The 57,671-nt window shown below is 33.0% G+C and carries 59 protein-coding genes (2 of these 59 running past the window's edge); 43 read left to right on the forward strand and 16 right to left on the reverse strand.

The features are described from left to right. A protein-coding gene (gene nusB / locus RM519_RS11590) for a transcription antitermination factor NusB (protein ID WP_311593978.1) crosses the window boundary here: on the reverse strand, positions 1-875 show its 5' portion. The gene continues 64 nt to the left of window position 1, outside the view; 875 of the gene's 939 nt are visible here — the first part of the coding sequence; it begins with the start codon at positions 873-875; its stop codon lies off the left edge, out of view. A gap of 197 nt (positions 876-1,072) precedes the next feature. On the opposite strand from nusB, the gene RM519_RS11595 reads away from it, so the two are divergent. From RM519_RS11595 to RM519_RS11610, 4 genes are all read left to right on the forward strand, one after another. Then, positions 1,073-2,827, forward strand: coding sequence for an ABC transporter ATP-binding protein (locus tag RM519_RS11595; protein WP_311593979.1), 1,755 nt, complete (start codon positions 1,073-1,075; stop codon positions 2,825-2,827). Positions 2,828-2,930: 103 nt separating this feature from the next. Then, positions 2,931-3,299 carry a PUR family DNA/RNA-binding protein gene (locus RM519_RS11600; RefSeq protein ID WP_311593980.1) on the forward strand — a complete coding sequence of 123 codons (369 nt, stop codon included), beginning with the start codon at positions 2,931-2,933 and terminating at the stop codon, positions 3,297-3,299. 126 nt (positions 3,300-3,425) lie between these two features. Then, a complete protein-coding gene (locus RM519_RS11605; RefSeq protein WP_311593981.1) occupies positions 3,426-4,016 on the forward strand; it encodes a tRNA (guanine-N1)-methyltransferase in 591 nt (196 codons plus the stop codon). A gap of 11 nt (positions 4,017-4,027) precedes the next feature. Further along, on the forward strand, positions 4,028-4,471 hold the full coding sequence (locus RM519_RS11610; RefSeq protein ID WP_311593982.1) for a DinB family protein: 444 nt from the start codon (positions 4,028-4,030) through the stop codon (positions 4,469-4,471). A gap of 102 nt (positions 4,472-4,573) precedes the next feature. On the opposite strand, the gene RM519_RS11615 is transcribed toward RM519_RS11610, so the two are convergent. After that, positions 4,574-5,908 (reverse strand): aspartyl protease family protein, encoded by a 1,335-nt coding sequence (locus RM519_RS11615; protein ID WP_311593983.1) that lies wholly within the window; start codon positions 5,906-5,908, stop codon positions 4,574-4,576. A 146-nt stretch (positions 5,909-6,054) separates the two neighbouring features. Between RM519_RS11615 and RM519_RS11620 the strand changes: the two genes are divergently transcribed. Together RM519_RS11620 and murB are read left to right on the forward strand one after the other, a co-directional pair. Next, on the forward strand, positions 6,055-7,251 hold the full coding sequence (locus tag RM519_RS11620) for a pyridoxal phosphate-dependent aminotransferase (RefSeq protein ID WP_311593984.1): 1,197 nt from the start codon (positions 6,055-6,057) through the stop codon (positions 7,249-7,251). Then, positions 7,252-8,259 carry a UDP-N-acetylmuramate dehydrogenase gene (murB, locus tag RM519_RS11625; protein WP_311593985.1) on the forward strand — a complete coding sequence of 336 codons (1,008 nt, stop codon included), beginning with the start codon at positions 7,252-7,254 and terminating at the stop codon, positions 8,257-8,259. 7 nt (positions 8,260-8,266) lie between these two features. Here murB and RM519_RS11630 read toward each other — a convergent pair whose 3' ends face one another. The 7 genes from RM519_RS11630 to RM519_RS11660 form a co-directional block, all read right to left on the reverse strand. Continuing rightward, positions 8,267-8,731 carry a hypothetical protein gene (locus RM519_RS11630; RefSeq protein ID WP_311593986.1) on the reverse strand — a complete coding sequence of 155 codons (465 nt, stop codon included), beginning with the start codon at positions 8,729-8,731 and terminating at the stop codon, positions 8,267-8,269. A 20-nt stretch (positions 8,732-8,751) separates the two neighbouring features. Further along, positions 8,752-9,414: a hypothetical protein gene (locus RM519_RS11635; RefSeq protein WP_311593987.1), complete on the reverse strand. Its 663-nt coding sequence runs from the start codon at positions 9,412-9,414 to the stop codon at positions 8,752-8,754. Beyond that, positions 9,398-9,889, reverse strand: a complete 492-nt coding sequence (locus RM519_RS11640; RefSeq protein WP_311593988.1) for an RNA polymerase sigma factor — start codon at positions 9,887-9,889, stop codon at positions 9,398-9,400. The genes RM519_RS11635 and RM519_RS11640 overlap by 17 nt, the downstream gene beginning before the upstream one ends. A gap of 86 nt (positions 9,890-9,975) precedes the next feature. Next, on the reverse strand, positions 9,976-12,039 hold the full coding sequence (locus tag RM519_RS11645; protein WP_311593989.1) for a glycoside hydrolase family 20 zincin-like fold domain-containing protein: 2,064 nt from the start codon (positions 12,037-12,039) through the stop codon (positions 9,976-9,978). Between the two features lie 98 nt (positions 12,040-12,137). Further along, positions 12,138-12,353 carry a hypothetical protein gene (locus tag RM519_RS11650; protein WP_311593990.1) on the reverse strand — a complete coding sequence of 72 codons (216 nt, stop codon included), beginning with the start codon at positions 12,351-12,353 and terminating at the stop codon, positions 12,138-12,140. An 8-nt stretch (positions 12,354-12,361) separates the two neighbouring features. Then, positions 12,362-12,775 (reverse strand): hypothetical protein, encoded by a 414-nt coding sequence (locus tag RM519_RS11655; RefSeq protein WP_311593991.1) that lies wholly within the window; start codon positions 12,773-12,775, stop codon positions 12,362-12,364. A gap of 8 nt (positions 12,776-12,783) precedes the next feature. After that, positions 12,784-13,314 carry an RNA polymerase sigma factor gene (locus RM519_RS11660; protein WP_311593992.1) on the reverse strand — a complete coding sequence of 177 codons (531 nt, stop codon included), beginning with the start codon at positions 13,312-13,314 and terminating at the stop codon, positions 12,784-12,786. Positions 13,315-13,484: 170 nt separating this feature from the next. Between RM519_RS11660 and RM519_RS11665 the strand changes: the two genes are divergently transcribed. The 8 genes from RM519_RS11665 to RM519_RS11700 all read left to right on the forward strand — a co-directional run bounded on the left by RM519_RS11665 (position 13,485) and on the right by RM519_RS11700 (position 18,662). Next, the gene (locus tag RM519_RS11665; protein WP_311593993.1) at positions 13,485-13,670 is read left to right on the forward strand and encodes a membrane or secreted protein; all 186 of its coding nucleotides are present in this window, start codon (positions 13,485-13,487) and stop codon (positions 13,668-13,670) included. A 3-nt stretch (positions 13,671-13,673) separates the two neighbouring features. Then, positions 13,674-14,783: a glycosyltransferase gene (locus RM519_RS11670; RefSeq protein WP_311593994.1), complete on the forward strand. Its 1,110-nt coding sequence runs from the start codon at positions 13,674-13,676 to the stop codon at positions 14,781-14,783. Between the two features lie 6 nt (positions 14,784-14,789). Then, entirely contained in the window at positions 14,790-15,347 is a 558-nt protein-coding gene (locus tag RM519_RS11675) for an RNA polymerase sigma factor (protein ID WP_311593995.1), read from the forward strand. Beyond that, positions 15,344-16,558, forward strand: coding sequence for an Nramp family divalent metal transporter (locus RM519_RS11680; protein ID WP_311593996.1), 1,215 nt, complete (start codon positions 15,344-15,346; stop codon positions 16,556-16,558). The genes RM519_RS11675 and RM519_RS11680 overlap by 4 nt, the downstream gene beginning before the upstream one ends. Positions 16,559-16,581: 23 nt before the next feature. Next, positions 16,582-17,448 carry a lipoyl synthase gene (gene lipA / locus RM519_RS11685; RefSeq protein ID WP_311593997.1) on the forward strand — a complete coding sequence of 289 codons (867 nt, stop codon included), beginning with the start codon at positions 16,582-16,584 and terminating at the stop codon, positions 17,446-17,448. A 159-nt stretch (positions 17,449-17,607) separates the two neighbouring features. Continuing rightward, on the forward strand, positions 17,608-17,943 hold the full coding sequence (locus tag RM519_RS11690) for a YtxH domain-containing protein (RefSeq protein WP_311593998.1): 336 nt from the start codon (positions 17,608-17,610) through the stop codon (positions 17,941-17,943). An 8-nt stretch (positions 17,944-17,951) separates the two neighbouring features. Then, a complete protein-coding gene (locus RM519_RS11695) occupies positions 17,952-18,302 on the forward strand; it encodes a phage holin family protein (RefSeq protein ID WP_311593999.1) in 351 nt (116 codons plus the stop codon). Between the two features lie 3 nt (positions 18,303-18,305). Further along, positions 18,306-18,662 (forward strand): hypothetical protein, encoded by a 357-nt coding sequence (locus RM519_RS11700; protein WP_311594000.1) that lies wholly within the window; start codon positions 18,306-18,308, stop codon positions 18,660-18,662. Here RM519_RS11700 and RM519_RS11705 read toward each other — a convergent pair. Next, positions 18,649-19,884 carry an ABC transporter permease gene (locus tag RM519_RS11705; RefSeq protein ID WP_311594001.1) on the reverse strand — a complete coding sequence of 412 codons (1,236 nt, stop codon included), beginning with the start codon at positions 19,882-19,884 and terminating at the stop codon, positions 18,649-18,651. The genes RM519_RS11700 and RM519_RS11705 overlap by 14 nt on opposite strands. Before the next feature lie 8 nt (positions 19,885-19,892). Between RM519_RS11705 and RM519_RS11710 the strand changes: the two genes are divergently transcribed. The 4 genes from RM519_RS11710 (at position 19,893) to RM519_RS11725 (ending at position 23,834) form a co-directional block, all read left to right on the forward strand. After that, a complete protein-coding gene (locus RM519_RS11710) occupies positions 19,893-21,086 on the forward strand; it encodes an exo-beta-N-acetylmuramidase NamZ family protein (protein ID WP_432280185.1) in 1,194 nt (397 codons plus the stop codon). A 135-nt stretch (positions 21,087-21,221) separates the two neighbouring features. Continuing rightward, positions 21,222-21,932 (forward strand): DUF2490 domain-containing protein, encoded by a 711-nt coding sequence (locus tag RM519_RS11715; protein ID WP_311594002.1) that lies wholly within the window; start codon positions 21,222-21,224, stop codon positions 21,930-21,932. A gap of 14 nt (positions 21,933-21,946) precedes the next feature. Beyond that, positions 21,947-22,756, forward strand: a complete 810-nt coding sequence (locus tag RM519_RS11720; protein ID WP_311594003.1) for a hypothetical protein — start codon at positions 21,947-21,949, stop codon at positions 22,754-22,756. A gap of 4 nt (positions 22,757-22,760) precedes the next feature. After that, complete coding sequence (locus RM519_RS11725) at positions 22,761-23,834, forward strand: serine hydrolase domain-containing protein (RefSeq protein ID WP_311594004.1); 1,074 nt, start codon at positions 22,761-22,763, stop codon at positions 23,832-23,834. 6 nt (positions 23,835-23,840) lie between these two features. On the opposite strand, the gene RM519_RS11730 is transcribed toward RM519_RS11725, so the two are convergent. After that, positions 23,841-24,341, reverse strand: coding sequence for a YkgJ family cysteine cluster protein (locus RM519_RS11730; protein WP_432280186.1), 501 nt, complete (start codon positions 24,339-24,341; stop codon positions 23,841-23,843). A gap of 54 nt (positions 24,342-24,395) precedes the next feature. On the opposite strand from RM519_RS11730, the gene RM519_RS11735 reads away from it, so the two are divergent. The 3 genes from RM519_RS11735 to lpdA all read left to right on the forward strand — a co-directional run bounded on the left by RM519_RS11735 (position 24,396) and on the right by lpdA (position 28,977). Beyond that, entirely contained in the window at positions 24,396-25,565 is a 1,170-nt protein-coding gene (locus RM519_RS11735) for a PHP domain-containing protein (protein ID WP_311594005.1), read from the forward strand. Between the two features lie 70 nt (positions 25,566-25,635). Further along, the gene (gene argS, locus RM519_RS11740; protein WP_311594006.1) at positions 25,636-27,411 is read left to right on the forward strand and encodes an arginine--tRNA ligase; all 1,776 of its coding nucleotides are present in this window, start codon (positions 25,636-25,638) and stop codon (positions 27,409-27,411) included. A 177-nt stretch (positions 27,412-27,588) separates the two neighbouring features. Further along, the gene (gene lpdA / locus RM519_RS11745; RefSeq protein ID WP_311594007.1) at positions 27,589-28,977 is read left to right on the forward strand and encodes a dihydrolipoyl dehydrogenase; all 1,389 of its coding nucleotides are present in this window, start codon (positions 27,589-27,591) and stop codon (positions 28,975-28,977) included. 134 nt (positions 28,978-29,111) lie between these two features. Here the strand turns inward: lpdA and RM519_RS11750 are convergent, their stop codons facing one another. Beyond that, complete coding sequence (locus tag RM519_RS11750; RefSeq protein WP_311594008.1) at positions 29,112-29,525, reverse strand: nuclear transport factor 2 family protein; 414 nt, start codon at positions 29,523-29,525, stop codon at positions 29,112-29,114. A 304-nt stretch (positions 29,526-29,829) separates the two neighbouring features. Here RM519_RS11750 and RM519_RS11755 point away from each other — a divergent pair, with 304 nt between their 5' ends. After that, positions 29,830-30,597 (forward strand): hypothetical protein, encoded by a 768-nt coding sequence (locus RM519_RS11755; RefSeq protein ID WP_311594009.1) that lies wholly within the window; start codon positions 29,830-29,832, stop codon positions 30,595-30,597. Positions 30,598-30,642: 45 nt separating this feature from the next. Beyond that, positions 30,643-31,095 (forward strand): heavy metal-binding domain-containing protein, encoded by a 453-nt coding sequence (locus RM519_RS11760; protein ID WP_311594010.1) that lies wholly within the window; start codon positions 30,643-30,645, stop codon positions 31,093-31,095. Between the two features lies 1 nt (position 31,096). Here RM519_RS11760 and RM519_RS11765 read toward each other — a convergent pair whose 3' ends face one another. Beyond that, the gene (locus RM519_RS11765) at positions 31,097-33,235 is read right to left on the reverse strand and encodes a cation:dicarboxylate symporter family transporter (protein WP_311594011.1); all 2,139 of its coding nucleotides are present in this window, start codon (positions 33,233-33,235) and stop codon (positions 31,097-31,099) included. A 272-nt stretch (positions 33,236-33,507) separates the two neighbouring features. Next, positions 33,508-35,103, reverse strand: coding sequence for a bacillithiol biosynthesis cysteine-adding enzyme BshC (gene bshC / locus RM519_RS11770; protein WP_311594012.1), 1,596 nt, complete (start codon positions 35,101-35,103; stop codon positions 33,508-33,510). 116 nt (positions 35,104-35,219) lie between these two features. On the opposite strand from bshC, the gene RM519_RS11775 reads away from it, so the two are divergent. The 8 genes from RM519_RS11775 to RM519_RS11810 all read left to right on the forward strand — a co-directional run bounded on the left by RM519_RS11775 (position 35,220) and on the right by RM519_RS11810 (position 43,524). After that, positions 35,220-37,703, forward strand: coding sequence for a M14 metallopeptidase family protein (locus RM519_RS11775; RefSeq protein WP_311594013.1), 2,484 nt, complete (start codon positions 35,220-35,222; stop codon positions 37,701-37,703). A 133-nt stretch (positions 37,704-37,836) separates the two neighbouring features. Next, entirely contained in the window at positions 37,837-38,196 is a 360-nt protein-coding gene (locus tag RM519_RS11780; RefSeq protein WP_311594014.1) for a nuclear transport factor 2 family protein, read from the forward strand. 90 nt (positions 38,197-38,286) lie between these two features. Next, complete coding sequence (locus RM519_RS11785; protein ID WP_311594015.1) at positions 38,287-39,462, forward strand: DmpA family aminopeptidase; 1,176 nt, start codon at positions 38,287-38,289, stop codon at positions 39,460-39,462. A gap of 222 nt (positions 39,463-39,684) precedes the next feature. Then, positions 39,685-40,563: a TolB-like translocation protein gene (locus RM519_RS11790; RefSeq protein WP_311594016.1), complete on the forward strand. Its 879-nt coding sequence runs from the start codon at positions 39,685-39,687 to the stop codon at positions 40,561-40,563. A 20-nt stretch (positions 40,564-40,583) separates the two neighbouring features. After that, on the forward strand, positions 40,584-41,504 hold the full coding sequence (locus RM519_RS11795; protein ID WP_311594017.1) for a hypothetical protein: 921 nt from the start codon (positions 40,584-40,586) through the stop codon (positions 41,502-41,504). Between the two features lie 134 nt (positions 41,505-41,638). After that, positions 41,639-42,127 (forward strand): SRPBCC family protein, encoded by a 489-nt coding sequence (locus RM519_RS11800; RefSeq protein ID WP_311594018.1) that lies wholly within the window; start codon positions 41,639-41,641, stop codon positions 42,125-42,127. A 33-nt stretch (positions 42,128-42,160) separates the two neighbouring features. After that, positions 42,161-42,805, forward strand: a complete 645-nt coding sequence (locus RM519_RS11805; protein WP_311594019.1) for a class I SAM-dependent methyltransferase — start codon at positions 42,161-42,163, stop codon at positions 42,803-42,805. Positions 42,806-42,816: 11 nt separating this feature from the next. Further along, on the forward strand, positions 42,817-43,524 hold the full coding sequence (locus RM519_RS11810) for a hypothetical protein (RefSeq protein ID WP_311594020.1): 708 nt from the start codon (positions 42,817-42,819) through the stop codon (positions 43,522-43,524). A 64-nt stretch (positions 43,525-43,588) separates the two neighbouring features. Here the strand turns inward: RM519_RS11810 and RM519_RS11815 are convergent, their stop codons facing one another. Together RM519_RS11815 and RM519_RS11820 are read right to left on the reverse strand one after the other, a co-directional pair. After that, positions 43,589-44,284 (reverse strand): LytR/AlgR family response regulator transcription factor, encoded by a 696-nt coding sequence (locus RM519_RS11815; protein WP_311594021.1) that lies wholly within the window; start codon positions 44,282-44,284, stop codon positions 43,589-43,591. Next, positions 44,281-45,471, reverse strand: coding sequence for a sensor histidine kinase (locus RM519_RS11820; protein WP_311594022.1), 1,191 nt, complete (start codon positions 45,469-45,471; stop codon positions 44,281-44,283). Before RM519_RS11820 ends, RM519_RS11815 begins: the two co-directional genes overlap by 4 nt. Positions 45,472-45,752: 281 nt before the next feature. On the opposite strand from RM519_RS11820, the gene RM519_RS11825 reads away from it, so the two are divergent. The 12 genes from RM519_RS11825 to RM519_RS11880 form a co-directional block, all read left to right on the forward strand. After that, positions 45,753-46,634: an ABC transporter ATP-binding protein gene (locus tag RM519_RS11825; RefSeq protein ID WP_311594023.1), complete on the forward strand. Its 882-nt coding sequence runs from the start codon at positions 45,753-45,755 to the stop codon at positions 46,632-46,634. Continuing rightward, on the forward strand, positions 46,634-49,942 hold the full coding sequence (locus RM519_RS11830) for an ABC transporter permease/M1 family aminopeptidase (protein ID WP_311594024.1): 3,309 nt from the start codon (positions 46,634-46,636) through the stop codon (positions 49,940-49,942). Before RM519_RS11825 ends, RM519_RS11830 begins: the two co-directional genes overlap by 1 nt. Before the next feature lie 281 nt (positions 49,943-50,223). After that, on the forward strand, positions 50,224-51,249 hold the full coding sequence (locus RM519_RS11835) for a serine hydrolase domain-containing protein (RefSeq protein ID WP_311594025.1): 1,026 nt from the start codon (positions 50,224-50,226) through the stop codon (positions 51,247-51,249). Positions 51,250-51,278: 29 nt separating this feature from the next. Next, complete coding sequence (locus RM519_RS11840; protein ID WP_311594026.1) at positions 51,279-52,700, forward strand: ADP-ribosylglycohydrolase family protein; 1,422 nt, start codon at positions 51,279-51,281, stop codon at positions 52,698-52,700. A gap of 36 nt (positions 52,701-52,736) precedes the next feature. Beyond that, on the forward strand, positions 52,737-53,426 hold the full coding sequence (locus RM519_RS11845; protein WP_311594027.1) for a Dph6-related ATP pyrophosphatase: 690 nt from the start codon (positions 52,737-52,739) through the stop codon (positions 53,424-53,426). Positions 53,427-53,506: 80 nt separating this feature from the next. Continuing rightward, on the forward strand, positions 53,507-53,836 hold the full coding sequence (locus tag RM519_RS11850; RefSeq protein WP_311594028.1) for an ArsR/SmtB family transcription factor: 330 nt from the start codon (positions 53,507-53,509) through the stop codon (positions 53,834-53,836). Positions 53,837-53,884: 48 nt separating this feature from the next. Further along, positions 53,885-54,352, forward strand: a complete 468-nt coding sequence (locus RM519_RS11855) for a DUF6428 family protein (RefSeq protein ID WP_311594029.1) — start codon at positions 53,885-53,887, stop codon at positions 54,350-54,352. Positions 54,353-54,371: 19 nt separating this feature from the next. Beyond that, positions 54,372-54,989, forward strand: a complete 618-nt coding sequence (locus RM519_RS11860; RefSeq protein ID WP_311594030.1) for an arsenate-mycothiol transferase ArsC — start codon at positions 54,372-54,374, stop codon at positions 54,987-54,989. Positions 54,990-54,991: 2 nt separating this feature from the next. Next, the gene (arsB, locus tag RM519_RS11865) at positions 54,992-56,029 is read left to right on the forward strand and encodes an ACR3 family arsenite efflux transporter (RefSeq protein WP_311594031.1); all 1,038 of its coding nucleotides are present in this window, start codon (positions 54,992-54,994) and stop codon (positions 56,027-56,029) included. A gap of 5 nt (positions 56,030-56,034) precedes the next feature. Then, complete coding sequence (locus RM519_RS11870) at positions 56,035-56,589, forward strand: GNAT family N-acetyltransferase (protein WP_311594032.1); 555 nt, start codon at positions 56,035-56,037, stop codon at positions 56,587-56,589. Further along, the gene (locus RM519_RS11875) at positions 56,582-57,106 is read left to right on the forward strand and encodes a GNAT family N-acetyltransferase (RefSeq protein ID WP_311594033.1); all 525 of its coding nucleotides are present in this window, start codon (positions 56,582-56,584) and stop codon (positions 57,104-57,106) included. Before RM519_RS11870 ends, RM519_RS11875 begins: the two co-directional genes overlap by 8 nt. A 52-nt stretch (positions 57,107-57,158) precedes the next feature. After that, positions 57,159-57,671 carry the start of a retropepsin-like aspartic protease gene (locus RM519_RS11880; protein ID WP_311594034.1) on the forward strand. Its footprint extends 684 nt past the window's final position, so the window shows 513 of its 1,197 coding nt (coding positions 1-513); the start codon lies at positions 57,159-57,161; its stop codon lies beyond the right edge, outside the window.

Genomic DNA, 57,671 nt, shown 5'->3' on the forward strand with positions numbered 1-57,671 from the left:
TCCAATACTCCATTTATGAAAAAACTACTTTTTTGCGAAGAATAATCTTTAGATATTTCTATGTACTCATTTATAGAGACACGTGTTGGAATTGATGGGAAATTTAAAAACTCTACCAACGCCATTTTCATCAAAATCAAATCGATATCTGCAATTCTGTCAGCATCCCAATTCGGTGTTTTTGCATTAATATCTTCATCAAATTTCTCATGATTCAACACTACTTTTCTGAAAAGGTCCAACACAAACTTTTGATCGCTTTCATCCTTATACAAATCACCTATTTTAAAAGGTTTTGTTGCGCTTAATCCATTTAAGGTTTTTACAACCCATGTATTTACAAACGGAATATCGTCTACCCAACTAATAGATTGGTCCTCGAAATAATCTGCCAATTTATCGTTAGGAGCAATTATGTTTTTAAAAATAAACAAGACGAAGTTTTTATCTTCTTCAAAATTAGATGTTCTTGTAGAAACGTATCTACTGTATTCATCGCTCTCTTTAATTAAATCCCAAACAATGCGAACAAACTCGTCGTCTTGCTTCCAGTTATTCAACTTCTTATCTTCTAAATACTGCTGAAAAGAGTAACTTTCTTTTAGTAAATTTATAACTTGATTTTCAGTAAATTTTGTGTTAGGGTTTTTCTCTTCTGAAGATGCTAAATACTTTTTTTTGGCAATTTCTAAGTGCGAATTTGCCATGTCTTGAACATGTATTAAAATACTCAAAGACAATGCATAGAGATCATACATCCTATCTATACTGGCTAGTAAAAATTTTTCTTCTTTTACTAAATTATCGCTATTCGATTGCAATATTGCATATACCGACTGCATTACCTTAATTCTAATATGTCTTCTATTTATCATGCTAAAGAACGTTAAAATGTAATTATTTTGCGCTGCAAAAATACCACAATTTGCTGGACAAAAGAAGACCTCTAAGTAAAATTATTTGTTAATAATTCAATTTTATATTTTTTGATTTAACTTAACGTTTCTGCCATAGTCATTCAATTTATTTAAAGTATATTCGCTCATATTTTCAATCTTGAATTCCTTTTTTAGTGAAAGCGCTTAGGCAATTAAATAAATATTTCATAAAATATAAATACCGCTTTTTAGCAGGAGTCATCATCTGCATTGCTTCAAACATTTTAAAACTTCAAATCCCAGATTTTATTAAGCATTCTGTTGATGCTTTTGATGCGTATGCTAAAGGAACTATTGCAGATAAATCAGTGGTCTATGAAACTAATCTAAAATACTTCTTACTGATTCTTGGAGCAACACTACTTTCGGGAATTTTAACGTTTTTTACGCGTCAAATGATTATTGTTACCTCTAGATTGGTAGAATTTGATTTGAAGAATGAAATCTATCAGCAGTATCAATTACTCTCTCTTAATTTCTACAAAAAGAATAGAACGGGAGATTTAATGAATAGAATTAGTGAAGATGTTGGTAAGGTTCGAATGTATTTTGGCCCAGCAATTATGTATAGCCTTAATACTGTAGTTGCCATAATAGTAATTATGGTTTTAATGATTCAAACGGATCCGATATTAACAGCCTATACCTTGTTACCATTACCAATATTATCTATTTCAATTTATTATTTGAGTAGACTCATCCATAAAAAAACAACAATTGTTCAAGAATATTTGTCAAAATTAACAACTGCTGCTCAAGAATCTTTTGCAGGTGTTCGGATTATAAAGGCCTATACTACCGAATTGGACGCTATAAATAAATTTGAACTTGTTGCTGAGAAAAGCAAGCAAAAAAACATTGAACTCTTTAAAATACAAGCGTTATTTTTCCCTTTAATGATTTTACTAATTGGAATCGGAAACCTTGTCGTTATTTATGTTGGAGGGTTAAGATATATTGAAGGATACATAACCTTAGGAGATGTAACTAAATTTATAATGTACGTTAACATTCTTACATGGCCAATGGCGGTTATAGGTTGGGTTAGTAATATTATTCAACAAGCGGACGCATCGCAAGCAAGAATCAATGAGTTTTTAGATGTGAAACCAGAAATTAAAAATACTATATCTACTCAAACTCCAATAGATGGAAATATTACTTTTAAGAATGTAACGTTTACCTATGATGACACTAATATTACTGCTCTTAAAAACATTAGTTTCGAATTAGAAAAAGGGAAGACTTTAGCTATTCTTGGAAAAACTGGTTCTGGAAAATCGACTATTATCAATATGATTACACGTTTATACGATATTGATAAGGGTATGATTAGTATCGGAAATACTGCTATTAAAGATTTGAATTTAGACAACCTTAGACAAAGTATAGGCTATGTTCCTCAAGATGCATTTCTATTTTCAGACTCCATTGAGAACAATATAAAATTTGGTGCAAAAAATGCTGGTAAAAGTGAAATTAAACAAGCAGCGAAAGACGCATATATAGATCATAATATAGTTGAATTTACCGAGGGCTACAAAACACTTGTTGGAGAACGTGGTGTAACACTTTCCGGTGGTCAAAAACAACGTGTTTCTATTGCTCGTGCATTGATAAAGAACCCGGAAATTTTAATATTGGATGATTGTCTATCTGCTGTAGATACAGAAACTGAAGAAATAATTCTTAAGAACTTAGAGCGCATCACAAAAAATAAAACTACAATTATTATAAGCCACCGTATTTCTTCTATTAAGCATGCAGACAGTATTCTTGTATTAGATGAAGGAAAAATACTACAAAAAGGGACTCATGAACAATTATCATCAGTAGAAGGGTTCTACAAAGAGTTGTATGAACAACAGTTGTTAGAAGATGCATCATAAGTGAAGGTTTATTTTTTTCAATTGACTATTGCAAAAGAGAATTATTTTTTTAGATTTGTCAAAACAATGATTCATTAACAATTAAATAATTTAGTGTAAAATTATGAGTGAAAATAACTTTAATGAGCAAGAGGAAATCTTCTCACAAGTTTTAAGAGCAGGAAGAAGGACATATTTTTTCGATGTAAGAGCGACAAAAGCGGATGACTACTATTTAACTATTACAGAGAGTAAAAAATTTACACACGATGATGGATCGTTTCATTATAAAAAACATAAAATTTACTTGTATAAAGAAGATTTTTCAGAGTTTAATGAAATGCTAAAAGCGGCTACTGATTATATCGTAAACGAGAAAGGTGAAGAAGTAATTAGCGACAGACATCAATCAGACTACAAAAAAAATGAAGAAGCTCCGCCAAGCGAGGTTACTTCAGAAAGTTTTACCGATATTAGTTTTGAAGATATTTAAAATAAATTCAAATACCACACGTTTAACAAGCCGATACTATTGTATCGGTTTTTTTTAAGCCTTTTTATAGCTTAAAAAAAAATAAGTACTTTTATAAAAACTTACAATTGTTTAGTTATGCAACGAATGAGATTATTTACAATTATTACCTTATTGTTTTCAACAGTTTTAATTGCTCAAAAAACACCCCCAACTCAGAAATTAGATAGCGGAACTATCGAAAATCAATTTGATTATGTAATCAAAAATTCAAATCGATATCAAGAATATAAAGTCATTAAAAGAGCATGGATAGATCGCTTAAAAATAGTTGTGAATGATTCTTTAGATGTATTAAAAGTTGATTTGTCCGAAACCAGATCAATGGTAACTGCTAAAGACACCGAAATTAATGGTTTAAAGAACACTTTAGATGAGCGAAACAGTACTATAGAACAATTGAATAAAGAAAAGGATGGAATATTACTATTTGGTTTTATAATTTCTAAACCTGTTTACAATACTATTTTATGGTCTACAATAGGAGTGCTTCTAACACTACTTCTAATTTATATCTTTAGATTTAATCGTTCTCATGTTATTACCAAAGAAACAAAAGAGAAATTAGATGAATTAGAACAAGAATATGAAGCCCACAGAACAAGAGCTTTGGAAAGAGAACAACAAATTAGAAGAAAACTTCAGGACGAAATAAACAAACAGAAAAAGGACAAATAAATAATAGTGCTATGATTGCAACATCAATTAAGCAACTAAAAAATTATTTGACTTTAGTAGAGTCTTATTTTATAAATGCATCTGATAATGATATTCATTATAAAGAATCGGATTCGAGTTGGTCTAAAAAAGAAATTCTCGGTCATTTAATAGATTCTGGCATCAATAATTTACAGCGGTTTACCGAAATACAATTTGAAACTAAACCTTTTTCAATCCGAAAATACAACCAAAATTCCTTGGTATTAGCAAATGACTATCAACATGCAGATTTACTAGAATTAATCGGTTTTTGGTTAAGTATTAACAAAAGAATTATCAATTTAATGACCGTTCAAACGGAAGAAACTTTACAATTTGAAATTGAAATTGATGATGAATACAATAATCTATCTTTTTTAATGAAAGATTATGTTGTTCATATGAAACATCACATCAATCAAATTATTGAATAAACGGTTAAGTGTAAGAATTTCCTTTCTTGCCTTTGAAGAATAGTCTGAGAAAAAATGCCATGGTTATGGTGAAAAATTATGGAACTAGCATAATACAACTGGCTAAAACATTTCGAGTAAGTTTTTCAATTTAAATGAGTAGTCCAATTCTCTTCCATTTCGTTCAACCGTTAAACGTACCCAATTTTCTTCAGACCCATAAAATTTCTCAACAATATCCTTTAATTGGTAATTGTAAGCATATTTACCATTAACCTTTACCAATAAGTCACCAACCATTAATCCACATTTATCTGAAGGTGAATCTTTACGAACATAGGCTATTTTATAAGTTGGTTTTAGATTAAAACTATACATATAATTTAGCGTAATTGTACTACTATTTGATACCGAAGTTTCGTTTTCAAGATTAAATCTGGTTGAATTCAATTCTTTTACCAAAGTTGTTCCAGCATGAATCAATTCAATCCCACTCATATTATAAGAAAACGGCTCAGAAAAATTCCTATTCTTTTTTAAAGTCATTTTCTTATTTGGATAATCTAGCACTACCTTAAATCGTTTTAGAATATTCCCTCCAAGGCTTCCATTCCTAGTCGATAACCCTTTAGCATAAGCCGAAGAAACAGAGTCTAAATAGGCCACATTTGGCTTTGGAATTAGAAACCTTTTTAATTTAAATGCATTCAATTTACTTCGCATTCCAAAAATCCCACCACTAATGCCTTCTCCAATAAAATCTTCAAACGAATTTTCTGGAATCGCTACATTCTTTTCAATATCTTCAAACAACCATATGGAATCAGTCCCTCCTGAATCGATAAGTAATTGAACAGGTACAATTGAATTATCTAAGTTTTCTATCTCCGCATTGATAAATGGCTTCTTTTTATAAAAATGCAAATCAAATGTTTCACAACTTTTGCACTTTTTATAAGGATAATCCTCAGGATTTGTAAAAGTTAACTTTCTGTTTAAGTAATTAATTGAAACTACAAAATTCTTAAGAATATCATAACCTATTATTCCATTAACAGAAACTCCTAGTTTACCCGATAAATCTAACTTTTCATTATAAATAATAAAAAGATCTTGGTTCTTACCAACAATATCACCAAATACTAATGTATTTCCTTTAGATCTAACAGCCTCAACAGGTTCACCTTCACCTAAACCTCTTAATTTAACTACTTCAATATTTCTAAAATGCAATGAGTCTGAAGAAGTCATATTAAAAATAACAGGCGACCCTACACCCGTATCCAAAATAAAAGTCAATTCTGTACCGTTCACCGTTAAAGGAAAAACAATTAAATTATTTATTAATTCAAACTCAACAGTTTGTGAAGTTCGTCCTTGATTAAAAGTATACTCTTGAGCACTACTTACATAAGTAGAGCACAATAGCAATAAAAAAAAACAAAGTATACTTCTCATTAATTCAAGAATATGTTTACCGATTAAAGTTAATTAATAAGGTTGCCAAGGCAAATTAATTAAGAAATATTTAACCTTTCAAAAATCCATAAAAAGGTATTCAATTTTCGATTAAATTTTGCAATTTTGCTAAAAATTTTCATATTATGCCTAGAATATCATCAAAAGGTATTGCAATGCCATCATCACCAATAAGAAAGTTGGTACCCTATGCGGAAAACGCTAAAAAAAACAGCATTAAGGTCTATCATTTAAATATCGGTCAACCAGATATTAAAACACCAGATGTAGCCTTAGAAGCAATAAAAAATAATGCTGTTGAAGTATTGGCGTATAGCAGGTCAGAAGGTTCTGATGAATACAGAACAAAATTAGCAGCCTATTACAACAGTAATAATATTGCTGTAACTAAAGATGATATCATTGTGTCTACGGGTGGTTCTGAAGCTTTGTTATTTGCTATGGGAACTATTGCAGATTATGGAGATGAAATTATCATTCCTGAGCCTTTTTATGCAAATTACAATGGATTTTCTACCGCTAGTGGTGTAAAAGTTGTTCCTGTAAATTCTAGCATCGAAAACGGTTTTGCGTTACCTGACATTGCTGATTTTGAAAAATTAATTACACCAAAAACTAAAGCAATTTTAATCTGTAATCCTGGCAATCCAACGGGTTATTTATACTCTAAACAAGAGATTGAAAAATTAGCAGAAATCGTAAAGAAACACGATTTGTTTTTAATTGCTGATGAAGTATATCGTGAATTTGTTTATGATGATGGTATTGAACATCACTCTGTTCTTAATAATTTTGGATTGGATGACTATGCAATTATAATTGATTCTGTTTCTAAAAGATATAGTATGTGTGGTGCTCGTGTAGGGTGTATGGTTTCTAAAAATAAGGAAGTTATTGCAACGGCTATGAAATTTGCACAAGCAAGGTTAAGCCCACCTACTTATGCGCAAATTGCCAGTGAAGCAGCACTGGATACGCCACAATCGTATTTTGACAATGTAATTGCAGAATACAAAGAACGTAGAGACACTTTAATTTCTGAATTAAGTAAGATTGACGGTGTGCTGGTTTCTAAACCAAAAGGTGCTTTTTATTGCGTAGTGCAATTGCCAATTGAAGACGCTGACGATTTTGCACAATGGATGTTAGAAAAATTTAACGATCAAGAAGAAACGATTATGGTAGCTCCTGCTAGCGGATTCTATTCAACACCTGGCCAAGGGAAAAACCAAATTCGTATTGCATATGTTTTAAAGAAAGAAGATTTGATTCGTTCGGTTGAAATTCTTAAAATTGCATTAGAAAAATACCGCAGCCAATAATTGAATATTCAAAAAGACATATCTCTTAAACCGTATAATACATTTGGAATCGATGTAAAGGCTTCAAAATTTGCGAATATTACTTCTATTGAGCAATTACTCAAAATTTTAGAGAAGGATTCAAATCCATTTATTTTAAGTGGCGGGAGCAATGTTTTATTAACTTCTGATATTGATCAATTAGTCCTTTATTTAAATCTTAAAGGACTTAATATTTTTGAAGAATCCGATACACATGTGTACATAAAAGCACAGGCTGGTGAGAATTGGCATGAGTTTGTGCAATGGTGCATCGCTAATGATTTTGGTGGACTAGAAAATCTCTCTTTAATTCCTGGTAACGTGGGTACAAGCCCAATGCAAAATATTGGGGCGTATGGAGTTGAAATTAAAGATACTTTTCACAAATTAAAAGCCATCGAAATTGCAACAGGCAAAAGGCGTGTTTTTACGAATGAGGAATGCAATTTTGGTTATCGAAATTCTGTTTTTAAAAACGAATTAAAGGGTAAATATATTATTACCTCTGTAATATTTAAACTTACCAAAAAGAACCATCAACTAAACTATTCTTACGGAGCTATTCAGTCTGAATTAGAAAAAAATGGTATAGAAACACCTACCATCAAAGATATTTCTGAAGCGGTAATTAAAATTAGAAACTCGAAATTACCAAATCCTAAAGAAATTGGTAATAGTGGTAGTTTTTTTAAAAACCCCGTAATTTCATCGGTTCAGTTTGAAAAACTAAAAAATCAATTTCCTTCAATACCATCCTATGTAGTTTCTGATTCAGAAATTAAAGTTCCAGCAGGTTGGCTAATTGAACAAAGTGGATTTAAAGGCAAAAGATTTGGCGATGCAGGAGTTCATGATAAACAAGCCTTGGTATTGGTGAATCATGGGAATGCAACAGGAATTGAATTAAAAAACCTCGCTCAAAACATTCAACAAACTGTAGTAGACAAATTTGGGATTACGCTAGAAATTGAGGTAAATATTATTTGAAGAAATTCTAAAGCCTAGAAGATACTTTTAATTGCTTCCCATTTTTGAAGGCCTTTTTATCCATATCCGTACCAACGGCAATTCCGATAGCTACACCAATAGGAATACCGATTCCAATATAACTAGAGTTGCCTGTTGAAGAAGAAAGAACAGAACCAAATACAACTCCAAAAATTGATATTCCAATAGCCATCCACAAATTTCTATAGTGATTCTTTGGAACCATTTTCAATTTCTTCTCGAGTATTTTTAAAATTTTACAATACGCTTTCTTTATATTCTTCACTTGTTCGGTTTCTGGCTCTGAATTCCTGTTTAATGTTTTGATTATAGCATTAATTTCATCACAAATCAATACTGGAATTTCTTTTGTATTCAAATCCGTTATAAGTAGGTTCATTTTCGCTATAACCTTATCTAACTTCGGGTTTTCTAATGCTTCACTTTTAATATTTAACTTTTCTATTTTCATGGTATTTTATTTTATACTCATTAAGTATTTCTTCTTAATTCCTCCATATCAGACAACAACGTATCTAATCGTTTTAAAATTCGGCCATATCCAATTTTTAAATCCCACTCTCCTATTCTACCTCCAAAAAATGCCAAAAGCAAGATTATCACACTCAAAATAATCCATAAAACTATCGGAACACCCCCAACTAAAAACATGTTGGGATATGACTCTAACAACCAAGTAACAAAATCATTGCCAGGTATATCCTCTCCAAAACTTCCAAACCAAAACCCAATGACCATAGAGATAAACACATACGGGTATAAATACGTTGAAAATTTAGAATTAAATGTGGTCATTTCCTTTGTCCAACTTTCAAACGATTTTAAATATTCATAACTATTTGCATTTTTTGTGATAGCATGTAGTTTGCGTTTAAATCTGATGGCAAAACTTATCAATGTTACAAACAAAACAAACATTAAAATTCCCATATAAGGCAATTTTGAAATGGTTGCTATTGGTAATAAAACACAAGCAAACAAAGCTATTCCGATAATGTTAATCTTATACATCTTCCGAAATTTCTCCACTATATCTATCGATTTCTTATTATATAAATCATTCAATTTTGGAGCGACTAAGGCTTCATTCTGCAAAAAACCGTCTTTCCAAATTGATTCAATTGATTTTTCCATCTAATATCTTTTTTAATCGTTCCTTAATTCTATTTACACGTACCGCAATATTGTTAGGAGTCGTTCCAATAATTTCTGCAATATCCTTATTCGGTTTCTCCTCTAGGTATAATAAAATAACCGCCCTATCAATTTCAGACAATTGTTTTATCGCATCATACAATTGATTTAATGACTCGTCTTCAAAAGCTTGATTTTCCTCGGTATCCTCTACAAATTGATATTCGGAGACAACATGCTGGCGATTGTTTTTCTTCTTTTTAATAAGTGTAAGACAAATATTTAAAGACAATCTATAGATCCAAGTAGACCATTTTGAATCGCCTCTAAATTGTTCACGACTCCTCCATATTTGCAAACAAACTTCTTGGTAGTAATCTTCAAAATCCTCTTGAGAATCGGTATATGCACGGCATATTTTTATAATAATACCTGCAAATGGCAAAATTGATGTTGTGTAAAAATCGCTACTCAATATTTATTGTTTTATTGATTAGTGGCTTAAGTTAGCCAATATTACACCCTCAATGAAAAAAAGTTAAAAAAAGCGAGTTATATCATTTAAAACAACTGCTCTAATTTTTCAAGAAACAATAGTTCTGCATAAAACTGCCAATCAAAATTTAGCGATTGATTGGATAAATGCACATGATCATCTTGATCTAAAATATAATTTTCTGGCTTATTCAATACCCTTGTTTTACCATAAACAGCTTCAAATTCAGTTCTTAGTGCAGTAAACTCCTTAGATAATAATTTCAATCCTTCTAAAGCCATTCTCTCCTCTTCTTTATCTTGAGCTTTGTCGTAATCTCTAAGTTTCAAAACAGCATTTGACGAAAACTGAACCAATTTATTCACTTGCTCATAAATTTCTAATGTATAGCTATTTCGTGTTGCCTCAGATTTCATTTTATCTAATGTCGATTCTATTTTAGAACAAGTTTTCAACGTGTTTTCGGCATTTTCAATTCTTTCCTTATTCTTATCACTCCAGACCCCTTTTTTCTCAGTTGGCAAATCAATCACAAATTTTTCAATGGCATTTTCATTTCCTTTAAGATAATTCCTCTTATTTCCGTTAAGCAGAATATTTTTCCATATCCCAACTGGCTTTTCTAAATTATCTATAAATGAAAATTCATTTCCGCTCGTTTCAAATGAAAACTGGCGGTGTCTAAATACTGATTTCAACTCGCTTTTTGAACGTTTATCTCCAGACCAAGTATATTCCGAAAAAGCATTAATTCCTCGCTTGTACAATTCAAAGTGAGGCGAATCATCGTCCCAAAGTGTCAATAACAATCCGTTTAACCCACTTTCTATAGACGACAATGCAAATGTTTTAATCTCTTTTATATTACTCTCGCGTTGCGGCATTAAAACCCATCTTGTTTGACCAGCTGTGGCTCCCATAACTTGTAAATCGTGCGCTCTAAACCACTCCATTGCTTTGGTATTACCCAAGGCTTCAGGTGTATGATAGTTCCATCGCATATAAATACAATTCTTCGGAAACTGATCGAGAAATTCAACCAACTTATGCTCATTCTTTTCCCAAACCTCATCTACTTCTTCTTGGGTCATATTTTTATTAAACATCGGCTTATAAACCCCTGCTTGTTTCAATGGCATGTCATCCCAAAAAATTGGAATCCTATTGTTTTCCTCTGCAAATTTACACACCTTTCTCAACCATTCTAATTGCAAGTCTAAGGCAGACCTACCACTATTTTTACCAGTTGTATGCACCTCATCACCTCCAATATGCAAGTATTTTCCATTAGGAGTTGCCTTTATAGCCTCTCTGTATAAATCGAACTGTAATTCGTAGGTTCTAGGGTCTAAAGGATTAAAAGCCCAATCGCTTTTTGGATCATCACGTAAAGCTTTGTATTTATCGTGTTTTAGGATAAATGAGGCGTGTCCCAGCCCTTGAATTAGTGGGCTAATTTCAATATTTCGATCGTTTGCATAGTTCGATAATTCTGCCCATTCTTCAATTGTAAAACCATCATCAGAACCTATTAATGGGTGTTTCTCATATTTTAATTTATCCTCCATTTCTACAATAATGGCATTTACCTTTAGCCCTGCTAAATAATCCATTAAATCGTAGTAATAACTTTTCTTTTCTAGGTGATGTTTTATATCCAATTGAATGGAACGGTACTTCAATTTTGGAAAATCTGTAATGGTGCAATTCGGTAAAAAAGCTTTCTGATCTTTGGCATCTTCTAACAATTGTTCTAAGGATTTTACTCCATAAAACAGTCCTGCTTCATCCTTACCAACAATCACAATTTTATTATTATTTATGGATAAAGTATAGCCCTCTGCATCTACTTGAATAGTTGAATCTATGCGGTAAACTAAATCAGCATCAGCCTCATTATTTACAGAAAATAGTTCATTTAAAAATGTACCATGCACTGGTAACTTACTTAAATTATCTGCATATAACTTTTTAACTTCACCAAATTTTATACTACTCTGCCCCGTTATTTCGAATCGTTGAGGAGAAGGTAAAATTTCAAATTTTGCATTATTTTGACTAAATCCACTTAAATTGTTGAAGCCAATTAAAATTGCAAATAATACTCTTAAGATGTGTGATTTTAACATGAAAACTATACTTTAAATATGTTTTCTAAATGTATGGATATTAACTATGCACGCACTAATTTATTAGACAAATGTCATAAAACATCCCATGAAGTCGATCACGTCAGTTGCTCACAACAAAACCCATCTGTTTCTGTCAATTTTATAATTCTCTTTTTATCAATTCCATCCACGCCTTCAATCCGCAATACATTGTCTACATCTTCCAAATCAATTCCCCAATCCAATATTTCTATATTCGTGTTGAATAGTTTCTTAACTTTTTTAATTTTCTTTTTTGATTTAATATCTGTCTTAAAAATCAGCAATTCCATTTTTTTAATTATTTATCTGGTTGTATTCCCAATTCATCTCCTCCCCTTTCTTTTTTAACAAAAGAATTAAAAGCCTCATTTCCTTCTTCTTCCCAAAATTTGTCATACAATTTCCACTTAGAGAAATCTCTTTTTGGCTTCTCATCGTTACAATAATCTTTAGCCTTCTTCTTTTTCTTACTACTTCGATCAGAGCCGAAACCGCCAAAAAAGAATTTTGCCAATATTAATAAGCCAATTGCTTGCCAATACGTAATTGTTGTTAAGTCAAAAATTTCTGGCATTAACCAATTCCATAATCGCATAGCTACATATCCAAATAATGCAATAAATCCAACAATTGCAACTGTTATAAATAATCCTGTAAAAAACACTTCAAATGGTTTTTTACTTCTTAGTTTGTGTTTAATATAATGTTCCATAATCTTAATTAAATTTTATTTTTTTCTAATTCTTTATATAAAATAGAGAGCGCTCTATGTCTTCTAGACATTAAGGTTCCTTGCGGAATTCCTGTTTCATTTGCTAAATCTTTATAACTATAGCCTTCAAAATCGATGGCCAGTATTATTGCGCTATAATGCGGTTTTAATTTGTAAATCATTCGCATTAATTCGTGTTTCATTTTTTCAGAATATGCATTCGACGCTTCACCATAAAACACTTCCAATAAACTATCTATACGTTCTTTATTTGAGTCTTCAATACTGGTGTGTTTTTTATTAATTCTCATTGTATCAATAACCTTATTTCGCAATGCGTTGTAAACGAATCCAGTTACGTTATTTATAGGCGAAAGGCTATGGGCTCTAGAAAATAGTTTCAGAGCCACATCTTGTATAATATCTTCTGCCTCTCTGTCTACACTATCAGAAATTCGAGAATTTACATACCGTTTTAATATGGTGTATTCACTACTAAAAAAAGATTTTAATTTTTTGTAATTATCGTTCTCTGACATTTTTTAAAAGCATTTCTATGCGCTCTTCACTTATAAAGACGAAGCTTTTTAATTCTATTGCATTTTAATTTTAGAAAAATGAAAATTAACCAATATATCGCATTAATGTTTTACCTTTTTAGGAATTAATTATAAGTAGATTTCTTATCTTTGCAACCTAAACGTTTTGTATGAAGTTAGTATTTGTAACTATTGGATTATTAGCCCTTGCAGTACTTGGAATTGCAATTAAAATTTGGGCCAAAAAAGACGGTGAATTTGCCGGAACTTGTGCTAGTCAAAACCCGATGCTTAATAAAGACGGTGAAGCGTGTGGTTTCTGCGGTAAACTTCCTGAAAACTGTGAAAACAAATAATTAATGCAAGTTGTTTTTGTAATTTTTATTGCAATTACCTGCATACAGTTATTTTATTTTCTTTTTATATTTTCTAGATTTTCATTTTTAAAACCGAATTACGTTAAAGGTTCAGATACACCTGTATCCGTTTTAGTTTGTGCCAGAAATGAAGCCAAAAATCTTCCTCAATTACTTCCACAACTATTAAAGCAAAAACACACGAATTTTGAATTGGTATTAATCAATGATGGTTCTTATGATAGCACCCTTGAGATTTTTGAAGACTTTCAAGAAAAAAACATACATACACATGCCATCAAAATTGTAAATGTTGTTGAAAATGAGCAGTTTTGGGGAAATAAGAAATTTGCTCTTTCATTAGGCATTAAAGCAGCAACACATGAGCAGTTGCTTTTTACCGATGCTGATTGCGTTCCAAATTCTGAGCATTGGATTTCTGAAATGTCACATCATTTTTCAGATTCCAAACAAATTGTTTTGGGCTATGGAGCCTATGAAAAGGTTAAAAACAGCCCACTAAACAAACTCATTAGATTCGAAACACTGTATACGGCCTTACAGTATTTTTCCTATGCTAAAATTGGATTACCATACATGGGGGTTGGGCGTAACTTGGCTTATAAAAAAAGTTTGTTTTTTAAGGCTGGCGGGTTTGCAAAACACATGCACTTAAAATCAGGAGATGATGATTTATTTGTCAATATAAATGCAACAACAAAGAACACTGCATTGGCCTTTTCTACGAATAGTTTCACCAATTCAAAGCCAAATACAACTTTTAAAAATTGGATCCATCAAAAAAGAAGACATGTTTCTACAGCCAGTTTCTATAAAAGTACACATCAATTCTTTTTAGGACTCTCTTATAGTTCTCAATTATTATTTTGGTCATTTGCAATCTTTTTATTGGCTCTGCAATTCCAATGGAAAATTGTACTTGGAATCATTGGATTTAGAATGTTAGTACAATTATTTATTTTCGGTAAAACCGCCAAAAAATTAAATGAAAAAGACCTTATTCTATGGATTCCTTTTTTCGAACTATTTTTAATTGTGATACAATTGTTTATATTTATAAAAAATAAAGTATCAAAACCCACACATTGGTAGTCTTTTATGACCAATAAAGAAGAAATTCAAGAAATAATAAACAATGCACGTCTTGGACAAGAAAGTGCCTTTAAAAAATTGTTAAACACCTATTGGAGTGATGTATATCGGTTTCAATTTTCTAAGACCAATAATGAAAACGAAGCAGAAGATATTACCATAAAAACATTTGCCAAGGCTTTTGACAAAATAGACTTATACAGCGATAATTACAATTTCAAAACATGGATCATCTCCATTTCAAAAAATATTTTTATCGATTCTATAAGGGGTACAAAAAACGAAACCCTTTCTATTAATAAAGAAAATTCTGAAGCGTATCATATTTCTGACGATGCCCCTTCTCCAGAAGATAAAATTATCATTGACCAAAATTTAGCGGAGTTATTGGGCCATATTAAAAAGTTAAAACCCAAGCAACAAGAAATTATAAACCTGCGTTTCTTTCAAGAGCTCAGTTATAAAGAAATTGCCGTTAAAATGAACGAACCCATGAGCTCAGTTAAAGTAAATTTATTACGAGCAAAAAAATTACTCTCAGATATCATTCATAAAGCAAAATGATTCAAAAAATAAAGTCCTTAGGTCCGGGTTTAATCTTTGCTGGCGCTTCTATTGGAGTTTCTCATTTGGTTATGTCTACTAAGTCTGGTGCTATTTATGGGTATGGACTAATCTGGGCGCTATTAATAGTACACGTATTCAAATATCCTTTTTTCCAATATGGCCCTAGGTATGCCACTGCAACCGGAGAAAGCTTAATAGACGGCTATAAAAAATTAGGTAACTGGGTACTTATCACCTATTTCATAATTGCTTTTATTTCTATGTTTACCATTCAGGCTGCAGTTACAATTGTTACTGCAGGCTTGGCCATTAATCTTTTCGGTATTACTGATAACCCTGTAAACTGGAGTATTATTATTACAGTTATTTGTGTTTTAATTTTAATACTCGGACGCTATAAATTGTTAGACAACTTGATGAAGGTTATTATTGTGGTGTTAACTATAACTACAATCACTTCGGTTGTTTTTGCAGGATTCAAAACCGGAACACCAATAGAATTCACTCAAATACTACCCAAAGGCACCATTGAAATAGGGTTTCTTATTGCATTTTTAGGTTGGATGCCTTCACCTCTAGATCTATCCGTAATTCATTCACTATGGGCAATAGAAAAGAAAAATGAAACTAAAACTTTTAACACCAAAAAAAGCATCCTAGATTTTAACATTGGATATATCGCCACAATATTCTTAGGAGTTTGTTTTGTTTCGTTAGGGTATTTTGTAATGTTCGGAACTGGAAAAACCTTTAGTGCTAGTGCCGGAGGATTTGCACAACAACTGATCGACTTATACACACAGAGCATAGGTACTTGGGCCTATTACATTATTGCAATTGCAGCATTTATCACCATGTTTAGTACCACCTTAACAACATTAGATGCATCACCAAGAGCACTAGCCAAGGTTTTTGAGTTGTCTTTTCCTACTAAATTTAAAAAAGGGTATTGGTTCTGGATCGTACTTCTTGCTGCCGGCACCATTCTAATTTTACAATACTTTATGGAAAATATGAGTCAGTTGGTTTTTGTAGCTACTGTCTTATCCTTTTTAACAGCACCCTTCTTTGCTATTACAAACTTTATTCTAATTTCAAGCAAACACACTCCTAAAGAATGGCGTCCTTCCTTAGCGATGAAAATACTGAGTTATTTAGGTATTTTTTTCTTAATTGGATTTAGTGTTTGGTATTTAATGAATTTGTAAATTTGCAATCTAAATTTTAATTGATGGCTGAGACTTCAACAGTTGAAAAAGTAAAGAAACCTAAATGGTTACGTGTAAAATTACCAACGGGTAAAAAATACACGGAATTAAGAGGACTTGTAAACAAATACGACTTACATACCATTTGTACTAGTGGTAGTTGTCCTAATATGGGCGAATGTTGGGGAGAAGGTACTGCTACCTTTATGATTCTTGGAAATATTTGTACACGTTCTTGTGGGTTCTGTGGTGTAAAAACCGGAAGACCAGAAACAGTTGAATGGGCAGAGCCAGAAAAGGTTGCACGTTCTATAAAATTGATGAGCATTAAACATGCTGTCATCACATCTGTAGATAGAGACGATTTAAAAGATGGTGGTTCTATTATATGGGCAGAAACGGTAAAGGCGATCCGCCGTGCAAATCCAAAGACAACTTTAGAAACTTTAATTCCAGATTTTCAAGAAGACCATAAAGCCTTAGATCGTATTATAGAAGTTGCTCCAGAAGTAGTTTCTCATAATATTGAAACCGTAAGGAGATTGACACGTGAAGTTAGAATCCAAGCAAAATATGATAGAAGTTTAGCAGTTCTTAAATACTTAAAAGACCAAGGAATTAAAAGAACAAAGTCAGGAATAATGTTAGGCCTTGGTGAGACTGAAGAGGAAGTAATACAATCTATGCAAGATTTGGCAGATGCAAATGTAGACATTGTTACCATTGGACAATACTTACAACCAAGTAAAAAACATTTACCAGTTAAAGAATTTATTACTCCAGAACAATTCAAAAAATACGAAGAGATTGGTAAGAAAATGGGCTTTAGACACGTAGAAAGTGGCGCTTTGGTTCGTTCTTCTTATAAAGCACATAAACATATGGAATAGGTGATTAAACCTTTTACAAATTTAAGCGTCTAATTAGTAAATGGATTTTTCATAGGACCATTTTACATATAGTTAAGTTATTAGTTTACATGCCCTCCATCTGGAGGGCATTTTTCATTTAAAAAGATTCATTATATTTACTTTTCTAATTTGTATGCTATGTCTAAAGAATCCAATTTACTTGCAGGATTAATTATAGGAGTTGCCGCAGGTGCCGTTGCCGGTTTAATGCTCGCTCCATCATCAGGGAAAGAAACCAGAGAAGCCCTTAAAAACAAAACCAAGGGATTGAAAGCAGATTTAGATGCCAAACTTAATGCTCTGGATGAAAATGTTGTTGACGATTTGAAAGAAAAATTTAGTGATGTAAAAGAAGAAGCATCGGCTGAATATAAAAAAGTGGCTGCAAAAGTTCGGAAATTGGAACAAGAGATTGAAGACAAAATAAAGTCGCTTCGCCAACAAGCAGATAAACTTAATACCGAAAACTCTTAAATTTTGCTATGATAGATCTTTTAAAAGAGTATTTAGAGAAACGAGTTCAACTTGTAAAATATGAGTTGATCGGAATTTTTGCCAACGTTGCTTCTGGTTTGGTAACGTCTTTACTACTCCTTGTTTTGGCACTATTTATATTATGCATGTTCAGTTTTGCCTTGGCTTTTTGGCTTGGACAACTCCTAGACAATACAGCCCTTGGCTTCGCATGTGTAGGCGGATTTTATACTTTACTATTCATTATTTACATGTTTGTTAGCAAAGACAAAGTAGAACTTAAAATAAAGGACCAGATAGTAAAGTCTGCTTTATCTGCTGAAGGAAAAGAAAACAACTCAATTGAATCAGAATCTTAAATTATGAGTATTAAAACGTATCAAGATTTAATTGCGGCTAAAAAAGAGTTAAAACAAGAAATTACAACTGTAGAGACTGCCATTAAAGACAATAAACTTCTCAGGTTTTCGAGCACTATAATTGATGGTAAATCATTGAAAAAACCCATCATAGAAACTTTAGGCGGACTCGATTTAAAAAATGTCTTAGCCAGCCCCTTAGGTAGTTTGGCAAGTACTTTCTTTCTTTCTAATAAGTATGTTCGAAAATATTTTGTTGCCTTCACAATTCTGAAAGAAACAATTCCTTATGCTTATGGAAAAATAAAGGAAATGTTAGAGCAGCAAGAAAATCTTAAAAAAGATATTAATCAAACTTAATAGCCTTTACTGGACTTATTTTGGTTATGATATAAGACGGAATTAGCAACATTAACAAACACAGTAAAAGTGTTCCAATATTTAACAACACAATATATCCCACACTAATATAAACAGGAGCTTCACGCACATAATAAGTGTCTGGGTCTAAGGTTATCACTCCAAAATACTGTTGAATCAACAACAAACTGATTCCTATTAAATTTCCCCAAAACAAACCTCTTAAAATAATATAAGATGCATTGTACAAGAATAGTTTTCGTACGCTCCAATTAGTACTGCCCAATGATTTTAAAATCCCAATCATTTGAGTTCGTTCTAGAATTAGCACAAGCAAAGCTGTAATCATATTAATTCCAGCTACTAAAATCATTATGATAATGATTAAAGCTATATTATTATCAAACAACTTAATCCATTCAAATATACCAGGGTATTTACTTAAAATAGTTGTTGTATTAAGTTCAGATGGTGTTTCTGCGTATATCTGGTCCCCTTTAAAACGAATCATGTTAAAGTCATTTACAAAAATTTCAAAACCTCCCACCTGATTCGAATCCCATTTATTCAATCGTTGTATTTGTTTTAGATCTGCAAAAACAACACTTTCGTCAAACTCTTGCATTCCTGAATTGTAAATACCAACCACTTTAAACTTTCGAACACTCGGTGGTTTTGAAATATCCTCTTTTAAAAAGAAGGTATTGAACTCGTCTCCAACTTTAAATTGCAATCGATTGCTAATATGCTCAGACAACAGTACCTCCTCACTATATTCATCTCCAAATACAGGTAATGCACCTTCTACCAAATACTCTTGTAAAAATTGCCAATCGTACTCTTGCCCTACTCCTTTTACAACAACACCTTCAAAATCAGTTTCCGTTTTAATAATTGCAGGTTTTGTAGCATAGGCTTGTATATGCCTAATTCCATCTACCAAATTAAAATCTGGGTAAAAAGATTGCTCCGCAGACACCGGTACTAAGGTTATTTCAGAATTGTTATTGTCGAAATTGGTAATTTGAACATGCCCATTAAACCCGGCAACCTTATCTCTAATTTTATCTTGCAAACCAATACCCGTTGCAATGGCAATCATCATGATTATAATTCCCAATGAAATTGCCACTATGGCAATTTTTATAATTGGTGATGAAATACTACTTTTATGCTTAGCAGATTTCGTTAGCCTTTTTGCAATAAATAATTCGTAATTCAAATTAAAACATGGTACAAGTTCGATTCAAAAATACACAATTCTTTTCGGTTATATTCATCCTATTTTCGATGATTTCTTGTGCGCAAAGCAATGCAATAAACGAAAAGGAAATAATTGTATCTGCAAACAGAACAAGTGCGTATTTACCGTTATTGCAGAACAAAAAAGTTGCTATAGTTTCTAATCAAACGAGTGTTATTTTTAAAGAAAACGGCAATACCCACATAATTGACTCCCTATTGAGTCTGAACATTAATGTTGTAAAAGCCTTTGCACCTGAACATGGTTTTAGAGGTAAGGCAGATGCTGGTGAACATGTTGAAGATGGTATCGATACCAAAACAGGGCTTCCAATAATTTCATTACACGGCAAAAACAGAAAACCACAACCCGATACTTTAGAGGGTGTTGACATTGTTTTGTTCGATATACAAGATGTAGGGGTTCGTTTTTACACCTATATTTCTACCATGAGTAATGTAATGGAGGCTTGTGCTGAACAAGGAATTCCGGTTATTGTATTGGACAGGCCTAACCCTAACGGGCATTATATTGATGGCCCAACTTTGAAACCTGAACACAAAAGTTTTCTGGGCATGCACCCTATACCTCTAGTGTATGGAATGACCATTGGCGAATATGCACATATGGTAAACGGTGAAGGTTGGCTTAAAAACAATATTAAATGCGATTTAATTGTAATTGAATTAATAAATTACACACATCATTCGGAATATCATTTACCAATAAGACCTTCTCCGAACTTACCAAATGATCAATCCATTAACCTCTACCCTAGTTTAGGTTTTTTTGAAGGCACCCCAATTAACGCAGGTCGCGGAACTGAATTCCAATTTCAACGCTATGGCTCTCCAAATTTTCCAATTTCTGAATTCACTTATACGCCAGCACCTAATTTTGGATCTAAATATCCAAAACATGAAGGCAAGGAATGTAACGGAGTTGATCTAAGTACAACGCCAAGACAATCAAAAGTAAACATGACATGGTTGGTCGATGCCTATCAAAAATCACCAGATAAGGAGGCCTTTTTTGGTAAAACATTTACAATTCATGCGGGCTCCCCAAAATTAAAAGAACAGTTGAAAAATGGTTTGTCTGCCCTGGAGATTGAGAGTTCTTGGAAAGTTGAAATCGAAAAATTTAAACAAATTAGAGAAAAACATCTGATATACAGATAGATGCGTTCAAATTCCAAATCGAAAAAATCGAGGAGGCACGGTGCTTTAAATGGTTTTTTTCGACGAACCATTATTCAGATACGTAAATTGAGTCATTAATTTTATTCTTATATTTGATAAGCTTAAAACGAACAAATGAAAAAAATCACACTAATTTTATTCCTTTTCCTGACCGTTATTGGCTTCAGTCAAAGCAATCCAATAGAAAAAGAGAATAACCGTAACTGGGACAATACGATGTTTGCTGGAAATAAGTTCACGTATGGTAGTAGTGATAAATGGCGTCATTCAGCAGAGTTTCAAACACGATACAAAGATGATTTAGGAGCCTTAGATAATTGGTTGGTAGAATATGCTGGGACTTATTTGTATAAAAAAAATTGGGAAATCGTTCCCGATTTCAGGTTTACAAGAAAGCCAGAACGTTATGAATATAGGCCTGGAATTGGGGTAATCTACAAAAGCATCAATGAAGAGAAACGCACACAATTAGTTCACCAAGTTAAATACCAATATGACATAAGAACTGAAGGTGAACCTAATTCTCATGGACTGCGGTATGTTGCATTTTATAATAAAGTAATTAATGATGAATTGGTAATTACAGCCCTAGCCGGCGGGTTATTTGAATTTGGAGAAGAATTCAATGGCTTTTTAGGTCTAAGAACCGGAGTAAGTGCTGCCTACGTTATAAACAAAGCCCATTCAGTTAATATAGGGTACTTCTATGGATTAATAAACGAGAAAACCAATGACTATACCAATGTAGGAGTCTTCTCTCTTTCATTAATTATTAACATCAGTAGAGATTACAAATATTTACCTGCAAAGTATTTTACTTTGTAAATTCTTTTTATTTTATGAAAGCAAAACGCATCGCTTTAATACCTGTATTATTTTTATTTATTCAAATGACACAGGCGCAAGGTACTTCTGCAGATTTTGTACCTACGGATAAACAAAAAGATTGGGGTTTTGCCATAGCACCTTATGTTATGTTTGCTGCACAATCTACCGATGTAGGTGGTGAAAAAATCAGATCTTCTTTTAATGATCTTAGTTCCATAACAAATAGCGGATTTCAACTAATTGGAGCCGTACGATATAAAAAATGGACGGCGTTAGTTGATGGTACATTTGCCCATTTAGGTTATGATGATAGTTCTGAGGTTTTAAACATCGATTTAAAAATTGTACAGACCATTTTAGATTTACGATTGGGATATAATGTCTATGAAAATTTTCAATTTGATGAAGATGAAGTTTTGAAAGGTTGGTCTTTAAATGTAAACGCAGGCACAAAATATTGGCGTAATGACTTAGGTATTGGTTATAAATTGGGTATAGGAGACACTATTATAACGGAAGGTAACATTGATGAAATTCAACGTTGGTGGGATTTAATGATCGGTGTTAATTTTAGATTTGTATTGAGTAAAAAAGTATTACTTGGCGTTTCTGCTTCTAGTGGTGGTTTTGGTATAGGCAAATCGAACGACTTCTCTTATGACTTCACTTATTCCAATTCTTTTTTAGTTTCAGATTTAATCATGATCAATGCGGGGTTTCGAAACTTTAGATACAACCGAACCGACGGTGCTGGAGAAACTGAGTTAGAAACAACCGTAAATGTATTAGGCCCATTGATTGGAGTCACATTTAAATTATAATATTATGAAAAATAGCATCAATAAGTTTTTATCCGCACTAATTATTCTAGGCTGTTCTCTTCAAGTTTTCAGTCAGCAGAAAGAACAAATTAGTCAAGCTCAAAAAATTGTAAATGATTTTTTAGTTGAAGAACAAATTCCAGGAATGGCCATTTCGGTTTCCAAAGGCAAAAAACTCATATGGTCTCAAGGTTTTGGTTTTATGGATGTAGAAAACAATAAAAAAGTAGATCCAGCTACCACGCAATTTAGAATTGCAAGTATTTCAAAAACGCTAACTGCGTTAGGCATGGGCATATTAGTTGATGAAAACAGACTTGATTTCGATGCGAGCGTCTATGCATACATTCCAGATTACCCTAAGAAAAAATATGATTTTACAGTTCGTCAGGTTGCCGGGCATATCGCTGGTATTCGACATTATAAAAAAGATGAGTTCCTGATGAATAAAAAAATGGATATTGTTGAAGGCTTAGCTATTTTTAAAGATGATCCTTTACTATTTGAACCAGGTTCTGAATATAAATACAGTACATATGGTTGGAATTTATTAAGTGTTGTGGTGCAAAATGCTGAAGGTGAAGAATTCAATCAGTTTATGAAAAGAAAAGTTTTCTCGCCTTTAAAAATGTCCGCTACCGAAATTGGAATTTCCGATATCGATATGCCGAATAGAACTAAATTTTATATCAAACAAAATGGTAAAATTGAAGTTGGACCACAAGTAAACAACGAATTTAAAGTTGCAGGTGGTGGTTTCATTTCAACCTCTGAAGATTTAGTGAAGTTCGGACAGGAGTTTATCAATCCAAATATTATATCAGAAGAAACAAAACAAGATATTGTAACACCTTTACTGAAAAATGATGGCACTAAAACTAAATATGGAGTTGGTATTGGAGTGTTAACTGTAGCAAACAATACACTACGCTATTCTCACTCTGGTGGCGGTATGGGAGCAACTACAATGCTCCTCATCTATCCCGAAAAAGATCTCGTCATTACAATTCTAACCAATCTATCGAGTGTAAATATTCGCAAACTAGTGGGTGAATTGGAAGGTGTGTTTGTTTTATAACCAATTCTATCTCATTGGAAACTGCTCCTTCAGCGCTTCAACAATATTATAAGCAGCCGGACAGATTTCAATATTTTTTAAGGTAAGATCGGTAATCTGAATAAACTTTCGCCTATCTGTATGTGGATATTCCCTACATGCTTTTGGCCTTACATCGTAGATAAAACAAGAATTATCTGTATCTAAAAAAGTACAAGGCACGGTTTGCATCACATAAAAGTCGTCACCGTCTCGTTCTAAATATTGCTTTATAAAATCTACTTCTTTCATACGTAAATGCTTAGAAATACGCTGAATATCTTTTTCAGTTACGATAGGACTTGATGTTTTACAACAATTACCGCAATCCATGCAATCTGTCTTTGCAAACTCCTCTTTATGCAATTCTTGCATCAATGGATCTAACCTTTTTCGCTGACGCTTTTTTAAGCGTTGAAAGTATTTTTTAGTTTCTGCGTGCGTCTCGGCTGCTAATTTTGGTAATTCTTCTGGCGTAGGTTTTATCATACTACAAATATAAAATCAAAATTGTAACTTAGTCCTACCTAATCTAACTTAATCATGAAACTTATAACTAAACTATGCATTTTCTTCTTTTGTTTTTGCTCATTTGCACAACAAAATTGGCTTAAAGGAAACCTACATACCCACTCTCTATGGAGCGATGGTGACGATTTTCCAGAAATGATTATCAAATGGTACAAAGACAATGGATATCAGTTTGTTGCCATTTCGGATCATAACACGATAGCAGATGAAATAAGATGGATAAAAATGAAGGATAGAGAAGTTAAAAACAAGACACTTCTAAAATACAAAACCACCTTTGGAGATTGGGTTGAGGCTAAGGATAGTTTAAATGAAACCTACGTTAGATTAAAGACATACAAAGAATACAAAAACAAAATGGAAACGGTAGGTAAATTCACCATTATAAAATCGGAAGAAGTAACTTCTAGTTTTCAAAAAAAACCCATCCATATTAATGTTTCTAATCTACAAGAATACATTCCTCCTTTTACAGGGAATTCTGTTGTAGAAGTAATGCAAAAAACCTTAGATCATGTGCATGAGCAAAGAGAGAAAACCAATACTCCTATGATTGCGCATATCAACCACCCTAATTTTGGATATGGAATTACCGCTGAAGACATGAAAAAGTTAACAGGTGAACAGTTTTTTGAGGTGTATAACGGGCATCCAGCTGTTCATAATGAAGGTGATCATGAGCATATGAGCATTGAAGAAATGTGGGACATTATTAATGTTTCTTATTACAAACAAGGGAAACCGCTACTCTATGGTATCGGCACCGATGACAGCCATCATTATCATAAATTTGCTCCAGAATTGAGCAATACTGGGCGCGGGTGGATTATGGTTAACACAATAGACAATGAACCAAATGCCATTATCACAGCTATGGAAAAGGGACTGTTTTACGCTTCAAGTGGAGTAACATTAAGTACTGTTAGCGTAAGTAAAAGTGAATATTCTATTGCCATAGAAAAAGTGCCAGGAAATAATTATGAAATTATCTTTTATGGCTTAAAAAAAGGAACTGATAAAGTAATTGAATTGTCAAAAACGAACGGTACAAATGCACGTTATTCATTTCAAAATAATGATGTATTTGTGAGAGCAAAAATCAACTCGACGTACAAAATAAAGAACCCATACAAAGAAGGCGAAACAGCCCAAGCTTGGACCCAACCCGTTCTTGTTAAATAATTAGAATCTTTAATTCTAATTATCCCTCTTTTATTCTTAAATTTGCAGCTCATTTTTTAGACCTTAAAACATGCAGCAAAAGATTGAGTTAGCAGTAAAAGATGCTTTTAAAACCATTTATGATGTAGAAATTCCTTCGGTTGAATTTCAAGCAACACGTAAAGATTTTGAAGGAGATATTACCATTGTCGTTTTTGCTTTTTTAAGGCATGTAAAAGGAAACCCGGTTCAGATAGGAACAAATATTGGTGAGTACCTAAAAGAAAATGTAGGTGAAGTAGCTGATTTTAATGTTGTAAAAGGCTTTTTAAACTTAGTTATATCTAATGCTTCTTTTATCAACGGGTTCAACGAAATCTATTCAAATGATTCGTTTGGTGTAATTGCACCAAATGCTAATGAAAAAGCCGAAATGGTGGAGTACTCATCTCCTAACACGAACAAACCATTGCATTTGGGACATATCAGAAATAATTTATTAGGCTTTTCTGTTGCTGAAATTATTGCCGCTTCTGGTAAAAAAGTATACAAGACTCAAATTATCAATGACCGTGGAATTCATATTTGTAAATCTATGTTGGCTTGGGAAAAGTTTGGAAATGGTGAAACTCCAGAAAGCACAGGATTAAAAGGTGATAAATTGGTTGGAAACTATTATGTAAAGTTTGACCAAGAATACAAAAAGGAAATTGCCAATTTAATAGCCGATGGCGCAACGGAAGAGGAAACTAAAAAAAACGCTCCACTCCTACTCGAAGCACAAGAAATGCTGCGTAAATGGGAAGCGGGAGATGATAAAGTAGTGGCGCTTTGGAAAGAAATGAACCAATGGGTGTATGCTGGTTTTGATGCTACTTACAAAGAATTAGGCGTTGATTTTGATAAAAACTATTACGAAAGCAACACTTATTTATTAGGAAAAGATGTGGTTTCCGACGGATTAGAGCGCGGGGTATTCTTCAAAAAAGAAGATGGCTCGGTTTGGATCGATTTAACCGATGAAGGCTTGGATGAAAAAATTGTGTTACGTTCTGATGGAACTGCGGTTTATATGACGCAAGATATTGGAACAGCCATTGAGCGTTTTAAAGATTTTGATCTAGACGCTTTAACATATACTGTTGGTAATGAGCAAGATTACCATTTTAAAGTACTATTTCTAATCCTTAAAAAATTAGGGTTTGATTGGGCAGAAAACTGCTTCCATTTATCCTACGGTATGGTAGATTTACCTTCAGGTAAAATGAAGTCTAGAGAAGGAACTGTAGTAGATGCTGATGATTTAATTGTTGAAATGGTAAATACGGCGCGTTCTATTTCTGAAGAATTAGGGAAATTAGAAGGATATTCAAACGAAGAAAAAGAAGCCTTATACAGAACCATAGGATTAGGTGCTTTAAAATATTACATCTTAAAGGTAGATCCTAAAAAACGAATCTTATTCGACCCAAAAGAATCGATTGATTTTCAAGGAAATACAGGCCCTTTTATTCAATACACATACGCAAGAATTCAATCTATATTACGAAAAGCAGATTTCAATTTCGATGTCATACTGAACGATAGTGAAGTATCTCTTCACCCAAAGGAAAAAGAAGTGATTAAGTTATTGCAACAGTTTCCTGAAGTAATTCAAAATGCAGCTAAAAACCATAGTCCGGCATTGATTGCGAATTACACTTATGATTTGGTAAAAGAGTACAATTCATTCTATCAAACTGTACCAATTTTAGGGAGTACCGTTGAAGTAGAAAAAGTATTCAGAACACGTTTGTCTAAAAAAGTAGCAGACGTCATTAAAACAGCGTTTGGTTTATTAGGGATTGATGTTCCTGAAAGAATGTAGTCGCAAGGCAAAACCATAAAGACTGTCATTCTGAACAAATTTTAAAGATGCCGTGAAGAATCTTAACCAATATTTAGATTCTTCGTTACACTCAGAATGACATTATTAAACAATAAAAAATACTGATTTATTCCGTATTTTTGCAAAACGAAAAACAATATTAAAAATCAACATAGAATGAAATACGACATCATCATTATAGGAAGTGGACCAGGAGGATACGTTACAGGAATAAGAGCCTCACAGTTAGGTTTTAAAGTAGCCATCGTAGAAAAGGAAAACTTAGGGGGTATTTGTTTAAACTGGGGATGTATCCCAACAAAAGCCTTGTTAAAAAGTGCACAGGTATACGATTACTTAAAGCATGTTGATGAGTACGGTTTAAAAGCAGAAGCAATCGATAAAGATTTTTCTGCAGTAATTAAGCGTAGTCGTGGTGTTGCAGATGGAATGAGCAAGGGTGTTCAGTTCTTAATGAAGAAAAACAAAATTGATGTAATTGAAGGTTTTGGTAAAATTAAAACGGGTAAAAAAGTGGATGTTACAGATGCCGATGGTAAAGTTACTGAATATAGCGCAGACAATATTATTATTGCAACGGGTGCACGTAGCCGTGAATTACCAAACTTACCACAAGATGGTAAAAAAGTAATTGGATACCGCCAAGCAATGACCCTACCAGAGCAACCAAAGAAAATGATTGTAGTTGGTTCTGGTGCTATTGGAGTTGAATTCGCACATTTCTATAATTCTATGGGTACAGAAGTAACAATAGTTGAATTTATGCCGAATGTAGTTCCTGTTGAAGACAAAGATATCTCGAAGCAATTTGAGCGTTCTTTAAAGAAATCGGGGATTAAAGTAATGACAAATTCTTCTGTTGAATCTGTTGATACTTCTGGTGCCGGCGTTGTTGCAACCGTTAAAACAAAAAAAGGAGAACAAACTTTAGAAGCGGATATTTTATTATCGGCAGTAGGAATTAAATCAAACATTGAAAACATTGGATTGGAAGATGTTGGAATTGTAGTTGACAGAGATAAAATCTTAGTAAACGATTTTTACCAAACTAATATCCCTGGATACTATGCTATTGGTGATGTTGTTCCAGGACAAGCATTAGCACACGTTGCTTCTGCTGAAGGAATTACTTGTGTTGAGAAATTAGCAGGGTTACACGTAGATGCAATTGATTACGGAAATGTACCAGGTTGTACATATGCTACACCTGAAATTGCAAGCGTTGGTTTAACTGAAGAAAAAGCGATAGAAGCGGGATACGATTTAAAGGTTGGAAAATTCCCTTTCTCTGCCTCTGGTAAAGCAAAAGCAGCTGGGACGCCTGATGGATTTGTAAAGGTAATCTTTGACGCTAAATATGGCGAATGGTTAGGCTGCCATATGATTGGCGCTGGAGTTACAGATATGATTGCTGAAGCGGTTGTTGCGCGTAAATTAGAAACAACTGGGCACGAAGTATTAAAAGCAATTCACCCACACCCTACAATGAGTGAGGCTGTGATGGAAGCAGTTGCAGATGCTTATGATGAAGTGATTCACTTATAATAAAGGAAGTAATGTCATTTCGAGCATAGACGAGAAATCTCTTCCAATTATTAAAATCTATATATTTAGAAAGCCCAAGCAAATGCTTGGGCTTTCTTATTTAATCAAAGTAATTATCTGTAAGGAACTATATCTTAAAAAACTTCTTTATGTGAAATCTTACTTACAATTTTCCAGCCTTCTTTAGTCTTTAGCATATTCATGTAATCAATATACTCATAGGTTTCATATTTTGTTGAAAGTTTCACGTTTGCGGCAGTTTCTGAAATATCTATATAGTATATCTTACTTTCAAATTCTCTAGTTTTTGAATTGGTGAAAAAACCGAAAAACTTTTGAATAGGAATCATTTTATAAGTTCCATCATCACCGATAAATTTCAATGTAGCATTCGGATGAAAGGCTTTTTTAAGCAATTCAGGGTTATCCGTTCTACTTCCTTCAAAATAATTATTGATCCTTTCTTCAACAGCCTCTTTATCACTCACATTCTGAGCAATAATTGAACCGGATAAAAAAAGTGCGAATAGTAAAATTGTATTTTTCATAAGTTACGTTTTAGTAAATCGAAATTAAAGAATCATCAATTTTCATAAAACATATTGGTACTAATGTTTTGTTAATATATGTAAAATCAGAAATAAGATAGAAAGCATAGAGATCATTATACAAAAGGCGATATTCAAAAAAAATCTTAATTTTATATCAAATCTATTTATACTTATGAAATTAACTCGTAAAAAGGTTTTCATTGCCGTTGTCATCATTATAGTTGTATTACTATGGATAGAAATGGCTGTGGGAATTTTTGGCTCACCTATAGCGGGAGATTAAATAATTATTACAATCCTAATGAAATACAAACTTTTAATTACTGTGTTTTTATGTATAAACTCATTTGCACAACAGTATGACTTTAATCTTGTTCACAAAAGTGAATGGAAAAGAAAACATTTTAAGTCGGATGAAAGAATTAATTTGTTTAATACAAATGATTATTCCTACACGTTAAAAATCAAAAACAATTCCCGTGGTTTATGGGCACAAATCTTTGACAAAAAGAGAAACTTTATCCACAATTTCACTATAAAACCAAAAGACTCGTTAAGGTTGGTTTATGTGAACTCAATCAAATGGGACTATTATTACAGAAACATGTTATCATCCTTCTCTGAGCCTACATATAAAAAAAATAAAACATTTATAAACTATTATATTTACAACTCTGAAAATAATATTGTTGGCAATTATAAATTGGAAATTCAAAAAGATGATATTGACCTTTTTACCCCTTTCAAAATGGCAGGAATTGGTCATCCATACGAATACTCACAAACAAAACTACCTTTCAATTTTAAAGTAATTAGCTCCGTTGGTAAAACAATTGAATTTACACAAAACAAAAGAGATACGTATCAAAACGAAGAAATAAAGATTGATAGTATAAATGTATTTTCTCTTAACAAAAAGGGAAAACAATCTAAAAAAGAGACGACTACGTCGAAAACATTTGGTCTTTTAATCTCCACTGAAAAGACTGCGTTAAAAGTTGTTCTACCAAAAAATTTAATTATTATAGAAAAATTACCCAATAAATTTTTGGGTATTTCAGTTGAATAAACAATATCACCTGATTTACTTATATTTGGCATTAAAATCAAACCCATGAAATATTTTATTCCAATAATTGCGTTACTTCTTTTAGTTTCTTGTAAAAGTGAAAACAAAAAATCTACTGCAACTCCTATTCAAGACGTACCTTTAAACGAACGTCCGATACCTCCATTACCTGGAGCAGGAGCATCAACTGCTTTAAATGTTATTGGTGGACCACATTATATATGCCCAAAAAACTGTATTAACGGAAACGGACCTGCCGCAGGAAAATGCCCAGTTTGTGAAACTGAAATGGCACACAATCAAGGCTTCCACACAACTCCGAATACGAGTCCAGCGACACCAATTACTCCAAACACACCTACCACTACAAGTGGGCCAAATGCAAATGGGCAGTGGCATTACACTTGTTCAAATGGATGTGCTGGCGGAGGTGATGCGGCAGGAAATTGCTCAAATTGTGGCAATGCCTTAGCGCATAATGCGGCCTATCATAGTTAGATTAATCTACCCAGTGTAAAACATCTTTCATTACTGACCATCTAGGTTCTTTCAATTCAGAACCTTGACCTTCTATCCAATGTTTAAACAAACGATCTATAGTGCCATCTTTTTGTTTCAACTCTAACCAAGTATTTACAAAAAGTTGCCAACTACTATCTTTTACCATTGGATATGCTGTTGGTATTTTTACCATATCTGGTTGAAGTACAGAAATATTAAATGACGGATAAATGATGGTCCATGCAGAACCCGCTTCTGCTGAAAATATGATAGCATCCATATCATCTGTCTCACCTTTAAAGTATGGACGTGGTGAATTCATTTTTACCAATTCAGCATTTGGTATAAACGCCTTGATTTTATTTTCAAAATACGGGTTGGTATACCCTATTTTTAAATCGGTTTGACTCAATATACTTTCTCTCGATTTAAATAATGTTCTGTTATGGTCTGGAACAATAAATGCAACCGTTTGGTCTAAATAAGTGTCGGAAAGTGTAAATGAATTTAAACCATCGGTAGTGGCCACCAAACCAGACATTACAATATCTAATTGACCTTTTGCTAAAAGTGGTCTCATTTGCGAACGTGTTACTCTATAAAATTCCGGCTCAACATTCAATTCTTGTGCTAAGATATACGCCATTTCTGCGTCGAACCCAACCAATTCTGCTTCCTCGTTTTTAAACGCGAATGGCAAACCATTTGCAACATACCCTACTCTTAATTTACCGCGTTGTTTAATTGTATTAATTTGATTGTAAGATCTTGTCGAAGTAGAATCATTAAGCAAAGTGCTTACTTCTTTAATTTGTCCCTTTTTAAAGTCTTTGGTCAAGCGCATTTCAATAAAACTCTCATACTGCTCACTTTTTCCAAGGGCATAACCCAAATAAAAACGAGTTCCAATTAGTGCTACAATAGTTGAAACAGCACCAATAACAATTCCTCTAATTAATTTTGGCCATAATATTTGAACACTACTTACGGTCATTTTAACCGAAATAATTGTTAAAACAACCAAATGAATTGCCCCTAAAACCACTCTTATTCTATCGGTATACACACTAGAAATTACAAATAGTTGAAACATTTCTTGTGGTAGTTTCATTAAATCTAACAAAAACGGAATTCCGGTAACCGGTGCTACGAAACTACTTAGTAAAGTGGCACCTACAAAAGTTCCATTCTCTATTAAACTGAAAGAACTGCCCATATACCAAGCAGTAAAAGGTACAAAGACAAAAATGACAAAAGTCCCCAAATTGGGAAAAGGATATGCTAATGGCATCATAAGATCTGCTTTGGCCCTGTCTTCATGATTCATGCCATTAAATGCCAATAATTGCTTTACATCATCAATTAATTGCGGTAAAACCACAATTATTTTACCTGTTGCAAAAATAGTTAACAGCGTACTTTTTGTTGCTTTAAATAATGCCTTTGGAGAAATTCCGGTGGTAGTTTGAACTAATAATGGAAGCCAATAAAACCCGAGTAACAAAACTGCGATACTGTAAATGATAATATAGGCATGTAAACGTTGAATTTCTTCAAAACTCATAGTACCTGCATTGTAGGCCGCGATGGCAAAAACTCCGTATGGAGTCATTTTAATAACCATTTTATTGATATGATTCAAAGCATCTGCAATCACATCCATGCTATGCAATAAATTCTTTTTCTCTTCTATCCTACTTAATCCTATCCCTAAGAAAATACTAAATAACACAACTGCTGGTACAATATTATTAGCCATAGAACCAAAAGGATTCGATGGAATGTATAATTCTAAAAAATTAAGAGGCGCCTCTACAGCAACAATTGAAGGTTTAAAAAAGGTAGAGGCTGACCAACTAGGCAAAGCCAATGGCAATAGCACTAATGCCACTACACCTATCCCCAGTAATAAAAACAACACTTTTAAACCATTAAAAACCATGGTGCGGCCTTCTGACAAAGACATACGGCCAAGATTTGCAATAATGGATACCATGATATAAGGCAAGACCGTCATTTGCAGTAAGCCAACAAAACCATCACCAATTATTTGAAAAAAAGAAACATATTCACCAAAAAAAAGACCAACTGCAATACCTGCCAATAGACCAATAATGATTTTCTTAGATAAACTCATAGAAGTATTTTTCTATAAATTTAATACAATCTTTGAGATATGGAATTGAAATCTAATATAACAACGAAACAAATTGAATAGGGCTTCTTCATTACCTAACTTTTTCTTGATAAAAAGTTACAAAAATCAAGACTTGATTTTCCTTTACTTGAATTTTACGTTTTAATCACTTTCAAATCCAGACCGTTTTACTCTTTGTATTCTCAGACGCTAATTAAAACTCAAATTCTAAAAAAATGAAAATATATCCCACAAAAAATAAGCTTAGAGGACTACAATTCAATAATTGTAAATTCTAAATCCAACGGTTTTAGGGCATGTTTAATAGCAGGTATTAAATCCTCTCCATACTCTAAATAGTGTTCAGAAAAGTTTGTATTTCGCTCTTGCAGGCTTTGCTTCGGGAAAATCTCATCTTGCAATTGCTTCATTCTAAGTGTTAAGTCCTTGTATTTTCTGCGTTCTGCCTTTAACAAGCGTTTTTCTAGATTATCCAATCCGTTTAACTGCTTTTGCTTTTGGGCTTTTACGGCACCAATAAAAGATTTGTCTGTTTTTTCGGCTATCCCTTCTAGCACTTCAAAATGGCCATCAATTTGTTGGCGTTGAACAGAAAAATCGATAATAACTTCAGAGTGTTCTGTTATTTTCTTGTTTACCAAGGCTTGCTGCTTCAGAAATAATTCTTCTTTAGTAATTTTCAACTTTTCCATTTTCTCCGCCTGTTTCTCTGCTATTAACACAGCGGAGTTTCTTAAGAGTAAAATAGGAAATGGAACTTCCATTTTTTCAAAAAATGATTTCAATTCAAACCAATAGGCCAATTCACCACCTCCGCCTATATAACATAGGTTTGGCAATATCACTTCTTGATATAATGGCCGCATGATTACATTTGGGCTAAATCGTTCTGGATGTAACTTTAATTCATATTCTAACTCATCCAAATTAAAAGCTATATCTGAATTATTTACCCGGTATTCTTTGCCATCAAACAACATACGCTCTCTAAGGCCATCCACTAAATAAAATAAATTAATCTCACGTGGATTTACTTGAATCTTATAATGCTTTCCTAATTTGCTGCAACATTTGGTTACTTCTTTAAAAGCAGCATTATCATATATATCTTTTTTTACAAATGGTAAAAACTGACGTTTTAAGTCGATATCATCTCCATCAACAATGACCAATCCATATTCAGCAAATAACTCATTGGCCAAATAACGTGTTGCTGCCGTTAAATTAGAATGTTCTAAATAAGCATCTTTAAACAATTGTTTCAACTTTTTTGCATTTGTACTGTTTCCTAATAATTTAGAAAATTCTTCAAAAACAAATTCCATATTCCTATTATCCAATCTCCCAACACCTCCACTAGCCTCTCTTGGCCATGCTACTTTCTTTCCTTTAAAATTAAAATAATGGATTTCTTCAAAATCATGATCTTCTGACGCCATCCAATACACAGGAACAAAATTGTTTTTCGGATAGGTCGTTTTTAACTCCTCAGCTAAATTAATGGCAGAAACAATTTTGTATAAAAAATACAAAGGACCGGTAAACAAATTTAACTGATGCCCTGTGGTTACCGTAAACGTATTTTGTGCTGCTAGTAATTCAATATTATCTAACGTCTTTTTAGAAGCCTTTACTTCTGCATATTGTTTTTTTAAAGATGCCACTAAAACTGTTCTTGTTTCCTGTGAAAAAGATTGTTGCTTCTCTTCTATTTGAGTTTTGAAATTTTCTATTGACGGGAATCTACCTATAAACGGAGTTATACTTTCTTTTTGTTCTAAATAATCTCCTATGGTCTTGGAAAAATAACCCGTCTGTTGAAATGGAATCGTTGAAACTTTGGTCACTGAGTTCTTAATTTTTGATAAAAATACTAAAATTAGTACAGTGGTCGGCACCTGTCAAATTTTCTAACAAACTTTTAACGATTTTCAACTATATTTGGTTTTCCAAATTTTATTTCATGAAAAATTACTTTTTATCCCTACTACTCCTAGTTGCAACCATTTTTACTTATGCTCAACAAATCCAATCGCCTTCCGAATTTTTAGGATACGAATTAGGTTCACGTTTTTCGCGTCACCATCAAGTGGTAGATTATTTTAAATATGTGGCTAATTCTTTATCTAATGTTGAGTTAGAAAAATATGGCGAAACAAATGAACATCGCGAATTGTACTTGGCTATTTTGTCATCGCAAGAAAACATGGATAATTTAGAAGAAATTAGGCTGAATAATTTGAAAAAAACGGGGCTTATAGAAGGAACTTCTTCAGATAATTCAACTGCTATTGTTTGGTTGAGTTATAACGTACACGGTAACGAATCGAACAGTACCGAGGCCTCTATGCAAACAATTTACGAATTGGCAACCAACAAAAAAGATTGGTTAAAAAATACCGTTGTAATTATAGACCCTTGCATCAATCCAGATGGAAGAGATCGTTATGTAAACTGGTACAATCAAGTTAAAAGCAGCCCTTATAATAAAGCCAAACTAGGAAAAGAACACCATGAGCCTTGGCCAGGAGGTAGAGCCAATCACTACTTATTCGATTTAAATAGAGATTGGGCTTGGGCCACACAAATAGAATCGCAACAACGTTTGGTTGCTTATAGCCAATGGATGCCTCAAATTCATGTAGATTTTCATGAGCAATCGTATAACAACCCTTATTATTTTGCTCCGGCTGTAGAACCGTATCACGAAATTATTACGGATTGGCAACGTGAGTTTCAAGTAACTATTGGTAAAAACCACGCGAAGTATTTTGATAAAGAAGGTTGGTTATACTTTACCAAAGAAAGTTTTGATTTGCTATATCCAAGTTATGGAGACACCTACCCTACTTATATGGGAGCAATTGGCATGACCTATGAGCAAGGTGGTGGCGGAAGCGCTGGTTTAGGAATTCAAACGGACAAAGGTTATGAATTGACCTTAAAAGACCGTTTAACACATCATACAGTTTCTGGTTTATCCACAGTAGAGATTTCATCTATAAACGCAGAAAAATTGGTTACGGAATTCGAAAACTATTTCAATAATACAAACCGACATACCTATCAGAGTTTTGTGATGAAAAATAACAATCAGGACAGAACTAATAAATTAATGGCCTTACTAGATAAACACGAAATAGCATATGGCACGCCAACCAGTTCTAGTGCTACTGGCTATTCTTATAAAACTCAAAACCAAGAGAGTTTGAGTTTAAGTGAAGGTGATTTGGTTGTAAGTGTAAATCAGCCGAAAGGTAAAATGGTAAAGGCCTTATTTGAGCCACAAACCAAATTATCAGATTCGCTAACCTATGATATTACTGCTTGGGCATTACCTTATGCTTATGGTTTAGACGCTGTTGCATCTAAAAAATTGGTTGGCACTAAAGCCTACACCAATAAAGAGTTTACTCCTAATATTGTAGATCCTAAGGCTATTGGATATATGGCTAAATGGAACAGTATTTCTGATGCTGCTTTTTTAGGAAAGTTGCTACAGAAAAACATTAAAGTACGCTTAACTGAGACTCCGTTTACCTTAAACGGAAAGACCTATAAACAAGGTTCTTTATTGATATTACAAAGTGATAACAATAAAGACTATGCCACTAAATTAATTGAAATAGCCAATACACAAAAAAGAACCTTAGATGCAAGTTACACTGGATTTGTAGATAAAGGCTACGACTTTGGCTCTAGCAGCGTAAAGCCAATAAACAAGCAACGTGTTGGAGTTTTATCTGGTGATAAAGTATCTTCTCTTGCTTTTGGAGAAGTATGGTATTTCTTTGAGCAAGATTTAAAATATCCATTAACCGTTTTAGATACCGATTATTTTAGCAGAGTAGATTTATCTGAGTTGGATGTATTAATTTTACCAAATGGATCGTATAGCAGCATGCTTAAAGAAAGTAAATTAAAAGAAGTACAAACCTGGGTAAAGAATGGTGGAACCATAATTGCTATGGAACGTGCTTTGAGTAGTTTTGATGGCAAAAAAGGGTTTGAATTGAAGGCTAAGAAAACGAAGAAAGACAGTACTAAAACCAACTTAACGCCTTATAATCAATTAGAACGTAAAAGTGCTGAAAACCTAATTACCGGAAGCATCTTTAAAAATACAGTAGACGCAACACACCCATTGGCATTTGGTTATGACAACAACTACTACACTTTAAAACGAAGTAAAAACACGTTTGACTATTTAAAAAGTGGTGGCAATGTTATTTATACAGGTAAAAACAGCAAACCATTGGCAGGTTTTACTGGTAGCAAAACTGTAAAACCACAAAGCGAAGCCTTATTATACGGTGTACAATCTATGGGAAGCGGTAAAGTAGTGTATATGGTAGAAAACCCATTGTTTAGAGCCTTTTGGGAAAATGGTAAACTGTTTATGGCCAATGCTGTGTTTATGCTAAATAGTAATGAATTAACCGAGTAATAAGAAAAGGTGTGTTTAACCGCCTTTTTTAGTGGCTAAACACACCATAATGTAACTATATACTATAAATAAACACACTGGTGTGTTTATTTATACGCTACACTTCATACCGATTAAAACAAAAACTGATAAAATGAGGCCAAAAGAATTAATAGAAAAATGGGTAAAAACTTTTAATGAGGGAAACGCAGAAAAGATTTCTAATTTTTATCACGATGAAGCAATTAATCATCAAGTGACAAATGAGCCTGTTATTGGAAAAATTGCAATCCGAGAAATGTTTGAGAATGAATTTAATCAAGCCGATATGAATTGTATCATTGAGAACATTTTTGAGGATAATGATTGGGGAATTTTGGAATGGAAGGATCCCTTAGGACTGCGCGGTTGTGGATTCTTTCAATTTGAAGACGGTAAAATCAAATTTCAGAGAGGCTATTGGGACAAATTATCTTTTTTAAGACAACATAAATTACCAATCCCAAAAGAATAAAAAGGATGTAAGCACAACATTGGTTATAATTTATTGAGTCGGATTTCCCTTAACAAACCAAAACCGTTCTACATCTTAAAACAAATCATTATGAAAAGAATATGCATCGTTTTTCTATTAGTTCTTATTAGTTCCCAATCTTATGCGCAAAAACCAAGAGCAAGAGATTTAGGAGTTCCCTTTGTTGGAGTTACTGGAACATTTAATGCCATCACCGATGTTAAAGGTGTTGAAGTTGGCTATAGCACCATTATTGAAGGTGAAGGAGAAAACATTGTAGGAAATGGACCTGTGAGAACAGGAGTTACAGCGATATTTCCTAGAGGAAAGGCTAAAAAATTTAGTCCAGTTTATGCAAATTGGTATAGCCTCAATGGTAACGGAGAAATGACCGGTACAACTTGGGTTACCGAATCAGGTTTTTTAGAAACGCCAATAATGATTACAAATACAAACAGTGTTGGCGAGGTAAGACAAGCTGTTCTTAAATGGTATGTTGATACAGATTGGTATAGTGGAGAAAATTGGTGGTATACCTATCCAGTGGTAGCAGAAACATATGATGGATTCCTTAATGATATTTACGGATTTCATGTAAAAGAAAAGCATGTTTTAGAAGCCATAGAAAACACAACAAGTGGTAAGATTGCTGAAGGAAATGTTGGTGGAGGAACCGGAATGATGTGCTTGGGTTTTAAAGGCGGAACCGGAACTTCTTCTAGAGTCATTAAAATTAAGGATTCAACATATACAGTTGGAGCTATTGTCCAATCAAATTTTGGAGCGAAAAGGAACTTATCAATCGCAGGTGTTCCTGTTGGGGTTGAATTAAAAGATACTTTGAATTATAAATTTAAGGCCCCACCAAAATCAAGGAGACAAGAAGGTGATGGTTCAATTATAGTAATAGTAGCGACAGATGCACCTCTATTACCACATCAATTAAAAAGAATAGCCCAAAGAATTCCTTTAGGAATTGGTACTGTTGGTGGCCGAGGAAGTAACGGTTCTGGAGATATTTTTTTAGCCTTCTCAACAGCAAATGAGAATGCATTTAATCGAGATGAAACTACAACTGTAAAATCTATGTCGAATGACCAGTTGACGCCAGTTTTTGAAGCAACTGTTCAAGCGGTTGAGGAAGCAATTATTAATGCGATGGTTGCTGCTGAAACAATGGAAGGTATTAATGGAAATACAGCGTATGCTCTTCCTCATGATTTACTGGTCGAGATTCTAAAAAAATACAATCGAATTAAAGAATAATAGAGTATATCATTATCCACATTATACTATCTGTTTCTAAATACTTTGCACTCCCACTAAAAAGAAACATGTCACATTAAACCTGCTATTATTTGATACCTCTTTCGAATTGCTTCTTTTGTACTAAATATTGTTTTAGTATTTTCTTAACAAGAATATATTGTGAATAATTGTAGCTATGCATTTAAATTTATGCTACCAAAAATTAAACCATTAGAACTTATGAAAAAAGTAAACTTTCTTTTATTACTTGCTTTCTCAGTAGTATTAAGCGCTTGCAATACTAACAACAAACAGGATACAAAAGATAATGATAAACCAACTTCAGAAGAAACATATCTTGGACAAAAGCCTCCTGGCTTAGTACCCGAATTATTTGCTCCTGATCTTATTCAAAACGAACATAGGCAAGCCGAAGCCGCCTTTACCCCCGATTTAAAAGAATTCTATTTCCGTAGAAGGGGTGGCAAACATAAAAAGAACACTTTAGTCGTAATTCAATACAAAGACAATAGTTGGGTTGAGTCCGTTGTACCGCCTTATGCCGGAGAGCCATTTATATCTCCTAACGGCAAGAATCTTCATTTAGGAAAGAAATATAGAGAACGAACGGATACTGGATGGTCTGAAGTTAAAAGCCTTGGTCCTATGTTTGACAATGAGGACTTGGGTATTATGCGTGTTTCAACCTCTATAAATGGCACCTATGTTTTAGATAATTATAAAAGTGATGCTATTTGGATATCAACAATGAAGGATGGTATACGCCAAGCACCAAAAAAGATGGATTCGGTGATTAACATTGGTAAATGGACAGCACACCCATTTATTGCACCGGATGATTCCTATTTAATTTGGGATAGTGAAAGAGAAACTGGGTCTGGAAAATCCGATCTCTTTATCAGCTTTAAACAAAAAGATGGCTCTTGGAGTTCAGCAATTAATTTAGGTGATACGATAAATTCAGAATTCGCTGATGCCTATGGAAGTGTATCATCAGATGGAAAGTATTTTTTCTTTCATAGGTCTTATGGAGGCGACACTGGAGATATATTTTGGGTAGATGCCCAATTTATTGAGAAACTAAGACCAAAAAATTAATCAACAAAACAAATTGAACAATGAAAAAAGCGTATTTTATTTTACTGCTTGTATGCGCACTATTTTTAAATGCTTGTACTAATAATAAAAGTCAAAACTCAAAAAATAGTGATTCATTAAATGTAAAAAGTCCATACTTTGGGCAAAAACTACCAGGATTAACTCCTGAAATCTTTGCTCCTGGAGTTGTTTCATTAAATGGAAGATTTGAACATTCCGTTTCGTTTTCTCCTAAATTGGATGAAATTTATTATACGGCTAGTATAAAGGATGAAGATCCAAGTATCTATTTTTCAAAACTAGAAGGCGAAAAATGGACAAGTCCAAAAAAAGCAAATTTCACAAAAGGCAAAAAAGCAGGAGAAATGCAAGGGTTTGTCAGTCCTAAAGGTGATAAGATTTATTTTACGGCTCATAACCCATTTACATTGCCTGAGCATGAAGAGTCTGTTAAAGCTTGGTATGTAAACCGTCTTGATAATTCCTGGAGCGAGGCAACACAACTAGATTCTCCTATAAACAAAGATTTCGTTTTTTACTTGAATCAAGCAACAAATGGAGATCTCTACTATTTCAACGTTTCGAAACGAAAAACATATTATGCTCCCAATAGAAACGGTAAGTTTCCTGAAGTACATGAGGTAGAAATCGGAGGTGCTCATGCTTTTATTGCTCCATCACAAGACTATATTGTGGTAAATGCTAGAAACACAGAAGATGCTCAAAGAAAAAGCGATATCTATGTCTATTTTAAACAAAATGATGGAACGTGGTCAAAAGCAATAAATCTTGGCCCTGAAGTAAATTCTAAATTTGCTGAAACATGTCCGAGTATCACTCCAGATGGTAAGTATTTATTTTTTGCTAAATATGAGGAAGAAGGCGGAGAATCTAACATTTATTGGGTAAGTACAGAAGTTATAGAAAATCTAAGGCCCTAAAATACAACTATGGCAACCTCAAAGTGAAGTTCATTCAATTAACTATCTTAGTGCAATTGTAACGTATTATAAATGATCACATTTATAACCAAATGATACTGGCGCTAAATTACTGAATATTAACTAATTATAAAATGAAAAAATCAGAATTCAAGGAAATTATTAATACTTCAATTGAAAAAACTTGGGAGGTATTATTTAATCAATATGGCGATATACATGTTCATAACCCGACAATGCCAACTTCCAAATATTTAAACAATGCTACAAAAGGAGGCTTAAATTGTACTAGGTATGTTACGTTTGACGATAAATTATTCTTAGAAGAAACAATAACCGAAGTAGATGAACATAAAAGTTTTAAAGTAGAGGCTTACAAGCACAATCTTCCGTTTTTAAAAGAGATGTCCGCCATTTATGAATTGACTTCTCTTGGAGCAGATAAAACCGAAGTAACTATGAATTCCTTTGTTTCCACTTCACCTGGTTTTATGATTTACCTGATGAAAGGACAATTAGGGAATGGTCTAAAAAAACATCTTTTTGGGTTGAAGTATTATTTAGAAACTGGACAGGTTGTAGATAAGGATAATTACACTGACATCTTTAAAAACTATAAATAAGAAACCGCCTTTCATGAAAAAAACACAATCATTATGAATAAGGAGTTGAGAGATAAACTTGGAGTTAACGAAAACAACCCTAACGATTGGTTTGAGACCCTCTATTCCGAATCAAATGATTCTGGAAGTGGTGTTCCGTGGGCGAATATGGCGCCTCACCCAATTTTTAAAAACTGGATTGATCAGTCCTCTCCTCTAAAAAAAGAACAGACCGCATTGGTAATAGGTTGTGGTTTGGGAGATGACGCCATTGAGTTAGAAGCAAAAGGCTACAATGTTACTGCTTTTGATGTCTCAGAAAGTGCTATTGAATTGTGTAAAAAAAGATTTCCAAATTCTAAGGTAAAATTCATAACAGCAGATCTAATAGAAGGAATCACTGAATGGCGCCACAAGTTTGATTTTGTTTTAGAAATTTTTACTATTCAAGCTCTTCCTCCTAAATACGAAGCTATTTTAATTAAAAATGTAGCCGATTTTGTTGCTGAAAATGGAAAACTCATTGTAATTACAGAGGTTCAAACGCAAAAAAGAATCTATGAAAATGGTCCACCTTGGCTCATAAATGCAGACTATATTAATTCATTTGAACAAAATGGATTAAAACTAATTTCAAATACAACAAATAATGAAACGGAAGTTGGAGAAGAAATTCATCTTTCTGTTTTTAAAAGATAATTATTGTATTAATGAAGGAATTTAAACCCTCAATAAATCATATCGAAAAGGCAACTGGTACAGAGTTACAAGCTGCCATGTATGAGTTCTCTACTGCTACAAAAACGTTTGAAGGAGAAGAATTCTTAAAACCATTAGAAGCTGAACTTCCTATTTTGGCGAATTTTTTAATTCACGACAATCAAGAAGTAAGCGGATGTGCGATCAGTATTTTTCGAAGAGTACCTATAAACACTAAAACCCTTCAAAAATTAATTCGTCTTAATAAAGAACCGAATGCACTTGTTACTGAAGCAATAGGAAACATAGATGATAATCTTTGGAGCCTTGAAATCGAATACGAATTAATTCGTTGTTTAAATTTTGAAGAATCTGAAGGTGCCGCCGCCAGAGCATTTTATGAGAATGTTTATTCTATAAAAGAGCGTAAGACAATAAATACCCTTATAAAAGTGCTTCATTCCAATAACCAATTTACAGTGAACAATGCTGTAAATGCATTGTGTACTTTAACAAAACTTAACCTCGGTGTTTACGCTATTTCTAGATTAAAACAACTAATATCAGATTCCACTAATAACAAGTTAAAAGAAAATATTGCAAAAACATTATGTTGGGCAACTGATAATGGAGAAGAACTGCTTCAACTTTTGGCAAATGACTCAAATGAAAAAGTACGTAATATGGCAAGCAACTTCTTACAACAACCGAACAATTAATCCTACAAGAATGTAATCGCTCGGAAAGAGCACAACCAAAGTACAACTATCAATAGAAGGATGTTTACTTTAATAATTGATCTACATTCGTTTTAAAGTGTTTCCCAACAGGAACAATTTGATCGGCAATAAAAATCCTATTCCCTTCAATGCTTTTTATAAACTTTGGAGCCACTGCGAATGATCTATGTACTTGTAAAAAATCATCTTTTGGCAACAATTCAATTACAGCCGATATTTTATCTCTAATGGTAATCGTTTCATTTGTTGTTACTACTTTAGTATAATTTCCTGAAGCCTCAATAAATAAAATCGAGTCTATTTCTACTTGCGTATATTTTTTATTACTTCTTAAAAAAATACGTTTACTGCCGCTTTCATTCTCCGTTGAAACTGAAGAAACAGGACCAGGACCACTGAAGGTTTTATTAATTGCTTTTAAAAAACGATCGAACCCAAACGGTTTTAATAAATAATCAGAAATATTCAATTCATACCCTTCCAAAGCAAATTCTTGATACGCCGTAGTTACAATTACTTTTGGTGGATTTTTTAGGGTTTTTAGAAAATCGAAGCCTTTTAATTTTGGCATATTCAAATCTAAAAAAATTAAATCTACCTCATTCTTACTCAAATATTCAAAAGCCTCTAAACCGTCATAGCAACTCTTTTTCAACTGCATATTTGGTAATAAATCACAATAGCCTTTTATAATTTTATGAGCCATGTGTTCGTCATCAATTATTAAATAAGTAATCATAATTGGTTTAATATTAAAGTTGCTTTATACACATTCTCTTCTGTTGATATAGACAATTTGAATTTATTCTCATAAACTAATTCCAATCTTCTTTTTAAATTTTTCAACCCAATTCCCGCATTTTTCTCCACTTCAGATGCATCGAAATTATTTTCTATGTCAAATTGAATCTTATCATCAAAGGTAATTACGTTTATATGAACAAAAGCATTTTCTCTTAAATTCTCCACTCCATGCTTAAAAGCATTCTCCAACAAAATGATAAACAAAAGTGGCATTACTCTGCAGTCTTCATCAAATTGTTCTTTAAATGAAATATCGATGTTTTTATGATATCGCATTTTATGGAGTTCAATATAATTCTTTAAATAATCAACCTCCTCTTTAAGAGTAACAGTCTCTTTTTCACCTTCATAAATACTGTATCGCATCATATCAGAAAGTTTCAAAATCAACTCTTGTGCCTTTTTAGAATCTACCTCTACTAAACCGTACAAATTGTTTAACATATTGAAGAAAAAATGAGGATTTACCTGACTTTTTAAATGCAGTAATTCTGTCTTTGCTTTTTCATTTTTTAAAGCAAGTATGGCTCTTGTCTGTTTAAAAATCCAACGCGCAGTTAAAATAATCAATAAAGGAAAGTAAAAGAAGGCAATAATAATCAATGCATCGCTATCTCCATACTCTTCAACTAAGATAATTATCCTTCCAATGCCTATGGCAAACGACCAAAACATCAACTTATTTATGAACGATTTAGACAACCGTTTATTCCCTTTAATTTGGCGAAAATAATTTGTGATTAGAACTGCAACAAATAGTATTGTATAAATAAAAAGCAGTATAAAAACAGCAGCGAAATCTGGTTGATTTGGATCGGATTCTATAATACCCATTAAACAAATGCCTGCAAATAAAACAGGTATTACTCTAAGTTCATATGGTAGTATTGCTATAGAAAAGGGCTGGTGAATTTTTCTATTAAATAACCAAAAAAGTAATAGGTATACAAGTAGACCCATAGAGGTTAAAATAAATAACACTCCTGTTTGCTCTAATTCATAGTGCGATAAAACCTCTCCACTAATCCAACACAGCACACTCAATCCAAGGGTTATAAAAAGCCGTTTAAATTTTGTAAAAAATAAATCCATGATCAAATCTAATCTAATAATACGACCCATCCAAAGAAGTTGATAGACTCATCATTTCTATGGCTAGAACATCAAAAATCAGGGATAAAATGACTTTAAACACGCAAAGCGTATTTGTATCTCATTATAAGATATGTTTATCACATTTATTTTACTCAACAGTTGTATAGAAATACGTTTGCCAAAAAAAATCAAAAATTATGATCAGATTAAACACTACAAAAACAAACAAGAATCAAAATACAGTTGGTTTTAAATGGAACGCTAAGAGACGATTCAAATAAAAACTCTAATAATTAAAAACGACTTCTATGGAACTCAAAATTAACAACCTATCAAAAACGTATTCCAATGGTGTAAAGGCCTTGCAGAATATTTCTTTAGAAATACCAAATGGAATGTTTGGTTTATTAGGACCAAACGGTGCAGGAAAATCTACCTTGATGCGAACTCTAGCAACCTTACAAGAAGCAGACAATGGTAGCGCTACACTTGGGGGTATTGATATTTTTAAACAAAAAAATGAATTAAGACAAGTGTTGGGTTATTTACCTCAACAATTTGGATTGTACCCTAAAATATCTGCTGAAGTTTTGTTAAATCATTTTGCTGTTCTAAAAGGAATTACCAACAAAAACTTACGCAAAGAAACGGTGCATGCACTTTTGCATAAAACAAACTTATACGCGGTTAGAAAACAAAACCTCAGTGGTTTTTCCGGCGGAATGAAACAAAGATTTGGTATTGCTCAAGCCCTGCTTAACAATCCAAAATTATTAATAGTAGATGAACCTACAGCAGGTTTAGATCCTGTAGAGAGGAATCGCTTTTATAATGTACTTAGCGAATTAGGCGAGAATACTGTTGTAATTCTTTCGACCCATATTGTAGAAGATGTTAAAGAAATGTGCACCAATATGGCCATTATTAATCAAGGTCAAGTTCTATTAAATGGAAACCCTCTAAAAGTAATTGAAAATATAGAGGGCAAGGTATATCAAAAGACCATCCTTAAATCTGAATTAGAAAGTTATAAGAAAAACTACCAGGTCATTAGCGAAAAACTGTTTTTAGGAAAACCTATTGTTCATATTCTCAGCGATTCTAACCCAGGAAATAGTTTTAGTGCAATTAATGCAGATTTGGAAGACGTCTATTTTTCTCAACTCTTTGGTAATAATAAGAACATTTAATGCTTAAACTTATGTGGTACGAAATATTTAAATTCGAATTAAAATATCGCTTAAAACGATTAGACACGTATATTTTCTTCATCTTCCTTTTTCTTTTTTCAATTGTGGGGGTTGATTTCATCTTTCAAGGAGTTGATATTGGAGGAATTAAAATGAATGCTCCTTTAGTAATTGCAAAAACAATGGGTGCCGTTACAGGTATATTCATGATTCTTGCTTCAATGATAATGGGAGTTCCCATTTTAAGAGACTTTGAATACAATATCGCGTCTCTTATGTACACCAATCCTATTAAAAAAAGAGATTACCTGTTAGGTCGATTTTTGGGGTCTTTTGCTGTTTTACTTTTTGTATTTAGCGGGGTATTATTTGGAATGATAATCGGTGAATTTATGCCTTGGCATAGCCCCGAAGAGTACCACCCTTTTCATTTTTACAATTATTTAAAACCGTTCATAACGATTATTTTACCTGCCTTGTTTTTTGGGGCTGCTTTGTTTTTTGTTAGTGGCGCTTTAAGCAAAAAATTAGTGGTCGTTTATACACAAGGTATCTTTCTATTTGTCGTTTTTATGCTAACAAAAGCGATTACAAATGCTGTGGCACAAGCAATTCTAGATCCTTTTTCTTTAACTACGCTAACACTGATTACAGATACTTGGACAGTTGCAGAACGAAATATTCAAGCCATACCTTTTAGTGGAGTTCTGCTTTTTAATAAACTCTTTTGGGTAGTACTAGGGTCTGCAATTTTAGTTTTTGGTTATTATAAATTTAACTTTAGCGTAATAAACGACAAAGGTAGATTTAAGAAAAAATCAACGTCGTTAGATTTGGAATCAAATGAGAAAATTAATACCGAGATTCCTGAATTCAAAACATCGCATGGTTTAAGGTCTAAATGGAATGAATTAAAGCATTTCTCTTGGTTTTATTTCGTTAGTATTTGCAAACAACCTTCTTTTTGGGCCATTGTAATTTGTGGAATGATTATTATTTTAATCAATTCAGTAAACTTAGGTACTGTTTATGGCGTAGATAGTTTTCCTGCTAGCTATTTTATAGTAGAAGAACTTCAAGAATCCTCTATTTACTTTTTCCTTATTATTCTAGTTTTTTATTCAGGAGAACTCATTTGGAAAGAAAGAAGTCTAAAATTAAACTTGATTTACGACGCCACCTCTATGTCTAATTTTTTACATCTATCAGGGAAATTTATTGGCCTAATTGGAATCTATATTGTATTGATGTTTTCATTAATCTTATCAGGGGTGTTATTTCAAACCATGAATGGGTATTACAATTATGAATTTCAAGTATACTTTAATGGTTTCTTTTTAGAAATTCTTCCATTTCTTATACTTTACACCTTTATTGCCTTTCTTATACAAGTATTGATTAACCGCAAATTTATAGCAATTTTTGTTGTATTAATTTTCTTTATCTTAAGTACTCTCCTTGGTGCACTTGGTTATAACCACCCTCTCTATTTTTTTGGTGGAAGTTCTTTAAGTATTTATTCTAATATGAATGGCTATGGACATTTTCTAGCACCTTATTTAATAATTAAATCCTATTGGTTAACCTTTGGAGTTCTTTTATTAGTCGTGAGTTCTATAATTTCTGTAAGGGGCACCGATTCAAACCTTATCCAAAGATTGAAGGCTAGTAAAAATAGAATGAGTAGACCCATTATAACATTGGGAATCTCAATACTTGTGGTTTTCTTACTTCTAGGAAGTTTTATATTTTACAATACTAATATCTTAAATACGTATTGGAGCAATGTAGAAAAAACTCAATTTAGGGTTGCCTATGAAAAAACGTTAAAGAAGTATGAGTACCTGCCACAACCAAAAATTGTAGACGTTAATTTAAATGTTGAGTTATATCCGAAGTCGAGAGATTATAAAGTCGAAGGGTTTTATATCCTAAAAAATACGAGTGACACCATAATTTCTGAAGTGCATATCCAGAAAATGATCGAATCGGACATTAAATTAAAAGATGTACTCTTTGAAGGAGGAGCAACAAAATACAACAAGTATAAAGCTTATGACTACAGCATCTATAAGTTAAACAATGCTTTATTTCCTGGAGATTCTGTAAAAATGAATTTTAATCAAACTTATATTACAAAGGGGTTTGAAACTAATAATGGAAATACTTCTATTATTAATAATGGAACATTCTTTAATCATGAAAATTTTCCAACTATCGGTTACAGCAAAAAATACGAACTTCAAGATGCCGAAGAAAGATTACATCACAATTTACCAGAAAGAGATAATAAGGCGAAAATAAATAACGCAAAAGAATTAATAAATGCAAGATCTGGAAGTGACTCTGATGGAATTAACTTTGAAATTATTGTTGGGACTTCAGCAAATCAAACAGCCATTGCACCAGGAACACTTTTAAAAAAATGGTCAAAGAACAATCGTAATTATTTTCATTATAAGATGAAAAATAAAATGATTAACTTTTATTCAATCGTTTCGGCAACATATGAGATAAAAAAAGATGTTTGGGATCAAGCAAAGGATTCTTTAGCCAACTCAGTTGCTCTTGAAGTCTATTATAGTAAAGGCCACGACTATAACGTAGATCGAATGATGACTGCCATGAAGGCTTCTTTTGAATATTTCAGTACAAATTTCAGTCCTTATCAATACGAACATATGCGAATAATGGAATTTCCTAGATATGCTGAATTTGCGCAATCTTACCCAGGAACTGTTCCGTTCTCAGAAGCGATTGGCTTTGTATTAGATATCGATGACGAAATTGATGTAGACATGGCTTTTTATGTAACAGCTCATGAACTGGCACATCAATGGTTTGGTATGCAAGTAGAAGCGGCAAATGTACAAGGACAGCATTTTATTTTAGAAACGCTTTCGCAATACGCCGCAATTATGGTATTAAAACAACACTATTCCGAAGATAAAGTTCAACAATTCTTACACCTTCAGATCGATAATTATAATGAAGGAAAACGCAAAGAAAATAAACAAGAACCGACTTTGGCACTGGTAACCAACCAAGAATATATTTACTATGCCAAGGGGGCAATGGCGATGTACAAATTACAACAGCAAATTGGAGAAGAGCAAGTAAATATTGCCTTAAAACGATTTATAGAGGATTGGAATACCAAGGATGGGGCATTAAAAACAAAAACAAACCGCTATGCTACAAGCAATGATTTATTGGGTTACTTCAAGGAGATTTGCACCGAAGAACAACGGCATATTATAGATGAATTATTTGAATCAACCAACCCCATAGATATCACCAGCAACTAAAATGCAATAAATCTACACTCCAATGCTTAATGCAAAATGATTAATTATAATCACAAAAAAACTGACGTATAAGGAAAAGTAAAAAAACTAATACTTTTGCCGTAATCTTGAGTACATTTACGAATCAGGATTGATTTAAAGCAATTCAATCTTGGTTTTCCACACATCGGTGATTAGATTTAGATTTTATTTAAGGAGTTTTGGATATTTGTCATTGAACATTAATATTTCCATATTCGAGTAATCAAAAAAATCAACTTAGACTTAAAACAAGAAATACTATGAACAAAAAGAAATCGAAACAAATATTAAGAATTTTTCTACTTGTTGGTACAGTTGTTTCTATGTTTTTTGTACCATGGCTGCTAGTAAAAGCATGGGTTTTACCACTACCCGACTCGTTGCAAGCACAAGCAGATGAAGCAATTGATCATGGGTTTGATGGTATTGTAGTTTATATAGATAAAGGAGGCGAAACACCAAAAACGTATACTTCTGGCTGGCATGATAGAGAAAAGAAAATCCCTGCAAAACCAACTGCTCTTTTTAAAATTGCAAGTATTGGCAAGTTATACAACGCCGTTGCTATTGCCAAATTAGTTAAATCCGATCGTTTGTCTTTAGACAAAACCGTGGCCGATTACTTTCCAGAATTTGCAGATAGAATTGAATATGCGGATAAGATAACACTAAAACATTTAGTGCAACACAAAAGTGGTATTCCTAATTATTCTAATCATCCAGGGTATTGGGGTAATCCAACGAAAACTGATCAAGAAACAATGGAGTTAATCCTAGATCTACCTGCAAATTTTAAGCCCGGAGAAGACTATGAATATTGTAATACAAACTACTTATTAAACCGCCTCTTAATTGAAAAAGAGTTGGGATATAGTATTTTTCAATTTATAACGGAAGAAATTCTAACTCCTTTAAACCTTAGCAATACATTTGAAAATTTATGGGCGGTAAATATGGACGAAGTGATGAGTGGTTATCATGTAGGCTATGGAGAGGATTTAAAATCGGGAGAATGGGGTATGCTGGCAACTGCCCAAGATGTAGCTAGTTTTGTTCGTGCATTAAATGACGGCTCTGTTTTTAAAGAAGGTGAACAAGAAATTTACGCTTCAATTTATGAATACAAGCATTCTGGTTGGGTACCGGGTTACCAAAGTTTTGCTGAATATCACAAAGATATTGATGCGGTAGTAGTTGAGTTTTACAATACTACGGACGACAAACTATTTATGTGGAATGCCGCCGAAATTGTGAATTCAAGAATTTTAAAAATAATAAGTAAGTAATTGTAATAACCTCATCAAGCATTTAAAAAATGAATTCAATTTTACCCGCTCTAAGATATTTAATGCTCTCAGCACTTTTTTTAAATGTCCTTGTTTCGTGCAAAAACACTAAAAGTAAAATAAAAACCAACAATGTATTAATCGATTCTAAATTTACATATAACAACTACCAAGCAACATCAACCGATAGAATTATTTCAAGAGCGGGCTATGCAGATAAACTATATGGTTTTTGGTTGGGACAATGTATTGCTAATTGGACTGGGCTGGTAACAGAAATGGATAAAATAGGAAATATTGGCGATGTTAAAACTGGCGATTTTTATACCAGAGAAAATTGGGATAAACCAGATCAGCCGAGTATTTGGGGTGAGGGTGTTCTAAGTAATTTATCTGAAAATATTGATTTTGTATTTAGAGGAGAGGACGAAGTATGGGGCGCTGATGATGACACGGATATTGAGTATATGTATCAGCATTTATTATATACACATAGAACTGGATTGCTAACAGGTGAGCAAATAAAAGATGGATGGTTAAAACATATGCTAATAGAAGAAGAGAACTTTTTATGGGTTGCCAATCAAAAGGCTTTGGATCTGATGCAAAAAGGTTATGTCCCTCCGGCTACAAGCGATCCAAAATTTACAACGGACTCAATCTACGACAACTATTATGAAATGATTGATGCCCAACTAACAACAGAAATTTTTGGATTTTATGCGCCTGCAAGACCAGATTTCGCTTTAAAAATGGCGGAATTACCGATACAAACAACGGCAAGAAAAAATGCGCAATGGATTTCAGAATTTAATGTTATTATGTATTCGTTGGCCGCAATTAGGGCTGAAAAAATATCAATGAAAGAACAAATTCATTGGATGGCTCATAATGCTCGTTCTCACATTCCAAACGATTCATATGCTGCAAAAATGTTCGATTTTGTAAAACAATGCTATGACGATGGTATGACTTGGGAAGAAGCCAGAGATGCTGTTTATATTCGATATCAAGTAAACCAAGAGGATGGATATAATATGACTTCAAAAAATATTTATTGTAACGGTTGCTTCGCAGGAGGAATTAATTTTGCGGCAAGTATTGTTAGTTTACTTTACGGTGAAGGTGACCTAAAAGAAACTATAAAAATTGGAACCCTAGCGGGATGGGATTCGGACAATCCAACCGCAACTTGGGGCGGTTTACTTGGCTTTATGTACGGTAAAGAAGGAGTTGAAGAAGCCTTTGGAAGAACATTTTCAGACAAGTTTAACATCCATAGAACAAGGCGAAACTTTCCAAACGGAGTCGATAACTTTAATAATATGGCTAAAACAGGTGTGTTTATCGTAGATCGCGTTGTACAAGATTATTTGGGTGGTGGAATAGATCTAGAAAAAGATGTATGGCACGTTCCAATACAAACATTAGAATCAAATTCAACCAAATAGTAGTCAAAAATCCTGAAAGCACACTAAAAAGAATTAATGACAACAAAGGCTTATTTTAATTGGAGTTCTGGTAAAGACGCTTCCATAGCGCTATATAAACTAATACAACAACAAGAATTGCATGTTGATTTATTAGTAACCACCATAAACAAACACTACAATAGAGTTTCCATGCACGGATTGCCTAAGGGGCTTTTAGAAGCACAGGCAAAATCTATTGCCATTCCTCTACATTGTATTGAATTGCCGGAAAATCCAGACATGGATACCTACAATGCAATTATGGCAAAAGAAGTAACTGCCTTAAAAGAAATGGGATATGAAAATTGCGCATTTGGAGATATTTTTTTGGAAGACCTACGTAATTATAGAGAACAACAATTAAAAGGTATTCAGTGCCATTTCCCATTATGGAAAAAAGATACAACCGAATTATTGCAAGAATTTATTGAATTAGGTTTCAAAGCAATTATAGTTTGTTGTAGCCATTCTAAACTTGGAAAGGAATTTATTGGAAAAGAAATCGACAATTCGTTTTTAGATACACTACCAAAAGATGTTGATCCGTGTGGAGAAAACGGAGAGTTTCATACTTTTTGTTACGATGGTCCAATTTTTAAACACCCTATCAAGTTTTCAAAAGGAGAAACAATCCTAAGGAAATACCCTGATCCTAAGGGCGGTAAATCGGTTGGATTCTGGTTTCAAGATTTAATTACGAATTAATTTAACAAAATTTTTATTATAAATATTTTGCCGGTATGCTCTTTAATCGTAATATTGCAATATATAAATGAAGTAAGATTATGGGATTAGCAAAAACAGAAATATTCAGTGACACTCAAAATGAGATTGCGGTGTTTGCAAAGGCATTTGGGCACCCGGCTCGTGTGGCAATTTTACAATACTTATTTAAAGCAAATACATGTATTTGTGGCGATTTGGTTGAGGAAATTGGATTGGCACAACCTACTATTTCACAGCACTTAAAAGAATTAAAAAATTTAGGCTTAATAAAAGGGAGTGTTGAAGGAACAAGTGTATGCTATTGCATAGATGCTGCACAATGGCGTAAAATGAAAGAAACTATGAATGTCTTTTTAGATCAAGACATTAACAGCGAAACTTGTTGTTAAAAAAATTTAAAATTATTAATCGTATTATTACAATAAAAGAATATAAAAATGAAGTTATCAGAAATTAAATCAGTATTAGGTGGCTTAGAGCAAATTGCTTTTGAATTGCCAAACGGAGAATTAGTGCCCCGTCATTTTCATGTAACGGAGGTAGGGAAAATTACTAAAAACTTTATCGATTGCGGTGGTACTGTAAGAGATGAAGAAGTTATTAACTTTCAATTATGGAATGCCAATGATTACGACCACAGATTACATCCAGAAAAATTAGTTCATATTATAGAGTTATCTGAAAAAATATTGAGTTTACCAGATGCAGAAATTGAAGTAGAATATCAAGGTGAAACCATTGGGAAGTTTGGAGTAGATTTTAACGGTTCAAACTTTCTACTTACGAATAAAGCAACGGATTGCTTGGCCAAAGACAATTGTGGTATTCCAACAGAAAAACCAAAATACAAACTCTCAGATTTACAAGCAGCCTCTTGTTGTGAGCCAAGTTCAGGATGTTGTTAACACTTAATAAAAAAATCAAATGAAATTATTTAAAAAGATAGATGCAACCATACAAGACTTGGATGTTGCATCTATGTCTATTGATAGGAAAGAAACAGTGCAACCTTTAATTGCATTCATTCAAGAGAAAGTAACTAGTAAAAAACCAATTAACCTTAACTTTATCTGTACGCATAACTCACGCAGAAGTCATTTGTCTCAAGCATGGGCACAGGCTTTGGCTGGTTTTTATAAAGTACCAAATGTTTCTTGTTATTCTGGTGGAACAGAAGCCACAGCCATGTTTCCAATGGCAGGAGAAACGCTTAAAGCATCGGGCTTTGAAATAACGAAATTATCTAACGAATCGAATCCAGTGTATAGCCTTAAATATGCATCTAATGCGCACCCTATCATCGGATTTTCTAAAAGACACGATAACGAGTTTAATCCTCAAAGTGAGTTTGCAGCAATAATGACATGTTCCCAAGCAGATCAAGGATGTCCATTTATTCCTGGTGCAGAAAAGAGAATTCCAATTATGTTTGAAGATCCGAAGGCATTTGACAACACACCTCAACAAGCAGAAAAATATATGGAGCGCAGTATGCAGATTGCGACTGAATTAAAATATGTATTTTCACAAATCAAATTATAATCATGGCTGCAAAAAAGAAACTCGGATTTTTAGATAGTTATTTAACCCTTTGGATATTTATTGCGATGGCTTTGGGTGTTGGAATTGGATATTTCTTCCCAAATTTCCCAGCGTATATTGATTCAATGAGTAGTGGTACAACGAACATTCCAATTGCTATTGGTTTAATTTTAATGATGTACCCGCCTTTAGCAAAAGTGAATTATGCACTTTTACCTAAAGTTTTCAAAAACACTAAAATACTATCTATTTCTTTAATTCTAAACTGGATTGTTGGCCCTGTTTTAATGTTTGTTCTCGCTATCCTATTTTTACAAGACTATCCTGAATATATGGTAGGACTTATTTTAATAGGTCTTGCCCGTTGTATAGCCATGGTGTTGGTATGGAATGACCTAGCCGAAGGTAGTAGTGAATACGGCGCCGGTTTGGTTGCTTTGAACAGTGTTTTTCAAGTTTTTGCGTATAGTTTTTACGCCTGGTTATTTATAACAGTGCTTCCACCCTATTTTGGTTTTGAAGGTGCCATTGTAGATATCTCAATTACAACCATTGCAGAAAGTGTAGTCATTTACTTGGGTATCCCATTTTTAATAGGAATTTTAAGTAGAGTTGTTTTAGTAAAATGGAAAGGTGAAGAATGGTACATGAATAAATTCATTCCAACTATTTCTCCTATGACATTGATTGCTTTGTTATTTACAATCGTTGTAATGTTTTCTTTAAAAGGTGAATTGATTGTAGAGATCCCTATGGACGTAGTGATTATTGCCATTCCATTGTTGATTTACTTTACGCTTATGTTTATCATTGGATTTTTTGTAACAAAAGCAACTGGAGCCGAATATGACAAAACTACTTCGGTAGCATTTACAGCTGCTGGTAATAATTTTGAATTGGCCATTGCAGTTGCAATTGCCGTATTTGGTCTAAATTCTGGACAAGCTTTTGCTGGTGTTATAGGTCCTTTGGTAGAAGTTCCGGCTTTAATATTATTAGTAAAAGTATCCTTTTGGTTGCGAGACAAGTATTATAAATAAAATACATGAAATTTACTCTAGATAATCAAGAAACCGAAAGGCTTCATTTTAGAAAAATTCAAACGACGGATTTTCAAGATTGGTTACCTTTCTTTGAAAATCCGTTGTCGTTTCAGTATTGGGATGCCGAACTAGAATCTCCAAAAATTGAATGTAAAAAATGGTATGCCAAACAAAAACATAGGTATTCTCATGATTTGGGAGGTATGAATGCATTGATTGAAAAAGATACAGGGAAATTTGTTGGATATTGTGGATTATTAGTTCAAACCGTTGATGGTGAAACAGAATTGGAGATTGGTTATTCTTTACTACCTGAATTTTGGAATAAAGGATTTGCCACTGAGGCGGCAAGTAAATGTAGAGATGTGGCTTTTGAGAATGATTATACAACTTCAATCATTTCTATAATTAGTTTAACTAATGATCCATCCAAAGCGGTAGCCCTTAAAAATGGCATGCATATTTCTAAACAAACCGTATACAACAAAAATGAAGTCCATATTTTTAGAATTACAAAAGAAGAATGGTTGAAATTAAAATCTGGTAAAAATGGATAATAAAGAAACCTTCATAAGGAATGCTACCTCATCAGAACATGAAATAATTGGAGATTTATTGGTGCGTGCATATTCTAATTTAAATGGTTTTCCAAGAAAAAATGAAATTCCTGAATATTATAACTATTTACAAAATATAGGATCAATTACGGTTAATGACTCAGTAGAATTAATCATCGCCTGCAATGAGCATAATAAAATTATGGGCGCAGTGGTTTTCTTTAAATCCATGGAATTATATGGAACCGATGGTATTGCTCCGCAACAAAAAAATGCGTCAGGCTTTCGTTTATTGGCAGTTGATGAAAAATTTACAGGACAAGGAGTAGGTAAAAAACTATGTTTAGAATGTATTGAAAGAACAAGAAAATTAAATCATGAATCATTAAATATACATTCTACTAAATTTATGCCCATTGCACGAAAAATGTATGCAAAAATGGGATTTGAACGCTCAGAAGATTTAGACTTTTCCAAAGGTGATGTATACGTTTATGGATATAGATTGTATCTTTAACAATAAATTTAAATCGAGTTTTTCAAAAACAAGCGATATAAATCACCTTTGAATGCGTAAACTTTCTCAAATATTACTTTTAACACTAATTGCGTTCGTTTTTTACGCTTGCCCAAAACACTGGACTGAAGCAATTAAAAATGGAGAAATTGAACAAAAAGAATTCAATACTTCAATTGAGTTTGAAATTAAAAATGATTTAATCATCGTACCTGTTCAAATCGAAAACAACACCTATCATTTTTTACTGGATACTGGGGCACCTTTTAGCATCTCTAAAGAATTACAATCAAAGTTCAATTTTAAAACGGTAAGTGAAGGTACCTTGCGCGATTCTGATAACAGCCAAATTTCTGTTGATTATGTGAGTATCCCAAAAATAAAATTAAACGAGGTAATCTTTTTAAAACAGGTTGCATTTGTTGGAGATTTTAATAAAAATCCAATTATAGAATGTTTGGGTATAGATGGAATTATTGGTTCTAATATGATGCGGTTTTGCAATTGGAAAATAGATTCGAAAAACAAAAAAATTCATATAAGTAATGAGGAATTTAAATTAAAG

The sequence above is a fragment of the Urechidicola vernalis genome (assembly GCF_031846385.1).
GTDB classification, from domain to species: domain Bacteria; phylum Bacteroidota; class Bacteroidia; order Flavobacteriales; family Flavobacteriaceae; genus Urechidicola; species Urechidicola vernalis.

Bases quoted from the DNA above. Each gene is read 5' to 3' on its own strand.
- RM519_RS11600 (WP_311593980.1), top strand. From the start codon at position 2,931: ATGAGTGAAAATAACTTTAATGAGCAAGAGGAAATCTTCTCACAAGTT.
- RM519_RS11605 (WP_311593981.1), top strand. From the start codon at position 3,426: ATGAGATTATTTACAATTATTACCTTATTGTTTTCAACAGTTTTAATT.
- RM519_RS11610 (WP_311593982.1), top strand. From the start codon at position 4,028: ATGATTGCAACATCAATTAAGCAACTAAAAAATTATTTGACTTTAGTA.
- RM519_RS11615 (WP_311593983.1), bottom strand. From the start codon at position 5,908: ATGAGAAGTATACTTTGTTTTTTTTTATTGCTATTGTGCTCTACTTAT.
- RM519_RS11620 (WP_311593984.1), top strand. From the start codon at position 6,055: ATGCCTAGAATATCATCAAAAGGTATTGCAATGCCATCATCACCAATA.
- RM519_RS11630 (WP_311593986.1), bottom strand. From the start codon at position 8,731: ATGAAAATAGAAAAGTTAAATATTAAAAGTGAAGCATTAGAAAACCCG.
- RM519_RS11635 (WP_311593987.1), bottom strand. From the start codon at position 9,414: ATGGAAAAATCAATTGAATCAATTTGGAAAGACGGTTTTTTGCAGAAT.
- RM519_RS11645 (WP_311593989.1), bottom strand. From the start codon at position 12,039: ATGTTAAAATCACACATCTTAAGAGTATTATTTGCAATTTTAATTGGC.
- RM519_RS11650 (WP_311593990.1), bottom strand. From the start codon at position 12,353: ATGGAATTGCTGATTTTTAAGACAGATATTAAATCAAAAAAGAAAATT.
- RM519_RS11655 (WP_311593991.1), bottom strand. From the start codon at position 12,775: ATGGAACATTATATTAAACACAAACTAAGAAGTAAAAAACCATTTGAA.
- RM519_RS11660 (WP_311593992.1), bottom strand. From the start codon at position 13,314: ATGTCAGAGAACGATAATTACAAAAAATTAAAATCTTTTTTTAGTAGT.
- RM519_RS11665 (WP_311593993.1), top strand. From the start codon at position 13,485: ATGAAGTTAGTATTTGTAACTATTGGATTATTAGCCCTTGCAGTACTT.
- RM519_RS11670 (WP_311593994.1), top strand. From the start codon at position 13,674: ATGCAAGTTGTTTTTGTAATTTTTATTGCAATTACCTGCATACAGTTA.
- RM519_RS11675 (WP_311593995.1), top strand. From the start codon at position 14,790: ATGACCAATAAAGAAGAAATTCAAGAAATAATAAACAATGCACGTCTT.
- RM519_RS11680 (WP_311593996.1), top strand. From the start codon at position 15,344: ATGATTCAAAAAATAAAGTCCTTAGGTCCGGGTTTAATCTTTGCTGGC.
- lipA (WP_311593997.1), top strand. From the start codon at position 16,582: ATGGCTGAGACTTCAACAGTTGAAAAAGTAAAGAAACCTAAATGGTTA.
- RM519_RS11690 (WP_311593998.1), top strand. From the start codon at position 17,608: ATGTCTAAAGAATCCAATTTACTTGCAGGATTAATTATAGGAGTTGCC.
- RM519_RS11695 (WP_311593999.1), top strand. From the start codon at position 17,952: ATGATAGATCTTTTAAAAGAGTATTTAGAGAAACGAGTTCAACTTGTA.
- RM519_RS11700 (WP_311594000.1), top strand. From the start codon at position 18,306: ATGAGTATTAAAACGTATCAAGATTTAATTGCGGCTAAAAAAGAGTTA.
- RM519_RS11710 (WP_432280185.1), top strand. From the start codon at position 19,893: ATGGTACAAGTTCGATTCAAAAATACACAATTCTTTTCGGTTATATTC.
- RM519_RS11715 (WP_311594002.1), top strand. From the start codon at position 21,222: ATGAAAAAAATCACACTAATTTTATTCCTTTTCCTGACCGTTATTGGC.
- RM519_RS11720 (WP_311594003.1), top strand. From the start codon at position 21,947: ATGAAAGCAAAACGCATCGCTTTAATACCTGTATTATTTTTATTTATT.
- RM519_RS11725 (WP_311594004.1), top strand. From the start codon at position 22,761: ATGAAAAATAGCATCAATAAGTTTTTATCCGCACTAATTATTCTAGGC.
- RM519_RS11730 (WP_432280186.1), bottom strand. From the start codon at position 24,341: ATGATAAAACCTACGCCAGAAGAATTACCAAAATTAGCAGCCGAGACG.
- RM519_RS11735 (WP_311594005.1), top strand. From the start codon at position 24,396: ATGAAACTTATAACTAAACTATGCATTTTCTTCTTTTGTTTTTGCTCA.
- argS (WP_311594006.1), top strand. From the start codon at position 25,636: ATGCAGCAAAAGATTGAGTTAGCAGTAAAAGATGCTTTTAAAACCATT.
- lpdA (WP_311594007.1), top strand. From the start codon at position 27,589: ATGAAATACGACATCATCATTATAGGAAGTGGACCAGGAGGATACGTT.
- RM519_RS11750 (WP_311594008.1), bottom strand. From the start codon at position 29,525: ATGAAAAATACAATTTTACTATTCGCACTTTTTTTATCCGGTTCAATT.
- RM519_RS11755 (WP_311594009.1), top strand. From the start codon at position 29,830: ATGAAATACAAACTTTTAATTACTGTGTTTTTATGTATAAACTCATTT.
- RM519_RS11760 (WP_311594010.1), top strand. From the start codon at position 30,643: ATGAAATATTTTATTCCAATAATTGCGTTACTTCTTTTAGTTTCTTGT.
- RM519_RS11765 (WP_311594011.1), bottom strand. From the start codon at position 33,235: ATGAGTTTATCTAAGAAAATCATTATTGGTCTATTGGCAGGTATTGCA.
- RM519_RS11775 (WP_311594013.1), top strand. From the start codon at position 35,220: ATGAAAAATTACTTTTTATCCCTACTACTCCTAGTTGCAACCATTTTT.
- RM519_RS11780 (WP_311594014.1), top strand. From the start codon at position 37,837: ATGAGGCCAAAAGAATTAATAGAAAAATGGGTAAAAACTTTTAATGAG.
- RM519_RS11785 (WP_311594015.1), top strand. From the start codon at position 38,287: ATGAAAAGAATATGCATCGTTTTTCTATTAGTTCTTATTAGTTCCCAA.
- RM519_RS11790 (WP_311594016.1), top strand. From the start codon at position 39,685: ATGAAAAAAGTAAACTTTCTTTTATTACTTGCTTTCTCAGTAGTATTA.
- RM519_RS11795 (WP_311594017.1), top strand. From the start codon at position 40,584: ATGAAAAAAGCGTATTTTATTTTACTGCTTGTATGCGCACTATTTTTA.
- RM519_RS11800 (WP_311594018.1), top strand. From the start codon at position 41,639: ATGAAAAAATCAGAATTCAAGGAAATTATTAATACTTCAATTGAAAAA.
- RM519_RS11805 (WP_311594019.1), top strand. From the start codon at position 42,161: ATGAATAAGGAGTTGAGAGATAAACTTGGAGTTAACGAAAACAACCCT.
- RM519_RS11810 (WP_311594020.1), top strand. From the start codon at position 42,817: ATGAAGGAATTTAAACCCTCAATAAATCATATCGAAAAGGCAACTGGT.
- RM519_RS11815 (WP_311594021.1), bottom strand. From the start codon at position 44,284: ATGATTACTTATTTAATAATTGATGACGAACACATGGCTCATAAAATT.
- RM519_RS11820 (WP_311594022.1), bottom strand. From the start codon at position 45,471: ATGGGTCGTATTATTAGATTAGATTTGATCATGGATTTATTTTTTACA.
- RM519_RS11825 (WP_311594023.1), top strand. From the start codon at position 45,753: ATGGAACTCAAAATTAACAACCTATCAAAAACGTATTCCAATGGTGTA.
- RM519_RS11830 (WP_311594024.1), top strand. From the start codon at position 46,634: ATGCTTAAACTTATGTGGTACGAAATATTTAAATTCGAATTAAAATAT.
- RM519_RS11835 (WP_311594025.1), top strand. From the start codon at position 50,224: ATGAACAAAAAGAAATCGAAACAAATATTAAGAATTTTTCTACTTGTT.
- RM519_RS11840 (WP_311594026.1), top strand. From the start codon at position 51,279: ATGAATTCAATTTTACCCGCTCTAAGATATTTAATGCTCTCAGCACTT.
- RM519_RS11845 (WP_311594027.1), top strand. From the start codon at position 52,737: ATGACAACAAAGGCTTATTTTAATTGGAGTTCTGGTAAAGACGCTTCC.
- RM519_RS11850 (WP_311594028.1), top strand. From the start codon at position 53,507: ATGGGATTAGCAAAAACAGAAATATTCAGTGACACTCAAAATGAGATT.
- RM519_RS11855 (WP_311594029.1), top strand. From the start codon at position 53,885: ATGAAGTTATCAGAAATTAAATCAGTATTAGGTGGCTTAGAGCAAATT.
- RM519_RS11860 (WP_311594030.1), top strand. From the start codon at position 54,372: ATGAAATTATTTAAAAAGATAGATGCAACCATACAAGACTTGGATGTT.
- arsB (WP_311594031.1), top strand. From the start codon at position 54,992: ATGGCTGCAAAAAAGAAACTCGGATTTTTAGATAGTTATTTAACCCTT.
- RM519_RS11870 (WP_311594032.1), top strand. From the start codon at position 56,035: ATGAAATTTACTCTAGATAATCAAGAAACCGAAAGGCTTCATTTTAGA.
- RM519_RS11875 (WP_311594033.1), top strand. From the start codon at position 56,582: ATGGATAATAAAGAAACCTTCATAAGGAATGCTACCTCATCAGAACAT.